Raw genomic sequence first — 55,411 nt, forward strand, 5'->3', positions numbered from 1 at the left:
CCTGCCAGCCGTCCGCCGTGTCGTTGCCCGCGCCCGCCACCAGACAGGGCGAGTCGGCGGCCGTCAGCAGCGTGGCGAGGGCGGCCAGGGCGTCGTCGGAGGCCGTACGACCGCCTCGTACCGCGAGCGGTCCGCGCGGCGCGGCCTGGGCGACGTCGTCGTCGGCCTCGGCGAACCAGTCGTCCATCGGGACGACGACGACCGCCGGACCACGGCCTTCCTGGGCCTCGTGCCAGGCGCGGGCGACGGCGCCGGGGACGTCCTGCGGACGGGCCGGCGTGTGCTGCCACACGGGGTACTCCCCCGCCAGTCCGTCCAACCGCCCGGCCAGGAACGGCTCGTGGGGCAGATGCCGGCGGTCCTGCTGGCCCACGATCACCACCAGGGGCGCGCGGTTCGCGCGGGCGGTGGCCAGGGCGCTGACCGCGTTGCCGTATCCGGCGGTGGTGTGCAGCAGGACGAGCGCGGGGCGACCGGTGGCCAGGGCGCTGCCGGAGGCCATCCCGACGACCGAGCCCTCGTGCAGTCCGAGCACGAAGGAGATGTCGGCGGGCAGGTCGGCGAGGAAGCCCACCTCGGTGGAGCCCGGGTTGCTGAAGAGGGTGGTGAGTTCGTACTGACGCAGGACGTCGAAGGTCTGTTCCTTGACGGTCCTGGTGTGGGCGGCCGTGGTCATCGCGGGTCCCCTTTCTGGCAGGACTGGACGGTAGGCCGCCCAACCCCGAGGGGCCACGGGCACGTTCACTATGCGAAACGTGCCGCACCTCGGACAGTCGCCCGAGTCAGTCGACCCCGGGCAGGACCGCGCCCGTGGACAGTTCGCCGCGCAGCCGGCCGGTGATGAGGCGGGCGGTGTCGAGGACGGCCTCGATCTGCGGCGGGCCGGGCTGTTCGACGGTGAAGGCGATCGACACGGCGGCGACGGCATGGCCCGGCGCCGACACGACGGGCGCCGAGACCGTCCCGAGGCCGCGCACGACCTCGTTGCGTGTGGTGGCGTAGCCGCAGGCCCGGGCCCGGCTGATCTCCGGTCGCTCACCGAGCAGTTGCGGCTCGGCGGACAGCATGGCGATGCCCGGGGAGCCCAGGGTCAGCGGATGCCGGTCGCCGGGGCTGTAGACGGCGCGCGAGCGGGTGCTCTCGACCTCGACGGAGACCAGCGTGACCGCCTCTTCGCCGTCCCGGACGACGAAGAAGGAGGTCAGTCCCACGCGCGCGGCCAGCTTGGCGATCTCCGGTTTGGCGATGCGCTGGAGCATGGGCAGGGTGCGGCGGCCCAGTGACTGGGCGCGGGTGCCGATGACGTACCCGTGGGTGGTGTGCGCGACCAGGTGGTGATCCTGGAGGGTGCGCAGCAGCCGGTAGACGATCGAGCGGTGCAGCCCCATCTGCTGGCTCAGTTCGGCCAGCGTCAGCGGTACGTCCGACAGCGCGATCACTTCGAGCAGCCGCAGCCCCCGGTCCAGGGTCTGGACGGAGGGCCGGCTCGGCGGCGGGGGGTCTTCGGCAGGTCCGGTCATGGCTCGGGGATCTCGTCGTCCAGCGCCGGAAACGCCGGGAGCACGGTCTCGGCGGGGCTTCCCTCCCGGACCACTGGCCGGCGGGCTTCGCGCCGGTGAACGAGGTACGTGGCGTCGGCGCGCGCGTAGTGCCCGGCGGGGTCGTAGGCGTTCTTCGCGAGGTCGATCTCGTCGAGGTCGATGTCGGCGTACACCAGTGCCTCCTCGCCCTCGTCGACGTCCTTGGTGAGGGTACGTCCGTCCGGGCCGAAGATCCGCGAGCAACCGCCGCCGGCCGTGAGCAGGCGGCGCTGCTCGGGGGTGGACGCGAAGACGTCGATGCCGGCCGGGGAGATGACCTGGGTGGCCATCAGGACGAAGGCGCTGCCCTCGATGGCGTACACCTGGGTCGCGGCGATGTTGGCCTCGGCGCTGAGCTGGAAGGCGAGGTCGCGGTAGAGACCGAAACACGGCCAACTGGCCACGTGCACCTGCTCGTTCTGCGCGTACAGGGCGTACTTGCTGAGCGGCTGGACGTGCTCGGCGCAGTTCAGGGCGCCGAGTCGGCCGAGCGCGCTGTCGACGACCTTGAGGTCGCTGCCGTCGCCCTCGCCGAACAGGCTGCGCTCGACATGGGTCGGCTTGAGCTTGCGGCGGTGCAGCAGCACGCTGCCGTCGGCGGCGATCACGGTCTGGGTGATGTAGAGGGAGCCGTGGTCCTTCTCGCTGTAGCCGAGCGCGACGGTGATGCCGTGCTGCCGGGCGGCGCGGCGGATCGTGGTCAGTCCGTCGCCGGCGGGGGCGAGCGAGGCGGCGTGGTAGCGGCGGACGAAGGGGACCTGGTCGGCGACCGCGCCCAGCCACAGGAAGTGCGGGTAGCCGGGGATCCACACCTCGGGGAAGGCGATGAGCGAAGCCCCGTTCCGGGCCGCTTCCGCGATCAGGTCGACGGTCTTGGCGACCCCGGCCTCCGCGTCGAGCCAGGCGGGCTCGGCCTGGACGGCCGCGGCCTTGAAGCGGCGAGTGGTCTCTGTCATGTCCGATCGTCTCCTTCTCTTCATGCTCCCGCTTCCAGGAGCTGTTCGACCAGCAGGCCGAGGCCCAGGAGCCGTCGGTCGGTGTCCCAGGGCGCGTCGAGCGCCACACCCACCGGGAGTCCCGGGCCCGCCGACCGGACGGGCACGGTGAGGCCGGGAAGAGCGGCGACGCTGCCGGGTCCCGTGTTGCGGATGTACGTGGGGAAGGTCGGACGCGGGTCGCCGTCCAGCCGTACCCGCTCGGTGTCGGTGTCGATGCGTCCGGCGGGCAGGGGTGTGGTGGGGAAGAGCACGGCGTGGGCTCCGCTTTCACGGAAGATCCGCCGGTAGCCGTCCACGAGGACACGGTCGCGGATGTCGAGCGCGGCCTTGTACGCCGTCTCGGTGACCGCCTGCGGGAACACGACCCGCTCCATCGTCGTGCGGACGTCGGGGTGGGTGATCCGGGCCAGGAGTTCCGCCGGTTCCGTGCCGCCGGTCGCCGTGCTCAGGTACCCGGGCAGTTGTCTGGCGGCCTCGTAGAGGGTGAGGGGGAATCCGGCCAGTTCCTCGGCCGTCTCGACCTCCGGCAGCCGTACCGGCACGAACCGGACCCCGGCGGTCCCCAGGACCTCCAGGCAGTGCTCCCACACCTCGGCGGTACGCGGGTGCAGCGGCTCGGTGAAGTGGTGTCCGGGGACGGCGAGCACGACCTCGCGCGGGTCGGGTGCCTCGGCCGGGTCGTGGTCGGCGGCGAGGACGGCGTCCAGGAAGACCAGGTCCGCGACGGTCGGGGCCATGGGTCCGATGGTGTCGCGCGTCCACGACAGCGGGGTCACTCCCCCGGCCGGGTAGCGGCCCGTGGTCGGGCGAAGCCCGGCGATGCCGGTGAGCGCGGCCGGGACGCGGACCGAGCCGCCGGTGTCGGTGCCCAGCCCGGCCGGGGCCAGACCGGCGGCGACGGCCGTGGCGGTGCCGCCGCTGCTTCCGCCCGCGAAGCGGTCGGGGTCGGCCGGATTGCGGGCGGGGCCGTACGGGCCGCCCGCGGTGGTGGCTCCCAGGGCCAGCTCGTGCATGTTGGTCTTGCCGAGCACGATCGCGCCGGCCGCACGCAGCCGGGTGACCGCCTGCGCGTCGCGGTCCGGGACGAATCCGGCGAGCGCCTCGCAGCCGGCGGTGTTGGGGAGTCCGGCGACGTGGATGTTGTCCTTGACGGCGATCGGCAGCCCGTGCAGCGGGCCCCGGGTGGGGCCGCGGTCCGCCGCCGCGGCCTCGGCGAGAGCGCGGTCGGCGTCGAGGGTGACGAAGGCTCCCAGGTCACCGGCCCGCTCGGCGCGCGCCAGGAGTTCCTCGGTGAGCGAGACGCTGGTGAGCGTCCCGGCTGCGAGCATGGAGAGGGCGGTCTGCATGGGCGGACAATAAGGGCCTCTCCGGTGCCCATGAACATGGCTGTTTCGCAATACGAGACTCCGGATTCGGTCGGTCGGCACCGTCCGGGGCTGAGCCGGACCGGCATGGGACTGGGGTACGCGGGTCGCACGGCCCCGGGAGGCCGCCAGGCCGGAGGGCCACGAAGCCGCCGGGCTACGAAGCCATCAGGCCGCGAGGCCGTCAGAGCGCGTCGCATGCCGCCTCGACGCGCAGATCCGGGTACGAGCGCCCGGCGCGCAGGCGGTAGCGGCCCTGGACCGTGTGCCAGGCGTCCCGCTCCGGGTCCCAGATCTGCGCGGCCCTGCGCGGCACCGGTATCTCCACCAGGGTCGTCCTTCCGGGGGCGGCCTGGGCGGTGGCGAAACCGGCGAGCCGGCGTCGGGGGCGCTCGGCCGCGTGGGCGGTGGCCGTGTCCGCCGGTTCCAGATACACCTGGACGACCTCACGGCCCGGGCGCCCACCGGTGTTGCGTACCTTCACGCGCAGGGTGCCCAGCTCGTGGGCGCCGGGTGGCGCGGGCGTGAACTCGGCCTCCTCGTACGCCCAGTCCGTGTATCCCAGGCCGTGGCCGAACCAGTAGGCGGGCGGGGTGTCCTGGCGGGCCCAGGCCCGGTAGCCGATGAAGACGTCCTCGTCGTAGGTGAGGAGGCCGTCGACGGGCTCGGTGTCCAGGACGGGGCAGTCGGTCATGGCCGCGGGCCAGGTGGTGGGGAGCCTCCCGCCGGGTTCCTCGGCGCCGAGCAGGACGTCGGCGAGGGCGTGCCCGGCCTCCTGCCCCGGGAACCAGCCGAGCAGGACGGCGGCGACCTCGTCGCGCCACGGCATCTCCACCGGGGAGCCGGTGTTGACGACCACGACGGTGCGCGGGTTGGCCTCGGCCACCCGGCGGACCAGTTCGTCCTGGCGGCCCGGCAGCTTCAGGCTCGTACGGTCGAAGCCCTCGCTCTCCGTCTCCTCCGTGGTGGCCACCACGATCACCGCGACGTCACTGGACGTGGCGACCGCCACGGCCTCCTCGATGAGTTCCTCGTCCGTGGCGGTCGGCGGGCGGTGCCCCAGACCGAAGGCGAGAGCCGCGATGTTGTCGTCCATGCCCTTGGTGAACGGGACGAAGCGGAAGGCGACCTCGACGGTCTCGCCCGCGGTCAGCTCGACGGTGAAGCGCCGCTCGGACGGGTTGGTGAACGCGAGGAAGGGGTCGTCGGAGTCGGGGACGCAGACGTCCTCGGCCAGCCGGTGACCGGCGACGTCGAGGGTGTAGCTGCCGAACCCCGTGACGCCGAAGGTGTGGGTTCCGGTCCGGTCGGGGGTGAAGCTGCCGGTGATGTCCACGCAGTGGAGCCGCCGTGCGGTCACCCCGGTGGGCAGGCTGCCCACCGTCATCACCTGGCCGTCGGGCTGGGGCAGTTCGGCGAGGACGTCGCCGTCCTCGTCCCGGTAGCGGGAGCGCAGGGTGAAGTACTCGGCGGCCGGGGCGAGGCGGGTACGCGGGTCGGCGCCCTGTGCGTGGACCAGTTCGACGGCCGGCGGAAGAGCGCGGCGCAGACCGGCCAGCGGGCTGACGACGTGCTCGGGGAAGACGGTGGCGCTGCCGCCGCCCATGACGCGGGCGTGGCGGGCCGTGTCGCCGATGAGGGCGACCCTGCGCAGCGCGTCCCGGTTCAGGGGAAGCACCGCACCGCCGTCGGGAGCGGGGTCGTTCTTGAGCAGGACGAAGGAGCGGCGGGCGATCTCGCGCGCCAGAGCCCTGCCGTCGATCTCCTCGGCCTGCGCCGCTCCGGCGGGCGGGGCGCCGTCGAGGGCGCCGACCCGTGCGGCCAGCCGCAGGACGCGACGTACCGCCGCGTCGAGTGTCCGCTCGGCGACGCGGCCGTCGCGTACGGCGTCGGCGAGAGCGGCGCCGTAGACGGTCCTCGGGCCCGGCATCGCGATGTCCAGGCCGCCCTCGGCGGCGCGTACCGTGTCGCGGGCGGCCATCCAGTCCGAGACGATCACGCCGTCGAAGCCCCACTCCCCGCGCAGGACCTCGTTCTGGAGGCGGTGGTTCTCGGTCATGCCGGCGCCGTTGACGCCGTTGTAGGCGGACATGACACCCCAGGGCCCGGCGTGGGTGACGATGTGCTCGAAGGGGGCGAGGTACAGCTCGCGCAGCGCCCGTTCGCTCACTCGCGCGTCGAGGGTGAACCGCTCGGTCTCGCTGTCGTTGGCGACGAAGTGCTTGACGGTCGTACCGACACCGCCGTCCTGCACGCCGCGCACGTATCCGGCACCGATGACCCCGGTGAGCAGGGGGTCCTCCGAGAAGCACTCGAAGTGCCGGCCGCCCAGCGGAGTGCGGTGCAGGTTGACCGTGGGCGCGAGCAGGACGTCGACGCCCTTGCGGCGGGCCTCGTGCGCGAGCAACCGGCCGGCCCGGTGGGCGAGTTCGGGGTCCCAGGTGGCGGCGAGGGCGGTCGGACTGGGCAACGCGACCGAGGGATCGTCCGGGGACCACCGGGTTCCCCGCACTCCGATGGGGCCGTCGGACATGACCACGGACCGCAGGCCGACCTCGGGCACGGCGGGCAACGACCACATGTCCTGGCCCGCGATCAGCCGGGCCTTGGTGTCGAGGTCCATACGGGCCAGGGCGCCCTCGACCACCCGTGCGCACAACTCGTCGCGGGACGGCGCGGTCGCCGGGGCCGCGTCCGCGCGGCCGCGGTCCGCCTGTGGGGTCGTCTCGTTCGTCGTGTGACTTGTCACCGGGGTGCCGGCGGTCATGGCCGGTGCTCCTTCGTCTCGGTTCAGCGATGGCGGGGTGTCCGGTGCGCCCCGCAGTTCGGACCCACGGCCGGTGCGGTCGCCGCTCGCGGGCGGCGGGGCGCCGTCGGCATCCCGGGCGGCCCCCACCGGCCCGGTGTCGACAGCGCCCCGCCCGGGGACGCTCAGCGCGCTCCTCGCACCGGCCGGACGGCCAGGGCGCCGAGCACCGCGAAGCCCGCGGCGGCCAGGAACAGGGCGGTGTAGTTCTGCCCTGCCCCGACGGCCAGGAAGACCGGCGCGATCGCCGGGGCGACGGACTGCGGAAGCGCGTTGGCGATGTTGAACACGCCCAGGTCCCTGGCCACATTGGTCTTGTCCGGCAGGACGTCGAGCACGAGCGCGAGGTCGACCGACATGTGGACCCCGATACCGAGACCCACGACGGCCACACCGACCAGCAGCAGGGTCATGCTGTGCGCGAAGGCGATGGTGGGCAGACCGATCGCGGCGATGACACCCGCGAGCCCGACGAAAAGCTTGCGCCGGCCGAGCTTGTCCGACAGCCAGCCACCGCCACCGGAACCGGCCAGGATGCCGACGACCATCACCGACAGGACGACCCCGACCTGACCACCGACGTTGTCCGGCGTGTAGCCGAAGCGGTCTATCAGCAGGAAGGCCTGGTACGTCATGAGGGTCGCCCAGCCGAGCACGAGGAGGAAGCGGCTCAGCCAGGCCCAGGCGTAGCCCGGCTGGGCTACCGGGTTGACCCAGAAACTGGCGAGGAACTCCTTGACCCCGTACGGGGTGGACGGCTTCTCGGTGCGCACCCTGTCGCGCAGCACGACCAGCAGCGGCACGACGGCCAGCAGGCCGAACAGGGCCGGTACGCCGAACATCAGCGTCATGTTCCCGGCAACGAGGTCGACGACGTACGCGGCGACGCCGAGCGCCAGGAACTGACAGAGTCCGAGCAGGCCGGAGAACTTGCCGCGCTGGTCCTCGGGCACCTGGTCCGGGACCACCGCCACGATGCCGGCCAGGGCGGCGTTGTAGGACAGCTGGGCCAGCGAGCACCCCACGATGAGCATGCCCATGTTGGGCGCGTAGGCGATGACCGCGGTGGCCAGGGTGCCGACGAGCATGCCGCCGAGGACGAACGGCCGGCGCATGCCGAAGCGCGACGTGCACCGGTCGGACAGCTTTCCGGCCCACGGGTTGCCGATGAGGGCGAACAGCGCGCCCACACCGCCGACGACACCGATCACCGAGGTGGCGTCGTCGGGGTACAGGCGCAACACCTTGAGTTGCAAGGTCACCACGGCCGGTGCGAGGACCGCCAGCCAGATACCGAAGTAGGCGAGTGCGTAGAGCGAGACGAATCCGGCGCCGACACGGGCGGTGACGGCCGGGGTGGCCGTACCGGCGGAGGCGGGAGGAGCGTCGGTGGTGCTTTCGGACATAGGGATCTCCCAGAGCGCGGAAGAGAGCGGAGAGAGCGGAAGAAGGCGAGCGAGAGGGTCGCAGAGAGCGGAAGGGAGCTGGGACTCGTTCCCCCGGGGCCCGGACGGACGGCTTCGTCGCGCCGGTGGGACCGCACTCTACAATTGCTACCTATCGGTCGGTAGGTTTTTGTTCCATGATTTTTTTCCGCCGCACTAGAGTGAGCCGGGTGGCGGACGACAACAGCACGAGGACCGGCGAGAGCACGAGGACCGGCGGCAGACCGAGTACGTACGCACGGGGCGAGGCAGCCAAGCGGCGGATCCTCGACGTCGCGATGGAGGAGTTCGCCGCCCGCGGCTTCTGGGGCGCGTCCCTCCAGGACATCGCCGGCCGCACGGGCATGTCCAAGCCCGGCCTGCTCCACCACTTCCCCAGCAAGCAGGCACTGCTCGCGGCCGTACTGGCCGAGCGGGACCTGCGCGACCGGCACGGCATGGGCGTGGAGGACATCTTCACCCTGCGCGGCCTGCAGGTGCTCGACATGCTGGACCGGCTCGTGGTCGTCAACGCCGAGCGCTTCGGGCTCGTACAGCTCTCCCACGTCCTGGCCGCCGAATCGGCGGGCGGCGACCACCCCGCGGCCGAGCACGGCAGACGGCACTTCGCGGAGGCGCGGACGCTGGTGCGTACGGCCCTGGAGGCGGGCGTCGCCGACGGTGAGCTGCGCGGGGACCTCGACTGCGGGCTGCTGGCCACGCAGATCGTCGCCGTCATGGAGGGCCTGGAGAACCAGTGGCTGGCCGATCCCGGCCAGGTCGACCTGGTGGGCGTGTTCCACGCGTACACCAGGGACCTGCGCGAACGGATCCGCGCGACGCCCTGACTCACGTGGGCGCCGGCCACAGGAGCCCCAGCGGTCCCACCGGTCCCGTTATGCGCGTGCAGTAACGCCTTTACGTTCCTCTGCGTACAGCTGATGTTTCATTAAGGTCACCGACGGCACAGCCGTCTCGCATATCGAATCCGTGCCCTGTCCAGGCACGGACGGCGGGCCTACGTTCGCGGCCACTTCCTCCACTCGCCGCAGCCCGTGACCTGCGGCTCAAGGCCCTCCGGAGCCCGCCATGGAACACCCCGCGATCAAGCCCTCCCGCCGCACCGTCCTCAGAGGCCTCGGAGTCTCCGCCGTGGCGGCCTCCCCGATCCTTTCCGCCTGTTCCTCCGGCCTCAAGGGCTCGGGCGGCTCGACCGGCGACACCATCAAGATCGGCTACGTCAGCCCGCGCACCGGCGCCTACGCGGCCTTCGCCGAGTCCGACGCCTACATCCTCAAGCAGGTGCGTGCCTTCTTCGCCAAGGGGATCACCTACGACGGCAAGAAGTACGACGTGCGGATCCTGGACCGCGACACGGGCTCGGACCCGCAGCAGGCGGCCACCATCGCGGACGAGCTGATCTCGCAGGAGCAGGTCGACCTCGTCCTGGTCACCGCCACGCCGGACACGATCCACCCGGTGGCGGCCAAGTGCGAGAGCGAGGGCGTGCCCTGCGTCTCGACCATCGAGCCCTGGCAGGCCTGGTTCTTCGGGCGTGGCGCGACGCCGAAGAAGACCTTCAAGTACACGTTCCACTTCTTCGACGGCATCGAGCACCTGTCCAGGGTCGAGACCGACATGTGGCGGCAGCACGACACCAACAAGAAGGTCGGCGTGCTGTGGCCGAACGACTCCGACGGCAACGCCTTCCGGGACAAGGCCACCGGTTACCGCTCGCAGCCCTCGACCAAGGGTTTCACGTTCGTCGACCCGGGTTCCTACGAGCCCGGCACCAAGGACTTCTCGTCGATCATCGCGAACTTCAAGAAGGAGGGCGTCGAGATCCTCGCCGGCGTGCCCTCGCCGCCCGACTTCGCGACGTTCTGGACACAGGCCGCACAGCAGGACTTCAAGCCCAAGGTCGCCACCATCTCCAAGGCCATCCTCTTCGAGTCGACGGTGGCCTCCCTGCCGAACAACCTCGGCAACGGGCTGTGCACGGCGAGCTGGTGGGTGCCGCAGTTCCCGTTCACCTCCACGATCACCGGTCAGACCGCCACCGCACTCGCCGACGACTACGAGAAGTCCCCGCTGGCGAAGGGCCGGACGTGGAACCAGGGCCTCGGCCCCAACCACGCGCTGTTCGAGGTGGCCAACCACGTCCTGCGCAACACGAACCCCAAGGACCGCGAGGCCGTCGCCGCCCAGATCGCGAAGACCAGCCTCGACACCGTCCTCGGTCACCTCACCTGGACCGGCGGCGGTCCGGCCAACCCGGTCAAGAACGTCGCCACCATCCCCATGGTCGGCACCCAGTGGATCAAGGGCAGCGGTGACGCGTACGAACTGAAGGTCGTCAGCAACAGCTTGCTGCCGCAGGTCAAGCCCGACGCCGAGGCGGCGGAACTGTGACCGCTCCACTCCTCGAAGTGGACCATCTCGCCGTGCGCTTCGGCGAGTTGCGGGTCCTGGAGGACGTCGAGCTGACCGTCCCGCGCGGGCAGGCCGTCGGCATCGTCGGCCCGAACGGCGCGGGCAAGTCCACCCTGCTCAGCGCGATCTCGGGCGTCGAGCGCGCGACCGCGGGCACCGTGCGGCTGGCGGGCCACGACGTCACCCGCACCTCCGCGGCGCAGCGATGTCGGCTCGGCGTCGGCCGCTCCTTCCAGATACCGCGCCCCTTCGGCGATCTGACCGTGTTCGAGAACGCCCTGGTCGGCGCCGAGCGGGGAGCCCGGTTGCGCGGCGGCCCCGCCCGCGAGCAGGCCCTGCACGCGCTGGAGACCGCCGGGCTGCTCCCCCTCGCCAACAAGCCCGCCGGTTCCCTGCCGCTCCTCGGCCGCAAACGGCTGGAGCTGGCACGGGCGCTCGCCACCGGCCCCGACCTGCTCCTCCTCGACGAGATCGCGGGCGGCCTCACCGAGGCCGAGGCGGAGGAGCTCGTCGAGACCGTGTTGTCCCTGAAGGAGTCCGGCGTGACGATCCTGTGGATCGAGCACGTCGTCAAGGCTCTGGTCCAGGTCGTCGACCGGCTGGTCTGTCTCGCCTACGGCCGGATCCGCGTCGACGGCGACCCGCACGAGGTACTGGCCAGCGACGAGGTCGCGGAGGTCTACCTGGGAGGTACGGCGGCATGAGCACGCTTCTGCGAGTCGACTCCGTCGATGCCGGATACGGCGACTTCCAGGCCCTGTTCGGCATCGACCTCGACGTGGCCGAGGGTGAGCTGCTCGCCCTCGTCGGCGCCAACGGCGCGGGAAAGTCCACCCTGTTGAAAACCATCGCGGGAGCCCTGAAGCCCTTCCGCGGCACGATCGGCCTGGCCGGTGAGGACGTCACCGCCGAGCCGGACATCCGCCGGGCCCGCAAGGGCGTCTGCCTGGTCCCGGAGGGCCGCCGGCTCTTCCCGTCGCTCACCGTCGAGGAGAACCTCCAGGTCGGCGCCGCCACCGGGCGCAAGGGCCCCTGGAACCTGGCCAAGGTGTACGAGGCGATGCCGCTCGTCGCCGACCGCCGTACCCGCAAGGCGGCCCGGCTCTCCGGCGGTGAGCAGCAGGCCGTCGCCATCGGCCGCGCGCTGATGGGCAATCCGCGTCTGCTGCTCCTCGACGAGGTCTCCCTGGGCCTGGCCCCGCTCGTCGTGGACCAGCTCTACACGGCGCTGCCCGGCATCCGCGCCCAGGGCGCGACAGTGATCCTGGTCGAGCAGGACCTCAACCGTACGTTCGCCGTGGCGGACCGCATCGCGTGTGTCCTGGAGGGCCGGATCGTGCTGACCGGCACGGCGGCCGGGCTCACCCGCGACCAGGTGACCGCCGCGTACTTCGGCACCGGCGCCTTCCCGGAGGTGAAGACCCCATGACCTGGCTCAACGTAATCCTGCAGGGCGTCCTGCTCGGCGGCATCTTCGCCATGGCCGCCGCGGGCCTGTCGCTCGTCTTCGGCGTGATGCGGATCGCCAACCTCGCCCACGGGGATCTGATGATCCTCGGCGGCTACGTGGCCGCGGTGACCGCGGCCCACTACGGCGTCCCCGTCCCCGTCACCATCGTCGTGTCGATGGTCGCGGTCGGCGCGCTCGGCTACCTCGTCCAACGCTCCATGCTGGACCGGGCGATGGGCCTCGGCGAACTCGCCCCGATGCTGGTCACCTTCGGCATCTCGGTCATCATCCCCAACGTCCTGGTCCAGGTGTTCAGCAGCGACGCGCAGCCCCTGCCCATCGGCTCGCTCGGCACCGCGAGCATCGACCTCGGCGGTGGCCTGGCCATCGGCTTGTTCCCGCTGATCACGGTCGCCGCGGCGGTGGCGGTCCTCTCCTCGCTCCACCTCTTCCTCTACCGCACCCAGCCCGGCCGGATCGTCCGCGCCACGTCCGACGACCGCGCGGTGGTCCGCCTGATGGGCGTCGACAACCGCCGCGTGTACGCCCTGACCTCGGTCATCGCGTTCGCCACGGTAGCCCTGGCCGGTGTCCTCTACACGATGCGGCAGGGCGGGGTCACTCCGTACGAGGGTCAGCTCACCGTCCTGTTCGCCTTCGAGACGGTCATCATCGGCGGTCTCGGCTCGCTGTGGGGCACGCTCGCCGGCGGTGTGGTGCTCGGTGTGGCCCAGTCCGTCGGCGCCCAGATCTCCCCGGACCTCCCCCTGCTCGCGGGGCACGTGGTCTTCCTCCTGGTCCTGGTGTTCCGTCCGCAGGGCCTGTTCGGCAGGAGTGTCCTCGCATGACCGTCCAGACAGCCCCCGCCGCCGAGGCGACCGGCGCACTGCCGCCCGTACACCGGGGCGGCCGAGCCACGGTCCTCGGCCTGACGGGCACGGCCGTCGTCCTCCTGACGATGGCGGCCCTCCCCTACCTCGTCGAATCCGGCGTCACAGCCCAACTGGTCAAGCTCTGCTACCTGGTGGCCCTCGCCTCCATGTGGAACCTGCTCGCGGGGTACGCGGGCATGATGTCGATGGGCCAGCAGGCGTTCATCGGCCTGGGCGCCTACCTCCTGTTCGTCGTCAACGACCACGGCGTGAACGTCTACGCCGGCACACTGGTCGTCTCCGCTCTGGTGGCACTGCTCGCCTGGCCGGTGTCGTACCTCGCCTTCCGGCTGCGCGGCGGCTACTTCGCCGTCGGCACCTGGGTGATCGCCGAGGTCGTCCGCCTGATCGTGGTCCGCTTCGACTCCCTGGGCGCGGCGAGCGGACGCACCCTCTCCGACGTCACCGCCGATCCGGTGCTGCGGCGCGCCTTCACCTACTGGCTGGCGCTCGCCGTCATGGCAGCGGCCGTGCTCGGCACCTACGCCGTCCTGCGCAGCCGCCTCGGCCTGAGCCTCCAGGCCATCCGCGACGACGACACCGCCGCCGGTTCCCTCGGCGTGAACGTCACGCGAGGCAAGCGGATCATCTACATCACCGCGGCTGCCGGGTGTGCCGCCGCCGGTGCGGTGATCTGCGTCAACAGCCTGGGGGTGGCGTCGCCGACGCAGATCTTCGGGGTGCAGTACTCGGCCCTGATGGTCTTCATGGTGATCATCGGCGGCATCGGCACGATCGAGGGCCCGGTCATCGGCGCGATCGCGTACTTCCTCCTCGACAAGTACTTCGCGCAGAGCGGTGTCTGGTACCTGATCGTGGTGGGCGCGGCGGCCATCGTGGTCTCGCTGTACCTGCCGCGAGGGCTGTGGGGAACGCTGGCCCACCGCACGGGGTTCGCGGTCTTCCCCGTGCGCCATACGGTCCGGTTGCAGGCCCGGTGATCAGGTGGCGGGGGTGGGAGGTGTCCGCTGGGTGATCAGTCGGCCGGGGTGGGTGACCAGGATCTCCAGCGGGTGCCACTCCATACGGCCCGGTCCGCGCCGGATCCGTTCGGGGCTCGACGCGGGTCGTGGGTGAGTGCAGCGTTCACATGCAGCTCATTGCAACGCACCTGCGACCCACCGTTGCATTTAGCGGCTAGCCCACTGCAACGAAATCACCAACTTCACCTGCGATTATAGCGATACGTCGCAGCAACAATGTTGCTCGATCCATGAACGCAACGTAGCTTTCCTGCATCGGAAACTTCGATTCACAGGAGAGCATGATGCAGAAGTTCGAGACCCCCGCGCCGATCTCCGCCGTCCTGGACATCCCTGCCGGGCGCGTGCGGTTCGTCGCCACCGACGGCGCCGGCACCACCGTCGAGGTCCTGCCCGCCGACCCGTCCAAGGGGCGCGACGTCAAGACCGCCGAGCGCACCACCGTCTCGTACGCCGACGGTGTCCTGCACGTCACCACCGCTGCCCCCGACAGCAAGCTGGTCGGCTTCTCCGGGGCCCTGGAGGTCACCGTCCACCTGCCCGTCGGCTCGCACGTCGAGGCCAGGTCCGAGAGCGCCGAGCTGGAGACCGACGGACGCCTCGGCGACGTCGCCTTCGCGGGCGCGTACCGCCGGATCAAGGTCGACGAGGTCGCGAGCCTCCGCCTCACCGCGATCGACGGCGACGTCGAGGTCGGCCGGCTGGGCGGCGCCGCGGACATCAGCACGCAGCGGGGCTCCATCCGGATCGCCGAGGCCGTGCGCGGCAAGGTCGTGCTGCTCACCCAGTCCGGGGACATCACGGTCGGCGCCGCCGCCGGTGTCTCGGCCGCCCTGGACGCCGGCACGGAGTACGGCCGCGTCAGCAACGCCCTCCGGAACGACGGCACCGCCGAGCTCGACATCCGCGCCACCACGATGCAGGGCGACATCACCGCCCGCAGCCTCTGAGCGGCACCGGCTGACGGCGGGCGAAAGCGCGTAGATGCGCAGGCACGAAGGCACGAAGGCGCGAAGGTTTTGACGGACCTTTGACGCCTTCGGAGCACGCTCCCCATGGGCCCGGACGTCACTCTCTGCTTACGCTGGGGGTGCCGTCCGCGTGATGGCCTTTCCCCTACGGAGCCATGCACCAGGAGCACGCCGATGGCCACCACCGAACGCCCTCAACGGCGCCTGCACGCCTGGATGCTGGAGGGTTTGTCCGACATGGGCAAGGGCGGCGGCCACGCCGGACCGCACGCCCGGCCCGAGCCCGCGCACCGGGGGCAGCCCTGGTGGCGGGTGATGTGCCTGACGGGCGTCGACTACTTCTCCACTCTCGGTTACCAGCCCGGCATCGCCGCGCTGGCGGCCGGCCTGCTCTCCCCCATCGCGACCATCGTGCTGGTCGTCGTCACCCTCGCGGGAGCCCTCCCCGTGTACCGGCGGGTGGCGGAAGAGAGCCCCCGGGGCGAGGGCTCCATCGCGATGCTGGAACGCCTGCTGACGTTCTGGAAGGGCAAGCTCTTCGTCCTCACCCTCCTGGGCTTCGCGGCGACCGACTTCCTGATCACGATCACCCTCTCGGCGGCGGACGCCTCCACGCATCTGATCGAGAACCCGCACCTGACCGACGCCCTGCACGACAAGCAGCTCCTGATCACGCTCCTCCTCATCGCCCTGCTCGGCGCGGTCTTCCTCAAGGGCTTCCTGGAGGCCGTCGGCGTCGCCGTCGCCCTGGTCGCCGTCTACCTCGGGTTGAACGTGGTGGTCGTGATCGTCGGCCTGTGGCACGTCGTCACCGAGGGCCATGTCGTCACCGACTGGTCGACCGCGCTGACGGCCGAGCACGGCAACGTCTTCGTCATGATCGGCGTGGCGCTCATCGTCTTCCCGAAGCTCGCGCTCGGCCTCTCCGGCTTCGAGACCGGCGTGGCCGTGATGCCGCACGTGAAGGGCGACCCCGGCGACACGGAGGCGAACCCCAAGGGCCGCATCCGGGACACGAAGAAGCTGCTCACCGCCGCCGCCGTGATCATGAGCGTCTTCCTGATCTGCACCAGCTTCATCACCACCCTCCTCATCCCGGAGAAGGAGTTCGAGCCGGGCGGCGACGCCAACGGCCGGGCGCTGGCCTATCTCGCCCACGACTACCTGGGCAACACCTTCGGCACCGTCTACGACGTCTCGACCATCGCCATCCTGTGGTTCGCGGGCGCCTCCGCCATGGCCGGCCTGCTGAACCTGATGCCGCGCTACCTGCCCCGCTACGGCATGGCCCCGCACTGGGCGCGTGCCGTACGCCCCATGGTCATCGTCTTCACCCTCGTGGGCTTCCTGGTCACCTGGATCTTCGACGCGAACGTGGACGCCCAGGGCGGCGCCTACGCCACCGGCGTGCTGGTCCTCATCTCCTCGGCGGCCATCGCGGTGACGATAGCGGCCCGCAAGGCCGGGCAGCGGGGCTGGACCATCGGCTTCGGCGTGATCTCGGTGGTCTTCCTCTACACGACCGTCGTCAACGTCATCGAGCGCCCGGACGGTGTGAAGATCGGTGCCTGCTTCATCGCCGGCATCATTCTCCTCTCCCTCCTCTCCCGTCTCGCCCGCGCCTTCGAGCTCCGCGTGACCAGCGTGACGCTCGACGCCATGGCGGAACGATTCATCAGGGACATGGCCAGCCGCAGGATCCGCTTCATCGCCAACGAGCCCGACCAGCGGGACAGGGCCGAGTACCGCGACAAGATCGAGCAGATCCGGGCCGACAACGATCTGCCGGAGCAGGAGGACTTCGTCTTCGTCGAGGTGACGGTGACGGACCCGTCGGAGTTCGAGGCGGGCCTGACGGTGCGCGGTGAGATCCTGCACGACCGCTACCGCGTCCTGACCCTGGAGTCCTCGACCATCCCCAACGCCCTCGCCGCGCTGCTCCTGCACGTCCGCGACGAGACGGGCCGCATCCCGCACATCTACTTCGAGTGGACCGAGGGCAACCCCTTCGCCAACTTCCTCCGCTTCTTCCTCTTCGGCCAGGGCGAGGTCGCTCCCGTCACCCGGGAGGTCCTGCGCGAGGCGGAACGCGACCGCGCACGCCGACCGCGCGTACACGTCGGCTGACGCCCACCCGGCCGCACGACGGAACGGGGCCCTCTGGTCGAGGGCCCCGTTCCGTCGTGCGGCCGGGTGGGCCGAACCGTCCGGCTCAGGCCGCGACCTGCTCCGTCGAGTCCGCCTGCCCTGCCGGGTTCCCCGCGTCCGTGCGGGCCGCCCGGTCCACACGGCCCGCCTGGTCCGCACGGGCCGCCCTGCCGATCGGCTGTACCGTGCGGCGGCGGCGGACCGGCATGCCCACCGTCGGATTGGCGACGCCCCAGGCCGCGCCCTTGCAGATGAGCTCCTTGTAGACGGCGGCGAGGCGGCCGGTGAGGGCCTTCGGGACGGCCCGGTCGTCCGCGGTGACGAACTGGATCAGGCCCTCCTTGCGGCCGAGCGAGACACACTGCTGGTAGTAGCGGATCCCGATCTTCGGGAGCTTTCCGCCGGTCAGACGGGCCGCGATGGTGTCGGCCGCCTGCCACGAGGAGGGAACACCGGAGGCGCACGACATCCGCAGCGGCTTGTCGCCGGGACCCATCACCAGGGCCGCGTCACCGATGGCGTACACCTCGGGGTGCGAGACGGAGCGCATGGTCCCGTCGACCACGATCTGGCCCGTGCCGGAGACCTCCAGGGTGCTGGCCACGGTGATCGGGTGGACGGCGAAGCCGGTGGCCCAGACGGTGACCGCGGCCGGGACGGGCGTCCCGTCGGTGAGGACGCGGTCGGCTTCGACGGCGGTGACGGCGGTGTGCTCGTGCACGGTGATGCCGAGCCCGGCGAAGACCTTCCGCAGATGTCCTCGGCCCTTGTCGGAGAGCCAGTCGCCGAGGCCGCCGCGGGCCACGAGGGCGACATCCAGGTCGGGGCGGGCCTCGGCGATCTCGGCGGCGGCCTCCACGCCGGTGAGCCCGCCGCCGACGATCACCACGGGCTGTCCCGCGTCCAGCCGGGCCAGCCGCTCGCGCAGCCGGAGCGCGCCGGGCCGGCTGGAGATCTCGTGGGCGTGCTCGGCGGTGCCGGGGACGCCCTGGGGGTTCCAGCCGCTGCCGAGGGCGTAGACGAGGGTGTCGTACTCCAGTTCCTGCCGCGCGGCGCCCTGCGCGTCGACCACGGTGACGGTCCTGCGGTCGGCGTCGACACCGGCGACCTCGGCGAGCTTCACCTCGACGCCGGTGCCCTCGAACATCTCGTCGAAGGGGCGGGGCTTGAGCTCCTGGCCGACCGCGAGCTGGTGCATCCGGACGCGCTCGACGAAGTCGGGCTCGGCGTTGACGAGGGTGATCGCGACGTCCGCGCGGTGCAGCCGCTTGGCGAGGCGACCGGCGGCGGTGGCTCCGGTGTAGCCGGCTCCGAGGACGATGATGCGGTGCTGCTGCATTTCCTGCTCCTGTCTGCGCGGGTCCGAGGCTTGCCGTTGCTCGGTCTCGCCCCTTGAACCGGGCAGCCCGCGTTTTCCTGACAGAAGGAGGATGTGAAGCAGGTCACATCCCGCTGTGTGGGCCAAGGAAGACGCGCGGGCGGGCAGGCGCACAGAGGCTCAGAACGCGTGGAACAGGGGCTCCCCGTGCTCGGTGGCCGCCCACACCTCGGTCGCGCGCTCCAGCTTGTCGGGGTTGACCTGGCTGCGGAACGCGACGATGCCGTCCGTACCGATCTCCAGGCAGATGACCCCGACGACCCGGCCCTCGACGACCGCCAGGACCGCGGGGCCGCCGTTGGCCGTCGTGATGTGGATCTCGGGTGAGCCACCGACCAGGGACCGCTTGGCCGGGGCCGGCTTGAACAGGCCCCGCATGAACTTCGCGACCGCCAGGGCACCCTCGAACGCCCTGGCGCGAGCCGGGACCTTTCCGCCGCCGTCGCCGACCGCGATGGCGTCCGAGGTCAGCAGCGCCACCAGCGGTTCGGTCTTCCCGCTGGTGGCCGCCGCGAGGAACTCCTCGACGATCCGCCGGGCCGCCGCCTCGTCGATCTCGGTGCGCGTCTTGCCCGCCGCCACGTGCTTCTTCGCGCGGTGGAAGATCTGCTGGCTGGCCGCCTCGCTGATGTCGAGGATCTCGGCGATCTCCCGGTGCGGGTAGTCGAAGGCCTCCTTCAGCACATACACCGCCCGCTCCCCCGGGGTGAGGCGCTCCAGCAGGGTGAGGACGGCGTACGAGACGGACTCGCGCTGCTCGACGGTGTCGGCCGGGCCGAGCATCGGGTCACCGGCGAGCAGCGGCTCGGGCAGCCACTGGCCGACGTAGGTCTCCCGGCGTGCGCGGGCCGAGGTGAGCTGGTTGAGGCACAGGTTGGTGAGCACCTTCGTCAGCCAGGCCTCGGGCACCTCGACCCGGTCGACGTCGGCCGCCTGCCAGCGCAGGAACGTCTCCTGCACGGCGTCCTCCGCCTCGCCCGCCGAGCCGAGGAGGCGGTAGGCGATCGCCTCCAGACGGGGCCTCGTCGCCTCGAACCGGTCCACGTCGTGCGTCGTCAGCGCCATGCTCCGGATCCTAGAGGGTGCCGCCGACGACCGTGATCGATTGGGCCGGAGCGGTGCAATGGGAGGGCTCCGCGCCGGGAGGAGTGGCCGAGCACCAGGCCGAGTGGCCGCGTGGCCGAGCGGCGGACCGACTTGGCGGCCGCCGACCGAGGGCTGCCTGCCGCCCGCTACCTGCCGCCTGCCGCCTGCCGCCTGCCGCCTGCCGCCTGCCGCCTGGGAATCGTGAACCGCGTATCGACGTTCTCGCAGCATGGGTGACACCTCCCACCACGGTCCCGACGACCCCGGCCGGTCCATCTCCTCGGCCGCTCGCGCACGCCTCGCTGCCGCCCGCGCCGAGACCCTCGCCCGCGCGGCCGCGCTGAGCCGCGACTTCGACGGGATCGTCGCGGCGAACGCCCTGATCGCGGTGGACGACGAGCACGACCCCGAGGGAGGCACCACCGCCTTCGAGCGGGCCCACGTAGCCTCCCTGATGGCGCAGGCCCACGAGCACCTGGCGGAGCTGGACCGGGCTCTGGAACGCCTCGAACGCGGAGAGTACGGGCAGTGCGAGAGCTGCGGGACGACGATTCCGCCCGAACGCCTGGAGATCCGCCCGGCGGCGACCACATGCGTCCGCTGCGCCGGTTCCGCCCCCCATCGGCCACCGCGCACCGCCTGACGCGTGCCGCCTGCCGCCTGACGCCGGCTCGCGTCCGGCCCACGGGCCACCCCCGTGGGGGGGGCCGCCCCGGCACGGGAGCCGGACCCGGCCCCCGGTCACTCTCCTTCGTCGAGCAGATCCGGCGAGAGGTCCCCCCGTACGCGTCGGACGAGTGGACGACGTCCGTGCGGGCCGGGTTCCGCCCCCGGCTGGTCGGCCTCGATCTCCACCACCACCTCGGCCTCGACCGGCCAGAAGCGCACCGTGTCCGTGCCGGGGAGCCCGCACGCCGCGCCCGGCAGCTCGCGCATCTCCTCGCCCGCCACGCGCAGCAGGGGTGCAAGGGCCTGACGCAGTTGCCCGGCGAGCGGGAGACTCACGCCGACGGCTCGCATCCCGCCGAGCCGCGGGCGCCCCAGGACGAGGGCCTGGGTCGTCGGTGTCGTACCGGTCACCCCGATGATCACGGCCTCGGTGGTGTGACGCTCGCGCCACTTCACCCAGCCCGAGGCGAGGCCGGCGGCGTACGGGGCGAAGGTCCGCTTGCCCACCAGCCCCTCCACTCCGGCGAGCGCTCCGACCCAGGCGAGGGCCTGCCCGGCGTCCTCGGTGGCCGGTACGGGGCGCAGCGTGGCGGGTCCGGCGTCGAGCAGTCGCAGCAGTTCGCCGCGCCGCTCGGCGTACGGGCGGGGCCGCCAGTCGGTGGCGCCGACGGCGAGGACGTCGAAGAAGGCGGCGTGGACCGTGAAGTCGGCGTCGCGCCGCGGGCCGCGGCGGCCGGCCCGGCTCTGCAGCCGGTCGAAGGCCACGCCGGAGCCGTCGTCGAGGACCGCGACGAGTTCACCGTCCAGGACGGCGTCCGGCAGTTCGGCGGCAGCGGCGGCGACGTCGGAGAACGCGCGGGACAGATCCGTACCGCGCCGGCTCCACACCCGCTGTGTCGCGGTGTGGATCTGGCACCGCCAGCCGTCCCACTTCGGCTCCAGACTCCAGCCCGGCCCCTCGGGTACGGCGGTGACCGCGCAGGCCCGAGCGAGGGGCAGCGGCAGAACGAAGGGCACCACCGGGACCTCCTACGACACCCTCAGCCTAGGTCGGCGCCCCTCCCCGCGCGACGAGAGGATCTCCTGTTCCGCGGCATCACCGACACGCTGGAGGAGGACAACCACCTGCTGGGGCTCCTGCGGTTCAAGTCCGGCAGCGGCGGCGAGGCCGTCGAGTACCTCGGCGAGTGGGACTTCCCGCTCAACAAGGTGCTGCACAATGCCTTCGACCTCTACATGTCCCCCCCCCGCTGATGCCGCCGCTGATCCCGTCGTCCGAGCTCGTGGGCGGGGACATGGAGGCCATGTCCCCGCCCACAGGCCCTAGTTGAGCCGTTCCGTCCTGCTGGCGACGAGGTGGCCGGCCTCGAAGCCCTCGATGCGGGCCGAGCGACCGGGCGGCGCGGCGGGCACGGTGACGTCGGCCTGTCCGTCGGTGAGGTCCACCGACGCACGCGGTCGCTGGTCGACGTAGACGTCCACGCGATCGACGTTCGTGGCCCGCACCTTGAACTTCAGCGAACCGTTGACGGAGATCGTGTCCGTGATGGACACGGCGTGCGGCTCCCGGTCCTTCAGCAGCCGCCCCGCCCTGTCGAAGAGATCGGCGTTGTCCTCCAGGAGATCCCGGCGGGTCATCCGGTGCGCCTCGTCGGGGATCACGCCGAGGTCCTCCACCGGGGTGCCGGACAGGGCGCCGACCCGGAGGGTGCGGCGGATGGACACACGCATGCCGCTTCCCTTCGGCAGCGGTACGTACGGTGTGGCCCGGTCGCCCTGGAGGAGGTCGGAGAGAAGCTTGTGGGTCCAGACGTTGGCCCCGCCGGCTCCGGTGTTCTCGTCGGTGCCGAGCACCGGGCCGATCCCGTGGTCCTGGAACCCCGCGGCGAAGATGTCGGTGGCGGAGTAGCAGCGCGCGTTGGTGATGAGGACCACCGGCCCGAAGTACTGCTGCCCGATCGCGTTGGCACCGTCCTCGGGGGTGAGGGGGAAGGCGCTGGAGAACGTGGCGCCGATCTCGATGGCCTGCTCCATGGAGGGGACCCAGGCGCCGAGGTCGATGCCCGTGGAACCGTCCTGATGCCTCCGGCAGATACGCAGGTTGAGCGGGGTGTTGATGAACTGCACCGGCTCGGGGGCGATCCGGCGGGGGGTGAGGGTCTGAAGGGTGAACTCGGCGGCGTGGATGTGGCCGCCGCCGTTGTCCCGGACGTCGACGATGAGGCCGTTCTGCGGGAGCTGTCCGATGAGGCGGACGAACTCCCGGACGAAGGCCGCCGGGTCGTCCACGCCGAAGGTGAAGATCCGGATGTGGCCGAACGTCCCGGACGACGTCTCCACGTGCTCGGCCTTGAACACCTTGGGCATGGTCGTGGCGACCTCGCCCCGGCGCAGCTCGGGCATGGCTTCGTCGGCCTGGACGGCTCGTTCCTGGGCGACGACCCGAGGGGCGAACAGCAGCACCTTGGCCCGGCTCGTCTCGTCCGCGTCGAGGTCGAGGCCCTGGGCCAGCGCGGCGGCGCTGATCGCGTCCGCGTCCACCATGGGAGGCAGGTTCTCGACGATCCGCCAGTTCTCGCGCAGCTCACGCCGCGTGCCGCTTTCGTCGATGTAGCTGACGGTCACCCACTCCTCGAAGGGAGGCAGGTGGATGCGCAGCGGCCGCACGGTCAGCGACTGGACGCCTCGGCTGCGGCGGGCGGCGGCGTTGCTGCCGGCGAACCGGGCCGCGTTCAGGTCGACGGCCGACGAGACGGGAATGCCGCTCCAGTGGGTGATCTCCACGCCGGGCCCGAAGCCGGGCGCGGAGAAGCCCTCGGCCACGTGCGTGACCATGAAGTGGGTGCCCTGGTCGTCGGTGTACTGCTCGATGAGGAACGGCAGGAAGGCGATCCTGCCGTTGAAGGGGTCCGGGAGCAGGTAGTTCGTGTGGAGGTCCCGGACGGAGTGGAAGATCTCCGACACCTCGGCGTGGAAGAGCCACTCCCGAGGCATGGTCTGCTCCGTCTGCCGTTCGAGTCGCCGACGCAGGACCCGCAGGCGCTGGACCGGGTTCACGGCGTGCATCGCGGCCTTCAGCGGCAGGTGCACGTAGTTCTGCTCCAGCAGGACGAGCGCCTGATCGACGATGAGGCGGCGTTCCTCCAGCGTCAGGGTGCCGGCGCCTTCGAGGAAGCTGCTCAAGGGGGTCGAGGTGGCCAGGTGGGCGCGGACCGGTTCCGCGGCGTGCTGGAGGAAAGTGACAGTTCTGTCGTCGGGCGAGTCGGTCATGGTGCTCCTCAGAGGCGGGGATCGGGAATTCCCAACGTCGGGCCGTCGGAGGCCCGCCTGAGGCCCGTGGGCGACATTTCAGCCGATCGGACGCGGGAAAGTGCCTCGCCCGGCGGACGTGGGCCTCGGTGAGCGGGGCGGAGGGCACCCGTCGGCCGACCCGCCCCTCTCATGCGAACGCACATGCCATGCTGAGCATCGGACAGCCCGGCTCATGCGATGACACTGATGGCCTGCACCTGGCATTTGCGGCATTATCATCTGCGCAGACCCAGCTACGGAATCGGGGACGGCAAGCGTCGGCCGGTTGATCTGTTGATCTGCTGATCAGGGGCGTTGACCGCCGCCGAGTCCGTGCAGTCCGTGCAGTCCGTGCAGGACCAGAGGAGTGGACCCGTGATGACCCGTGCCGTACGCCGGACCCGTACGACCAGGCGGACCCTGCGGGCAGTCGGGGTCGGTGGCGCCGCCCTGCTGGCCCTGAGCGCCTGCGGTTCCTTCGACTCCGGCTCCTCCGCGAAGTCGGGCTCCTCCGGCTCGGACGAGCTGTCCGGTGAGGTGACCGTCTTCGCCGCCGCCTCGCTCAAGGAGAGCTTCACGACGCTGGGCGAGCGGTTCGAGAAGGAGCACCCCGGGACGAAGGTGACGTTCAACTTCGGCGGCAGCGACGCGCTCGCCGCCGGCATCACCGGTGGCGCGCCGGCGGACGTGTTCGCCTCCGCCAGTCCCAGGACGATGGCCGTCGTGACCGATGCCGGTGACGCCTCCGGCACCCCCGAGACCTTCGTCCGCAACCAGCTGGAGATCGCCACCCTCCCCGGCAACCCCGACAAGATCTCCTCCCTCGAGGACCTGACCCGATCCGGTCTGAAGATCGTGCTCTGCGACGAGGCCGTGCCCTGCGGCGCCGCCGCGCGGAAGGCCATCGACGCGAGCAAGCTGAAGCTCACGCCGGTGTCGTACGAGGAGGACGTGAAGTCCGCGCTCAACAAGGTGGTGCTGAAGGAGGCCGACGCGGCGGTCGTCTACAAGACCGATGTGCGGGCGGCCGGTGAGAAGGTGGAGGGCGTGGAGTTCCCCGAGTCCGCCGACGCGATCAACGACTACCCCATCACCCTGCTCAAGGAGTCGAAGAACACCGGCACCGCCAAGGCGTTCATCGCGCTCGTGCGGTCCGCCGAGGGCCAGAAGGTCCTGACCGAGGCCGGGTTCCTGGAGCCGTGACGTCCCCCTCTCCTTCCGCCTCGTCCTCTCCGGAGGTGGCGGGCGCCGTGGACACCCTGGACGGGGGTCCGCGTCGTCGGCGCGTCCCCGGACGCGGGTGGCTTCCCGGACCCGGAGGGTTCCCCGGGCGCCACGGGGGTGTCCCGCTGCCCCTGCTCCTGCCCGCGCTGATCGGCCTCGTCCTCCTCGTCCTCCCGCTCGTCGCCCTGCTGATCCGGGCGCCCTGGCGCAGCATGCCCGACCTGCTCACCAGCCCCGAGGTGTGGCAGGCACTGCGGCTGTCGCTCGTGTGCGCCACGGCGGCCACGGCCGTGAGTCTGGTCCTCGGGGTGCCGCTGGCCTGGCTGCTGGCCCGGGTGGACTTCCCCGGACGCGGTCTCGTACGGGCCCTCGTCACCCTCCCCCTCGTCCTGCCCCCGGTGGTCGGCGGTGTGGCGCTGCTGATGGCACTCGGTCGCAACGGGGTCGTCGGGCAGTGGCTGGACGACTGGTTCGGTGTCACCCTGCCGTTCACCACGGCCGGGGTCGTGGTGGCCGAGGCGTTCGTGGCGATGCCGTTCCTGGTCATCAGCGTGGAGGGCACGCTACGGGCCGCCGACCCCCGGTACGAGGAGGCCGCGGCCACGCTGGGGGCCTCCCGGTTCACGGCGTTCCGCCGGGTCACGCTGCCGCTGATCGCGCCCGGGGTCGCGGCGGGCGCCGTACTGGCGTGGGCCCGTGCGCTGGGCGAGTTCGGGGCGACCATCACCTTCGCCGGCAACTTCCCCGGCCGTACCCAGACCATGCCCCTCGCCGTCTACCTCGCCCTGCAGAACGATCCGGAGGCGGCGATCGCCCTCAGCCTGGTCCTGCTGGCCGTGTCGATCGCGGTGCTGGCGGGGCTGCGTGACCGATGGATGACCGCCTCATGACCGACCACGGGAAGACCACCCCGACCCCGGCCCCGGCCCCGACCCCGGCCCCGGCCCCGGCCCCGGCCCCGGGCGAGGGTCTCGACGCACGGCTGGTGGTCGTACGCGGCGCTGCGTTCCGTCTCGATGTGACGCTGACCGCCGCGCCCGGTGACGTGGTGGCGCTGCTCGGCCCCAACGGCGCCGGCAAGACGACGGCGCTACGGGCCCTCGCCGGGCTCGTGCCGCTCTCGGACGGTGGCCGGCTGCGGCTGGACGGCGCCGAGTTGGACGGCCGGCCACCGGAGTCACGCCCGGTCGGCGTGGTCTTCCAGGACTATCTCCTCTTCCCCCACCTCACCGCCCTCGACAACGTGGCCTTCGGCCCCCGCTGCCACGGCGCGAGCAAGGCGGAGGCGCGGGCGCAGGCAGCGAAATGGCTGGAGCGGATGGGCCTCGCCGCCCAGGCCGGAAGCAAGCCCCGGCGGCTCTCCGGCGGCCAGGCGCAGCGCGTGGCCCTCGCCCGCGCCCTGGCCACCCGCCCCCGGCTGCTCCTCCTCGACGAGCCCCTCGCCGCCCTCGACGCCCGCACCCGCCTCGACGTGCGCGCCCAACTCCGGCGCCATCTGGCCGACTTCGAGGCCGTCGCCGTCCTCGTCACCCATGACCCGCTGGACGCCATGGTCCTGGCCGACCGTCTCGTCGTCATCGAGGACGGACACGTCGTCCAGGAGGGCACCCCCTCCGACATCGCCCGCCGTCCCCGTACGGACTACATCGCCCACCTCGTCGGCCTCAACCTCTACCGGGGCGAGGCGCGCGGCCACACCGTCCGTCTCCCCGACGGACCGGCGATCACGACGACGGAGAACCTGACCGGCCCGGTCTTCGTCGCCTTCCCGCCCAGCGCCGTCACGCTCCACCGGGACCGGCCCACCGGCTCCAGCGCCCGCAACCTCTGGCACTGCGAGGTCACCGGCATGGACGCCCACGGCGACCAGATCCGGGCCTCCCTCGCCGGTGAACTCGCCCTGGCCGTCGACCTGACGACCGTCGCGGCGGCGGAGCTCGGCATCCACCCGGGCACGGAGATCTGGGCGACGGTCAAGGCGAGCCAGACGCACGCCTACCCTGCCTGACGGGGGACGGCGCCAGGTGCGCCTACGGGCCGTTCCCGGGGTCGCGAGGCACGGCGACGCTCGCGCCTCGCGGGCGCGATGCGCCTCACGGGGACAGCCCCCTCCCCGGGCTACGGTGGGCCGCACGGCCGTCCCGAAGTCGGCCCGCCCGAGCCGGTCGTCCCAGACCGGTCGTCCGAGGTCGGCCGTCGCGAGGCCGGTCGCCCGAAACCGGTCGGATCCGTCACCCGCTGCGAGGCGTTCCCCCATGAGCCTGAGCATCCGCAATCAGCTGCACGGCACCATCACCGGCGTCACCCCGGGCGAGGCCATGGCGACCGTCAGGGTCCGCCTCGACGGCGGGCAGGAGGTCACCGCCGCGATCACCCTCGACGCCGTGGAAGCCCTCGACCTGACCGCGGGCACGACCGTACGCACGCTGGTCAAGGCCACGGAGGTGTCGCTGGCCACCGGCCCCGTGGAGGGGCTGTCCATCCGCAACCGGCTCCCCGGCACCGTGCGCGAGGTCACCGCCGGCTCCGCCATGGCCTCGGTGCGGGTCGCGGTCGAGGGCGGCGAGCTGACCGCCGCTATCACCAAGGACGCGGTCACCGAACTCGGTCTGGCGGCGGGCTCCGCCGTCACCGCCCTGTTCAAGTCGACGGAGGTCTCCCTCGCGACCGTCTAGGCGACCGTCCAGGCGGCCGTCACCGCAGGGCGGCCAGGACGTGGCTGGGGCCCACCTGCCAGACGGGCCCGACGTGTTCGAACCCCGCGTCGCGCAGGAGGGCGACGTGGCCGGAGAGGGTCAGGTCGTTGCCCTCGCAGTGGGGGCGTCCGGCGTCGGCGCGGTGCGAGAGGAGCCGGGCGAGTTCGGGGTCGGCGGCGGCGCCGGCCCACCAGGAGTCCCAGTCCTCGACGAGGGGCAGGGCGGAGCGTTCGCTCCGGCGGCGGCCGATGTCGAGGGCGAGTTCGGAGACCTTCGTGGAGTCGGGGCTGATGTGGTCGCCGTTGATGAGGATGCCGCCGGGGCGCAGCAGCCCGGCGAGTTCCCGGTAGACGCCCCGCAGGGTCTCCGTGCCGAGGTAGTGCAGGGCGGTGGTCGACACCACCGCGTCCACGGGGCGCTCCAGGGCGAGCGCGTCGAGCCAGCCGGGTTCGCCGATCACGGTTCTGACGTAGCGCAGGGCGGGGCCGTAGTGGGCGCTGCCCAGTTCCAGGAGGAGCGGGTCCGCGTCCACGGCGAGCACGTCGGCGGCCGGCAGTCGGGCGGCGAGCCGCGCCGCCAGGCATCCCGGGCCGCTGCCCAGATCGAGGACGAGGGGCACCGCCCGGTCGCGGGTCACATGCTCGACCAGATCCGCGATGACCTCGAACCGTTCCTCACGGTCGACCGCGTACAACTGCTGCTGGCGTTCCCAGCGCTCCACCCAGCGCGCCGCCGTCGTCGTACTCAGACCCATGCCTGTCGCACTGCCCCCGTCTCCGGAAACCGTTCCTGTTAATGGAAATCATTGCAGACTGGCGAGGGTGGTGAGCAGTTCTTCCATCTCTTCAGGGGTGTTGTGCACATGCAGGCTCACCCGTACCGAGCCGTCCTCCGGGTCGCGGCCCGCCTGGCAGTGGCCGTCGGAGCGCACCATGAACCCGCGGCTGAAGAGGATGAAGCCGAGGTCCTGCGAGCCGATCCCGCGATGCCGGAAGGTGACGAGGCTGCGGCGCCGCTGCACCTCGCTGTCGGCCCTGAGGCTCGTCCGGCAGCCGAGCACCTCGTAGGCGTCCATCCGGGCCAGGCGGTCGGTCAGCAGCGAGGTCAGCGCCACGGTCCAGCGTTCGATGCGGGCCGGGTCGGCGGCGGTCAGCCAGTCGAGCGCGGCCGCGAGCCCCGCCACTCCGACCGTGTTGGGGGTGCCGTTCCAGCCGCCGGGCCGGAAGGGCGGTCCGTGCCGGCCGCGCGCCCAGACCGCGCCGGAACCGGGCAGGGCCATCGTCTTGTGGCCGGAGAAGACCACGAAGTCCACGTCGAGTTCGGCCACCGAGACCGGCACGTGCCCGACGCTCTGCGCGGCGTCCAGGCAGATCGGTACCTCCGGCCCGACGACCTGCCGCAGACGGTGCACGTTCATGTCGGCGCCGTAGACGTGGTGGACGTGGGTCGCGGCCACGAAACGGGTGCGGGGGCCGACGAGCGCGGCGAGCGCCCGCGGATCGTAGTCGCCGGAGCCGGCCTGGTACGGCAGCTGCCGGACGTGGACGCGCACGCCCTGTCGTGCCAGCAGCCGTGCGGCCTCCAGCCACGGTGACAGGTTCGCCTGGTGGTCGGCGTACGGGACGACGATCTCGTCCCCGTCGGAGAGGAGGGCGGGCAGCCAGTCCAGGGCGATCGTGCGCAGCCCGGCGGTGGTCCCGCTGGTGAAGTGGACCGACGACCGTTCCGGGTCCGGGTCCCCGAGGAACTTTTTGACCTGCTCCCGGGTGTGCTCCACCAGCGCCGTGGTGGTGTTGGCCCAGGGGTAGGACCCCCGGCCCGCGTTGGCGTTGGTCGTGGTCAGATACGTCTGTACGGCGTCCAGGACGGCCCGCGGTTTCTGGCTGGTGGCCGCGCTGTCCAGGTAGACCAGGTCGGGGTGCGCGGTGATGATCGGGAACTGGGCGCGCAACGGCCGCTGCCACGCCGCCAGTTCCGACAGCTCCGTGGCGGGGTCGGTCATCTCAGTCACGCACCAGGGGTGCGCCCGCGTCCCGCCAGGCGATGACGCCGCCGGCCAGGCTGCGCACGTCGGGGTGGCCCATCCGGGTGAGCAGGGCGGCGTACCGGGCCGACTTCTCCCCGACCGGACAGGCCAGCAGGACGGGCTGCCGCTTACTGAACGGCAGTCCGCCCCGGAGGAGTTCCTCGAAGAGTTCGTCGACGATGTTCACCGATCCGTCGATGTGGAGGGCCGCGTACGCGAAGGGGCCGCGCAGGTCGATCACCAGGGGGCGCTGCTCGGCGATCCACTTCTGGGCGTCGTCGACGTCGATGACCTTCACCGAGCGGATCTCGCTGTCGGTGGGGCCGGTGAGCGCGTTCCTCGCCGGAGGGCGGCCCAGCAGGTCCGGGCGGCGCTGCCGCACGTAGCCGAGATAGCTCTCGGCCCGGTCGCAGACGATGAAGACGGCCGTCCTCCGCTCCGTCAACTCGGCGTCCAGGGAGGCGAGATGGCGGACGGCGCCGTGGTAGGCCGCGCCTCCGGTCGGGCCGGCGAGCAGTCCGCAGCGGCGGAGCAGGGTGAGCATGCCGTCGATGGCCTCGTCGGCGCTCACCGCCTCCAGCGTGTCGTAGGTGGCCGGGTCGAAGATGCCGACCTCCTGCACCTCGTCGACGGTACGGATACCGGGGATGAAGTCCCCCTTCCGGCCCACCAGTCCGACGACGCGCACCGCCGGGTCGTGCGCGCGCAGCGCCCTGGCGACACCGGTGGACGATCCGGCGGTGCCCACGCAGGCGATGAACCAGTCGGGGGCGCGGCCGTCCAGGTCGGCGATGATCTCCGGGCCCGTTCCGGTGGCGTGGGCCTCGGTGTTGAGGGCGTTGAAGTACTGGTCGGTGTGCAGATGCGCGCCGCCCGGGCGGTTCAGCCGCTGGTGGAAGAGGGTGAGGGGGTCTTCGGTGTCGGTGGGGTCCAGGCACTCGGTCTGGCCGGGCAGTTCCTCGATCTCGGCGCCGAGCAGGAGGAGCAGGTCCTTGATCTCCGGTACGCGCATCCGGTTGGTGACGCTCTTGAACGGCAGTCCGTGCAGGCCGGCGATGAGGGCGAGGGCCTTGGCGGTGTTGCCGCTGGACAGCTCCACGATCGTCTCGCCGCGTTCCTTGGCTCCGGTGATGTCCTGGCGGGTCATGCTCCACGCGGCCCGGTCCTTCAGCGAGCCGAAGGGATTGAGCATCTCCAGTTTTGCGTAGAGGTCGATGTTGCGCAGGCCGTGGACGGCCGGGTCGATACGGACCAGCGGCGTGTCGCCGATGGCGTCGGTGATGGTGTCGTACCTCATCCCTGCGGACCCCCCGTGCGGTCGAACGGCCAGTACTCCTCGTCCAGACACCACCGCCACGGACCGACCTGCGACCGACCGTCCTGCGACCGACCGTCCTGCCGGTGGACCGCCACCTTGCGGGCGACGGGCTGCTGTTGGGCGTGTGTGGCACCGAAGTCCATGCAGTAGCCGGCCGTGTTGACGAACGCGAGCAGGTCGCCGGGGCGCGGGAGCCGGGGCAGGAAGACGGTGCGGCGGGTGATCAGATCCGCCTCCAGACAGAGGTTGCCCATCAGGTGGACGGCGACCGCGCCCGTCGCGTCGGCGGAGCCCGGGTCGCGGGGCAGGACCAAGGGGTCCATGAGCACTCCGTGGTCCTCCAGGCCGACGTCCCCCGCGTTCATCGCGAGGCGCACCAGGTACGGCCCGGCCTCCTGTTGCCGGACCTCCAGGACCCGGCCGAGGGTGAGGCCGCACTGGTCGACCAGGGCGCGACCGGGCTCGACGTAGAGGTCGTACAGGCTCTCCAGCAGCAGAACGCCGAGGGGGCGCCCGAGGCTCGGTGAGGGGTGGGAGAGCAGCGCGTCGAGGTACGCGGCCCCGGCGACGGGGCGATGGGCGGGGTACAGGCTCAACGCGCCTCTCAGGGTGCCGTTCTCGGCCCGCAGGCCGTAGCCGTGGCCGCCCCAGGTCAGGGGTGGGCGGCTGCCCATGACGGCGCCGGTCAGCTCGGTGGTGTAGCGCTCCCACTGGGCGGCGTGCGCCAGGTAGTCGATGCCGAAGCCGCCGCCGACGTCGATGGCACGCGGCCGGAAACCACGGATGTGGAGCTCGTCCATGGCCTGGAGACATCCGTCGAGCGCGGCCGCCTTCTCGTCGAGGCTGGTGGTGTCGAGGTGGTAGCCGACACCGATCGGCTCCAGGTACCGCCGGTGGTGTTCGAGGATGTCGAGCAGGTGGTGCAGGGACTTCACCGACGTGCCGAACCGGCTTCGGCGCGAGAGCCGTCTGGTTCCGGCTCCCTCGAATCCGGACAGGCGTAACAGCACGCGCAGGGGCGGCAGTTCGTGTGTACGGACGAGTTCGGCGGCCTGCCGCAGTTCCTCGGGGCCGTCGACGTTGAGGACGGCCCCGCTGCGCGCGGTGAGCCAGAGGAACTCCGGGTCCTTGGGGCCCGTCGCCATGATCCGGTCCCCGGCGAAGCCGGACCCGAGCGCGTGCTGGAGCTCGCGGAGCGAGGCGGCGTCCAGGCAGGCGTCCGTGGTGGTGAGCCGACGGACGAGCGAGCTGGAGCGGTTGGCCTTGTGGGCGAAGAAGATCTGCCCGCCGAGGCGGTGGCGGTCGAAGACGGAACGGAACTGCCGCAGATTGTCGGCGATCCGGTCCGGCAGGACGATGTTGAGCGGTGAGCCGAGTGCGTCCACGAGGGTGTGGAGGAGCGGAGCCGACGCCAGGAGCGCCGCCGTGGGCGGTGCCAGCCGCGGCTCCAGGTACAACGGGTCGTCGCTCATACCAGCGGTTCCTCCCGCCGAGGAGTGCGGACCGGTGTCGGCGAACAGTCATAACGACCGTAACCAGCACCGGGCCTTCTCAATCCGGCGCGCGGGAAGGGGGGCGATTTCCGACTGTTTCCGGATGTCTGACGGCTGGAACGGGACGGTCGGAGCGGGGGCTCGACGGCTCGGGCGCGGCCCGGAGGGCGAGGTTCGGCGGGCAAGGCCTCGCCCCTGAGGTCCGGTTCAGAGGGCGAGGCTCATCAGGATCGCGTCCCGGTCGTCGCCCGGCGCGATCCGCAGCGCGCCGGGCCATCGGCCGACCTCCACCCAGCCGACCTTGCGGTAGAAGTCCTCCAGCCCCACGCCGCCCCGTGCGGAGAGCGACAGCCGCTCCAGGCCCATCTCGTCCCGCGCGATGTCACGCACGCGGTGCATCAGGGCGGCGCCGATGCCCTGGCCCCGATGGCGCGGACTCGTCTGGACGTGGTTGACGGTGCCGCAGTGCGCGCCCAGGGGATGCGGTTCACGGCGCAGGATCAGCCAGCCCGCGAGCGCGCCGCCGACGGTGGCGACGAGCAGTCTGCCGTGCCGCGGGTGCAGTCGGCCGACGAGCCCGTCGACCACGGGGGCGACGTCCCGCGCGGTGACCGGCAGCGGGGGAAACTCGGTGGCGAGCACGGCACCGCCCGCGTTGGCCACTTCTGCCCAGCAGTCGACGATCTCCTGTCTGAGGTCACCGTCGACCTCACCGGGACAGGTCAACTGCCGCAACTCCACGACTCCGCACACCGTCATGCCCCTCAGCCTCCCAGAGCGGCGAGGCCGGCACACGTCGCCCACGAGGGACCGGCCCGCCGTGGTGCGGAGGGGCGCCGTGGGTTCAGAAGGCCGTCGTGCCGGTCGGGGCTCCCGCGGAGGCCAGGGAAGCCGTGGGGGCCGGGGGCAGTTCGGCCCGGCCGAAGAGCAGGGCGTACCCGGGCGGGAGTTGGGCGAGGATGCGGTCGAGGAGGTCGTCGCCCGCGAGCTGGGCGACGATCCGCAGGACGGTGCCGGTGTCCCAGCGGGTCGTGGCCGGCGTACCACCCGTACGGGACGCCAGGTCCTTGACGAAGCCCCAGCCGGTGACGGGTTCGGTGTCGGGGATCTCCGCCGTGAAGCAGCGGGCGGCCTCGTGCGGCAGCCTGGCCGCGAGTTCCACGCGCTCGTCGCCGGTGAGCCGGCGGCCGAAGGCGCCCAGGACGGTGCGCACGGCCTCCTCGGCCCGTGCGCGGGTGGGGTAGGCGCCCTCGTAGCGCACTCTCTCCAGCATCTGCTCGAACGTCATGCCCACGGTGTGCCGGCACGGCTCTTGCAGGGTGAACATCGTGAAGCGGTCGCCTTTCTCGTCCGAGGGGGGGGTCGAGGGGGTAGTGAGGGGGCGCGGGGGTGGTGAGGGTCGAGAGCGAGGCGGCGGCCCGGGCGCTCGTCCGGGCCGCCGGCAGGGACTCAGCCGCTGATCTCCCGGTGCGTGGTGCCGCCGCCGATGGCGACCTTGCGGGGCTTGGCGCGCTCGGCGATCGGGATCCGCAGGGTCAGCACACCCGCGTCGTAGTCCGCCTTGATGTGCTCGGTGTCCAGGGTGTCGGCCAGCACGACCTGGCGGGAGAAGACACCCAGGGGCCGCTCGGAGAGCTCCATCTGCACGTCGTCCGCCTTGGTGACGGGGCGTCGCTCGGCCTTGACGGTCAGCATGTTCCGCTCGACGTCGACGTCGATCGCGTCCGGGGACACACCGGGCAGGTCGAGGGCGATCACATACTCCTCACCCTCGCGGTAGGCGTCCATCGGCATCGCCGACGGGCGCGACCAGGTGCCGGTCGTGTTCAGGAGCTGCTGGGTGAGGCGGTCCAGCTCACGGAACGGATCGGTGCGCATCAACATCGTCAAACACCTCCAGTGTTCGGGTCAGGCACGTTCCTGCCAATGCGTTCCACCTGCCTTCGTTGTAACATGTCATCCAAGTGATGACAAGTGGAAAGTCATCGAGACGATGACACCACACGATCGCCTCAGCCGACACCTCGGAAGACACCGCACTGGAGGGCCCATGACCAGCGCCGATCAGCCCGCCTCCGACCCCGGCGGTCTCACGCCCACGTCCTTCCTCGCGGCCGCCGCGGCCCTGGACACGATCCACGAGGCCCTGCACACGGCCCGGACACCCCAGGACGCGAATGGACCCGAACCCGACGCGGCCAGCTCGCAGCAGGCGCTCGCCGCGCTGCTGATGCTCCGCGAGGCGCGGGATCAACTCGCCGAGTGGGAAGCGGGTCTGATCGAGGCGGCCCGGGAGGCGGGTGCCAGCTGGGCCGACCTCGCCCACCCCCTCGGCGTCTCCAGCCGTCAGGCGGCCGAGCGCCGCTACCTTCGGGTACGGCCCGGACGTCCCGGTTCCACCGGCGAACAGCGCGTACAGGCCACCCGCGACCGCCGCGCCGCCGACCGCACCGTCACCACCTGGGCCCGCGCCAACGCCGCGGACCTGCGCGGGCTCGCGGGGCGGATCACCGCGCTGACCGACCTCCCCGCCGCCGCCCGCACCCCCCTCGGCGAACTCACCGCCGCCCTCGCCGACGACGACGCCGCCGCCCTCATCGCCCCCCTCGCGGACACGCACACCTATCTGACGCCGGGCCACCCCGACATCGCGGCCCGCGTCGACGACATCACCCGCCACACCGACCGACTCCGCCGTGCCAGCAGCGACCAGCGCCAGAACAGGACGTGACCGGCTCCCGTCGCGCACGACGGGAGCCGGGGAGCGAAAGCGAAGAAGAGGTCGGGGGCCGGGGGTTGCCCATGGGCGCCGATGCCGCGTGGCGCTCGGTCAGGGGCGTTCGGCGCGGATGACCACCAGTTCCTCGTGGTCGTCACCCTCCCCGATCAGGCCCTGGCGGACGAGCCAGGGGCGGCGGGAGCGCAGCACCGGGCCGTAGGGCACCTCGGCGCGGTCGACGACCGAGGCACGCAGTCCGCCGTCCGCGAGGCTCCGCAGCGTGGCGTCGGTGCCGCACAGGCCCGAGTGGACGACCAGCAGGGCCCCGCCCGGGCGGAGCATCCCGGGTGCGGCCGCGCAGAGGCGGTCGACGAAGACGCGGCCGTCCCGGCCGGCCTCCCATGCCCGGGCCGGGCCCCCGCGCGGTACCCGGCCGGCGGGCGAGGGCACATAGGGCGGATTGCTGATCACCAGGTCGTACGTGCGCCCCGTGACCGCTGTGGTGAGGTCACCGTGCCGGACGCGCACGCGCCGCCGGGCGAGCAGCGCGTTGACGCGTGCCGTGAACACGGAGAGCCATGAGATGTCCACGGCGGTCACCCGGGCACCCAGACGCGCGGCCTGTACGGCCACGGCGCCACTGCCGGTCCCCAGGTCGAGCACGTCGGTGGACGAGTCCACGCCCTCTCGGCACAGGGCGCGTGTGAGCAACTCCGTGTCCCACTGCGGTGCGTACACACCCGGCGGGGTGAGGAACAGCGTCGACGTCGACACCGACGTGATCGCCGCCATCGGTCACCTCCGTCTCGCTTGCATCTCGGGTATCACCTGCACCACTCGCATCACCCGTATACGGGCCTCACTCGAGTGCCCAGGGATCCGGAGTGCACACAGCGCCTACGGATGATCCGGCTGCTGACCCGGCGGCACTCCCCCTCCCTTGCCTCCGCCCTTGTCGCCCTTGTCCGTGCCGTGGGCACGGCCGCCACGCCTGGTCTCCGACTGCCGCGCCTTCAGCTCGGCGCTGTCCTGCGGTGTGGCACCGCCCTTGTCACTGCGCCGCTGTTCCGGCTGCTGCGGATTGGACATCTCTGACACCTCGCTCACTTCCGGGTGGTTGAGCCGACTTCAGGGGTGATTGAGGCGGACGGGTGCCCATGGGGAGGCAGCCGAAGCAACCGCGTGGGGTTTTGTCGGTTATGGGTACTCGCGAGACCGAGCGGCGGTGAAAGGTGCCGTCCCACTCCACGGAGGGATGGGTTCCCATGACTCAGCATGTCAGCGACCTGATGACAAGCGCCCCGGTGACCGTCGAGCCGCGGACGTCGGTGGCGACCGTGGCCCGGATGATGCGGGACGAGGACATCGGCGCCGTCCTGGTCACCGAGGGCGATCGGCTGCGGGGGCTGGTCAGCGACCGCGACCTGGTGGTCCGCACGGTGGCCGAGGGCAGCGACCCGAACCGAACGACCGTGTCGGACGCGTGCAGCGACGACCTCGTCACGGTCGGCCCGGACGACGACGTGCGCCGCGCGGTGGAACTGATGCGTGAGCACTCGGTCCGCCGGATGCCGGTCGTCGACGAGGAGCAGCACGCGGTGGGCATCGTCTCCCTCGGGGACCTGGCCATCGAGCGCGACCCCGAGTCGGCCCTCGGGGACATCAGCTCCACGAAGCCCAACAAGTAGCGCGTCCACCGAAGGAGCGTGTGCCATGACGACCCCTGATCCCGGCCCCCGACGGATGCCGGGAGCCGACGCCCACCGTGGTGTGCCGCCCGGGGAGACTCCGCCGGGCGAAGGGGGGACCTACGGCATCTCCCACCCGGAGCCGCCCGCACCGCGCAAGGGATGGGGGTCGATGTCCCTCGCCCTGATCCTGGTGCTGGCAGCGCTGATCGTGATCGGACTCGTCGGTATGGCCGTGGTCCTCTGACGTCCGCCGAGCCCTGCGACGTCCGCTCCGCGAACCACCGTGCCCCGTGCGCTACCGGCCGCCACCGGACGGATCGGCCAGGGCGATACGTGCCGTGATGCGCTTGCCGACCGGCTCCTGCTCGACGAAGAGGTCCTCGGTGACGGCCTTGACGATCTCCAGCCCGTGCTGTCCGATCCGGTCGGGGTCGGCGGCCTGCGCGGCGGGCACCGTGGGATCGCTGTCCCACACGACGATGTCCACGCTGTCGGTGGTGACCCGTAGTTCCAGGAGCACCGGCCCGGGGGCGTACTTGCGGGCGTTGGTGACCAGTTCACTGACCACCAGCTGGGTGAGGTCCCGTACCCGTGCCGAGACGGGCAGGTGGTGATCGGCGTGGGCACGGTCGAGGAAGGCGAGGGCGTGGTGGCGGGCATCGGAGATGCAGCCGTCCTCGCCGCCCAGGGCGTATCCGGCGCGCATCAGACAGGTGTCCGGCCCGCCACAGCCGTCGCCATCGGCATTCGATCCCACGTGTCCCGCCCTCATCCCCCCCTCACCTACGCGCCCGTACCCGCGATGGTCCCATGCATGCCTCCCGCGTCGGCCGCCGGAGGGCCTGCCCGGTCCCGGGCCGGGCATCACGGCCCCGGCCCGGGATCCGGGCGTACGGCCTCGGTGATGCCGGCGCGGGCCGCCTCCAGCTGGGCGGCGAACGCGATGCCCAGGAACAGTGCCACGCCCGTCAGGTTGGCCCACAGCAGCAGGGCGACGAACGCCGTCAGCGGCCCGTACACGGCGCCGAACGACCCGCTCTTCGCGACGTAGAGCGCCAGCAGCCAGGTGGCCGTGACCCACAGGACCAGGTGGACCGCCGAGCCGAAAGCGAGCCAGGTGTAGCCCGGTTGGTCCCTGCGCGGGGCCCAGCGGAAGATCACCGCCGACGCGACCCAGGCGAGCAGGACGCCCAGCGGCACTTCGAGGGGGCCCCACCAGCCGAGCCACGCCCGCGACCAGCCGAGGGCCTCCACCACCGCGTTCCCCACGGCGTCCCCGGCCACGAGCACGAGGAAGCCCAGGATCATCGGCATGCCCGCGGCGAGCGCGAGGAGCAGGGCCCGCCCGTACTTGGCGTGGAAGGGCCGGTCGCGTTCGATGCCGTAGATGCGGTTGGCGCCCCGCTCCACCTGCCCCATCGCCGAAGCGAGGTTGAGCAGGGCGAAGGCGAGTCCCAGCCACATGGCGACGGCGTTCCAGACGCCGGAACCGGCACTGCGCGCGGTGGCGTCCAGCGCGTCCTCGACCAGGCTCGCGCTGGCGCCCGGCACGATCCGGCCCACGGTGAGTTCGATGATCCGCCCCACGCTCTCCGTGTGCACGGTGGTGGCCACGCCGACCAGCGCGATGGTGAACGGCACCAGGCCCAGCACCACCTGGAACGCGAGCGAACGGGAGTGGCTGAAACCGTCCGCGTAGCGGAACCGGGCGAACGCGTCGAGGAGCAGCCGGCGACCCCCGTAGCGCCTGAGCGCGGTCAGCGCCTCGTCGCCGGAGAGTTCCTCCCCGATCATGTCCCGCGTCTGCGGGACGTGGACCACGGTTCCCATCGCGGCGGCTCAGCCGTTCGCCGCGGCGCTCACCGTGGCGGGGTCCATCCCCGTCAGCTCGACGATGCGGTGCGGCGGCACGCCCGCGGCCAGGGCGCGGCCGATCAGGCCGTCCCGGCCGTCCGCGCAGTCGCGGTAGGCGAGCAGTTCCTCCTCGATCCGGGCCAGCGGCTCCGGCGCCAACCGGTGGCGGACCCGGCTCAGTTCCTCGTCGCTCAGCGGGACGGGCACCCGCTCCGCGCCCTCGGGGATGGCGGCCGTCTCCTCCGGCGGCAGCAGGCGCAGGCGCGCGGAGGTCGGCGTGGTCCCGTGGGCGTCCAGCCACGCGCGGACCGCGGGCGTCTCCATGCACGCGAGGTCCTCGACGGCGGCGGGGGCCACGCCGAGCGGTACGGACTCGTCGTCGAGCAGGAACAGATAGGCGTCGTCGGTCATCCTGGATCCTTTCCCCACGGCTGTTGACCGACATCCGCATACCCCCTCCCGGCCGATTCACCGTCCGGCGCCACGGGCGTACGCGGCGGGCGCGGCCCCGGCCCGCACCGGGAAGGGGGCTCGCCTCCGGACGGGAATCCCCCGAGGCCGGGCTCGTCCCCGAGCCCGGCTCGTGCGGGTCCGAGGTCAGGCGGTTCCGCCGCGGCGTCCGCGCAGCCACCACACTCCGCCGCCGACGGCGACGAGGACGACCGCGCCGATGCCCAGCGGCACGGCCGGGGAGAGACCGTCGTCGCCGTCCGTGTCGGCCGACGCGGGCTCCGCCGACGGCGTCTCGGCGTCCGGCCCCGTCTCCTTCGTGGCTTCCTTCGTGGGGGCCGCCGTCGTGGGCTCCTCGGAGGGGGTGGGGGTGGGGCTGACGAGCTTCGCGCCGGGCGCGGCGGCCTTCAGGTCCAGGCGGGGTGCCGGGTGGCCGTGGTGGCCGTCTCCGGACTCCTCCTCCAGTTCGATCCAGCGGTCCACCTTGCCGTCGCTGTAGGACTGCAGGGTCTTGAAGACCAGCGACTTCGCGTCGGGCAACTGCCGTACGGAGACGACGTACTCGACGTCCTCCCCCACCGCCTGCTTCTCGCCCGAGACGGTGTAGCCCCGGCCGGTGGGGGTGAGCTTCCAGCCGTCGGGGCCCTTCTCGTAGGTGATGTCGGCGGGGGCGATGCCCTCGGGCAGGATCACCTCCAGCTTGGTGATGCCGGCCGTGGTGGACTCCGACGCGGCGGAGAAGGTCAGTTCGACGTTCTGGTCGAGGGCGCGGGCCCCCTTCGCCTCGACGTCCGCGTGGGCGGCGGCGGGCCCCGCGACGGCGACGACGGCCGCGAGGGCGACCGCGGTGAGCGCGCCGGATCGACGCAGGGTGGGCAGCAGGGTGGAGCGATGCACGGGGAACTCCCTTGAGTGGGTGGGCTGTTGGCGTGGCGGGACACGGGGCAGCCCCGGCGCGCGCGGATCGGCCATGGCTGACCTTCGCGCTCGGGGGTGCGGCGTGTGTCCGGGGCGTGGAGCCGACAGCGCGTCGTGCTCGCGGACGCCCCGGGAAACCGGCTGTCGTCAGACGGCGACAGCGGTCCCGGCCGGTGGCCCCCGGGAGGTGATCGCGTGGATGAGGAGATAGCGGCGCGGCCCGCCGTCGCTACGGGCGCGGCGGGCGCGGGCCGGCGGACGGTACGCCGGGGCGGACGGTCCGAGGAGCAGGCGGAGCGGTGCGGTCAGCCATCCGGCGAGCGCCCGCAGGATGCGGAAGGCGGCACGCTCACCGTGGGCGAGCCAGAGGCCGCACAGCAGCGCGGCCAGCAGATGGGCGGCGAACATGCCCGTCGAGGGCAGGCCGCCCATGACGTGCTCCAGCCCATGCGTGACCGCCGCGCCCAGGTGGTCCGTCGACGGTGAGGCGGGCGGGGTTCCCGTGGTGTGGTCCATCGTCGCCATGGCGGACCGGACGGGCAGGGCGCCCGTCGAGTGGCCGAACGCGTCCGTGGCCGGGCCCGTGGCGCCCCGGGGATGCCGCACCACCGTATGGGCGAGCGAGAACATCGCGTGGAGGAACGCCTGCGCGGCGACGGTGGCGGAGCCGACCAGGAGCGGCCCGCGCTCCCGGGCGCCCGACCACCAGGCCGCGCCGCCGGTCACCGCCGTCCCCGCGACCATGGCCCACCAGGGCACCCCGGTCCCCGACATCAGGACGTGCCCGAGGGAGGTGAGCAGCACGCAGACGGCCGCGAACACGGCGGCCCTGAGCGTGCGGGAACACCCCCCAGCGGTCATCGCGCCCCATCCTCGCAGTCCTGGTCCCATGCGTCACGAGAGGGTACGTGAACGCCCCTGGCCCGCCACTCAATCCGGCCGCGGTGACGCACACCACACCGGCCACGAAAGAGGCGCGGGTGAGGGACGGGCGAGGGGCGGACGAGGGACGGGCGCGTGGGCCTGACGCGGCATCAAGCCAAAGTGGCCCCGGCGGCGTCGGTCGTCTTTCGGGATCGGTGTGGCGCTCCTATCTTCGTACGCCAATGGTTACCGACGGTAAGGGGTGGGCGATGGACGCACTGGGCGGCACCACACGCAGAGGGTTCCTGGGTACGGCGACGGCCGCCGGCGGCGTCGTCGCCCTCGGCACCGCGCCACGGGCACAGGCCCGGGAAGTGGCGTGGGAAGAGGCGCGGGAAGAGGCCGCGCCACACACCGTGGCGGTCCTGGGCGGGGGCGTCGCCGGTCTCACGGCGGCGCACGAACTCGCCGAGCGCGGCTTCCGGGTGACGGTGTACGAACGCAAGGCGCTCGGCGGCAAGGCCCGCAGCATGGACGTACCGGGCAGCGGTACGGGCGGCCGTGCCCCGTTGCCCGGGGAGCACGGCTTCCGCTTCATCCCGGGGATCTATCACAACCTGCCCGACACCATGCGCCGCATCCCCTTCCCGGGCAACGCCCATGGCGTGCACGACAACCTCGTCGCCCCCAAGGAGATGCTGTTCGCCCGGTCCGGCGGCCGCGAGGACATCAGGATCCCGCTCCCCTGGCCGGACAGCAGCCCCGCCGACCTCACCCCCGACGAGTTCCGCCGGGCCGTCACCGCGCTGCTGGACACCGCCTTCAACCTCCCCCTCCACGAGGCCCTCTACTTCGCCAACCGCTTCCTCGTCTTCCTCACCAGCTGCGACGAGCGCCGCGACGAGACCTGGGAGCGGACACCGTGGTGGGAGTTCGTCCGGGCCGGGCAGATGTCGTACGACTACCAGCGCATCCTCGCGGTCGGCATCACCCGCAACATCGTGGCCACCAAGGCGGAAGAGGCCAGCACCCGTACGGTCGCCACCCTGCTGGAGGCCTTCGCCTTCAACCTGCTGGGGCGGGGCGCGGACGGCCCGCTGGACCGGATCCTCGACGCGCCCACCAACGAGGCCTGGATCGACCCGTGGGTGACGTATCTGCGCTCCCTCGGGGTCGAGTTCCGGATCGGCTGGACCGTACGGGACCTGACCCTGGACGGGGGCCGGATCGGGGCGGCCGTCATCGAGGATCCGGCGGGCACCCGGCGGACCGTCACCGCCGACCACTACATCTCGGCCATGCCGGTCGAGCACGCCCGGCGCACCTGGAACCCGGCCGTGCGCGCCGCCGACCCCCAACTCGCCGCGTGCGACCGGCTGCAGACCGACTGGATGACCGGCATCCAGTTCTATCTGACCGAACGTACGCCGATCCTGCACGGCCATCTCGACCTCATCGACTCCCCCTGGTCGCTGACGGCGATCGCGCAGGCGCAGCACTGGCCGGGCCACGACTTCCCCGCCGACTTCGGGGACGGCACGGTCGCGGACTGCCTCTCCGTGGACGTCTCCGAGTGGGACCGGCCGGGCATCCTGTACGGGAAGACGGCCAAGCAGTGCACCCGCGCCGAGGTCGCCCGCGAGGTGTGGGCGCAGCTGAAGGCCGCGCTGAACGACACCGGCCGTACGGTCCTGAAGGACTCGGTTCTGCACTCCTGGTTCCTCGACCCGGCCGTGGACGGACTCGGCACCCCGAACCCGGTCAACGAGGAGCAGTTGCTGATCCATCCGACGGGGACCTTCCACCACCGGCCGCGCTCGGCCACGAGGATCCCCAACCTCTTCCTGTCCGGTGACTACGTGGCCGTACCCATCGACCTGGCGACCATGGAGGGCGCCAACACCTCCGCCCGGCAGGCCGTCAACGCCCTGCTGGACCGGATCGGTTCGTCCGCCGAACGGTGCACCGTCACCCCGCTGTACCGGGCACCCGAGTTCGAGGCGCTCAAGCGCCACGACCGGACCCGGTACCTCCTGCGGCTGCCGAACCTCTTCGACCTCGGCTGACGTCGCCGTCCGGCAGGCCGACACCTCACCGTCCGCGCCGGGGCCCCGGCCGTTCGCGTGCCACGCTGTGCGCGGTGCCGGGACGGAAGGACGGGGCGGGTCTGTGACAACGCAGCGCGAGAGTCGAGGGCTTCTCGCCCGGGTACGGGCGGTCCCCGGGGTCGAGGCGGTGTCGTCCTACCGGCGCGAGTGGCTGGTCAAGGACCTGGTCGCGGGGGTCGTCCTGACCACACTGCTGGTCCCGCAGGGGATGGCGTACGCCGAGCTGGCGGGCCTGCCGCCGATCACCGGCCTCTACACGACGGTGCTCTGTCTGCTCGGGTACGCGGTGTGCGGGCCGTCCCGGATCCTGGTGCTGGGCCCGGACTCCTCGCTCGGGCCGATGATCGCCGCCACCGTGCTGCCCCTGGTGGCGGCGGACGGGGACCCGGACCGGGCCGTGGCGCTGGCGTCGATGCTCGCGCTCATGGTGGCGGCCGTCATGATCCTGGCGTCGGTGGCGAAGCTCGGTTTCATCGCCGACCTGATCTCCAAGCCGACGATGATCGGCTACATGAACGGCCTGGCGCTGACCATCCTGATCGGTCAGCTGCCCAAGCTGCTCGGCTTCAAGGTGGAGGCGGACAGTCTGATCGGCGAGGGCGCCGGGTTCGTCCGGGAACTCGCCGACGGCGCGGCGGTGCCGGCCGCCGCCGCGGTCGGCTGCGGCGGGATCGCCGTCATCCTGGTGCTCCAGCGCTTCCTGCCGAAGGTCCCCGCGGTGCTGGTGATGGTGGTCCTGGCGATCGCCGCGGCCACGGCGTTCGACCTCGGCGCCCGCGGTGTCAGCCTGGTCGGCGAACTGCCCGAGGGGTTCCCGCCGTTCACGATCCCCGACATCCGGCTCTCCGACCTCGCGCCGCTCATCGGCGGAGCACTGGGCATCGCCCTGGTGTCCCTGGCCGACACGATCTCCAACGCGTCGGCCTTCGCGGCCCGCACGGGGCAGGAGGTCCGCGGCAACCAGGAGATGACCGGGGTCGGGGTCGCGAATCTGGCGGCCGGCCTCTTCCAGGGCTTCCCGGTCAGCACGAGCGGGTCCCGGACGGCCGTGGCGGAGCGCGCGGGGGCCAGGAGCCAGCTCACCGGGGTCGTCGGGGCGGCGCTGATCGTCCTCATGCTGGTGCTGGTCCCGGGCCTGTTCCGCGATCTGCCGCAGCCGGCGCTGGCGGCCGTGGTCATCACCGCCTCGCTCTCCCTGGCCGACGTGCCGGGGGCGGTACGGCTGTGGCGGCAGCGCCGTGCTGAGTTCCTGCTCTGCCTCGCGGCCTTCCTGGGCGTGGCGCTGCTGGGCGTACTGCCCGGGATCGCCGTCGCCGTGGCGCTGTCCGTCCTCAACGTCTTCCGGCGCGCCTGGTGGCCGTACAACACCGTGCTGGGGCGGGTGCCCGACCTGGAGGGCTACCACGACGTCCGCTCCTACCCGGGGGCCGCGCAGCTGCCGGGGCTGGTGATCTACCGGTTCGACGCGCCGCTCTTCTTCGCCAACGCCAAGGCCTTCCGCGACGAGGTCAGGCGCCTGGCCGCCGCCGAGCCGCGGCCGAGCTGGATCGTGATCGCGGCGGAGCCCATGACCGACGTGGACACCACCGCCGCCGACGTGCTGGAGGAACTCGACGAGGAGCTCAACGCCCGGCATGTGCACCTGGTGTTCGCCGAGCTCAAGGACCCCGTACGCCGCAAGATCGAACGCTACGGCCTGACCCGCACCATCGACCCCCGCCACTTCTTCCCCACCGTCGAGTCCGCCGTGGCCGCGTACCGCCTGCGCACCGGAGCGGACTGGGGCCCGCCGCCCGCCGACGAGGGATGAGGCCGGGAACGCCCTGGCAGGAGGGGGCGCGATGCCCGACGCCCCCGGCCCGCCCGCCCTTCGGGCTGGCCCCGGCGACGCCGCGCTCCGCCACGCCGCGGGTCTCCTACCGGCGGCAGCGATGCCGTCCGCCGGGCCGTGGAGGCCGAGGAGAGGCCTCAACGGCCAGGGGCCTCGCCGTACCAAGGCCCGGACGCGGCCCGTACGCTGTGCGCCGGGTCTCCCCCGGAGGCCGTGGAGCGAGCCGCCTCCCGAACGCGTCCTCGCCTCTCCCCGACACCTCGAAGGCGGTACGGCCGTGAAGGTGCACCACCTCAACTGCGGGACGATGCTCCCGCTCACCGGCGCGCTGGTGTGCCACGTCCTGCTGGTCGAGGCGCCGGGCGGACTGGTGCTGGTGGACTCCGGGTTCGGGCTGAGCGACGTCGCCGAGCCCGGCCGCCGGCTGGGGCCCGCCCGGCGTCTGATCAGGCCCGTGCTCCGGGCCGAGGAGACGGCGGCGCGTCAGGTCGAGGCCCTCGGGTTCCGGCGGGAGGACGTGCGCCACATCGTCGTCACCCACTTCGACTACGACCACATCGGCGGCATCTCCGACTTCCCCGGTGCCCAGGTCCACACGACCGCGGCCGAGGCCCTCGGGGCGATGGTCTCCCCGTCCCGGCGGGAGCGGTCCCGGTACCGGTCGGCGCAGTGGGCCCACGGGCCGAAGATCGTCGAGCACACGCCGGACGGCGAGGCGTGGCGCGGCTTCGCCGCCGCCAAGGAACTCGACGCCGTCGCCCCGGGCGTCGTCCTGGTGTCCCTGCCGGGGCACACCCGCGGCCACGCCTGCGTCGCGGTCGACACCGGAAGCGGCTGGATCCTGCACGCCGGCGACGCGTTCTTCCACCGGGGGACGATCGACGGACGCGCCCCCGTCCCCCGTGCCCTGCGCGCCGTGGAGAACCTGCTGGCGTACGACCTGAAGCAGGTGCGCGCCAACCACGCCCGCCTCGCCGAACTGCACCGGCGCCGCGACGCCGACCTGACCGTCGTCAACGCTCACGACCCCGTCCTGTACGAACGCGCCCGCACCGCGCCGTAGCCACGGCACCACGCGGGCCGCACCGGTGGCCGTCGGGGAGAGGGCGCGCAGCCGTCAGATCCAGCCGTCGAGGGACGTCATGAAGCCGTCGAAGTCGTCCCGGTGGATGGTGTGGCCCGCTCCGGGGACCGTCCGGACCGCGAAGCCGTCGGACCTGAGCCGCTCAACATCCTCGGGGCCGACCAGGAAGCTGGGGTCGGCGAGTTGGAGGAGGGAGGGGACGACGAGGCGGTCGGGGACGAAGCCGGTGAGCGGACGGCCGCCGAGGAAGTGGGCGGAGCCGGCGTCCCAGGCGGCCAGGGTGGCCATCTCGATGTCGACGTCCTCGGGGTCCCAGCGCGGGTTGAGCGCGGCCGTCTGGACGCGGGTGGCGCGTTTGAAGGAGGCGAACACCTCGGGGCCGACGTTGCGGTCGGGGTCGGCCGACGACCAGGCGGGGTCCGAGTAGACCGCCCGCCGGGGCCGCAGCCGTTCGACGGCGAGGGAGAGGGCGAGCCCGCCCAGGGAGTGCCCCAGGGCCAGGTCGGCCTGTCGGGGCAGGGTGTCGACGAGGTCGTCGGCGAAGAGCCGCGGACTGTACTCGCCGCGCGCTGACAGCCCGTGGCCGCGCAGGTCCACGGCGATCACCCGATAGCCGCGGTCCGCGAGCGCCGGCCCGACCCGGCGCCAGGTGCGGGAGTCGGACATGATGCCGTGAACAAGCAGGGCGATCCGGTCGCCGGCGCCCCATTCCCGGGTGTGCAGCCGCACGTCGTGCCTTTCGTCGGTTCGGCGTCGGTCCGACCGGTCCCAGGTGTGTGCGGGGTCTTCGTTCGGGTCCGGTCGCCGACGGGGCGGCCGGCGGGCCCGGTTGCCGCGTGGTGATCAGTTTGCCGCCCACGGGGCGCGCGCAGTCAAGCCGATCCGCTCCCCGAGGGCGCGCGGCCCTCGGAAGCGGCGGGCCGTTCAGAGCGAGCCGTCGTCGAGCGCGAGCCGTCGTCAGGCCGCGTCGGGGACCGCCGCGTCGAGGGCGGTGCGCAGGGTCGTGGCCATCAGATCGATCGCCTCCTTGCCAGCCGGCACCGGGCCGGTGTGGGTGAAGTAGTGGTCGACGCCCTCGAAGACACGGTGGGTGACCGGGACCCCGGCGGCTGCCAGGGCCTCGGCGTAGGCGTCGCCCTCGTCGCGCAGGCGGTCGTTCTCGGCGGTGATGACGAGGGCGGGCGGCAACCCGGCGAGGTCGTCGGCGAGTCCGGGCGATGCCAGCGGGTCGGCGAGGTCCGCCCGGTCCGGGAGGTAGGCGGCGGTGAAGATCCGCATGAGCTGCGGGCTGAGCAGCGGTTTGGCGATGCGGGACCGCTTGGTGGCCGGGTCGGCGACCATGTCGAGCGGCGCGGAGTCGATGATCTGGAGTCGGGGCGTGAAGGTGCCCCGGGCGCGGGCCGTCCGGCAGACCCCGGCGGTCAGGTTGGCCCCCGCGCTGTGTCCGCCGACGGCGATCCGCGAACCGTCCCAGTCATGGGCCTCGCCGTTCTCCGCGATCCACTCGACGACGTCGTAGGCCTGGGTGACGGCGGTGGGGAAGACGCGCTGCGGGGCGACGGCGTAGTCCACGTTGACGACGACACAGCCGGCCGTGGCGGCGATGTAACGGCATATGTGGTCGTCCTGTTCGGGGCGGGCCACGATGAAGCCGCCGCCGTGGAAGTTGACGTAGACGGGAGCGGGGGCGGGGGTGGCCGTCGGGGGACGGTAGACGGTGCAGTCGACCGGTCCGGCAGCCGTCTCCACCCGGAGGGCTTCCGTCCGCTTCGGGACGTCGGTGAAGCGCAGGTCCTGGTGGACACGGGTCATGACGCCGCTGAGCAGCAGCTGCACCCCTCTGGCCTGGATTCTGGCACCGAACGACATGATCGCACCCACCCATCGCTGCAACATTGAAACAACAGGATTCCTGTTGATGGGATGATGGACGTCGATCCCGATTTCCGCAACGGTGGGAACGCCACCGTCTCGGGGACGGTGGCGTGGGAGGCGCAAAAAGGCCGCGAAGAGTCAGCTCTCGGCGGCGAGGAGGACGAAGTCCGCGTTCGACGGGTCGAGGCAGACGGCGAGCCGGCCGACGCCCGGCATGTCCTCGGGACCCATCTGCACACTGCCGCCGTGCCCGGTGACCGCCGCCACGGCCGTGTCGCAGTCGGTGACGGCGAAGACGGGGTGCCAGTACGGCCGTCCGTCGTTCAGGGAGAGGTCCTCGGCACGCAGCTGCATGAGGCCGCCCTGCATCCGCTCCTCGGGAAGCCCGGCGGGCGTGATGAGCGTGTACGCGCCGGAGTCGCCCGGCATCGGCATCTCGCCGAACTGCCAGCCGAGGACGCCGCCGTAGAACTCCTTGGCGGCCGGGGCGTCGGTCGTGTACAGCTCCGTCCAGGTCAGCGAGCCCGGCTCGTCCGCGAGTTCGAAGCCCGCGTTCGTGCCCGGCTGCCAGACGGCGAACTGGCCGCCGAGCGGGTCGCTGTACTGGGCCATCCGCCCCCAGTCCCCGAGATCCCTCGACGGCACCCGCACCGTGCCGCCGGCGCTCTCGACGGCCCGCGTCGTGGCGTCCGCGTCGGTGACGGTGTAGTAGATCATCCAGGCCGAACGCGCGCCCTGCTCGGTGAGTTCGCCGAGCCCGCCGACGACCTTGCCGTCCTTGCGGAAGACTCCGCCCGAGCCCTCCGTCTCCTCCCCCTCTCCCTCGCCGCCGCCTCCGTCCATGGGCTCGTACTCCCAGCCCAGCACCGCCCGATAGAAGGCCGCCGCGGCCGGCAGGTCGCGGACGCCGAGGTCCAGCCAGCAGGGGGAGCCGGGCGTCAGGTCAGTGGTGATCACGGGAATCCCCTTCGCGTTCTCGTTCCTGTGCCTTCAGCCTGACACCGCCCCCGGGCGTCCGCGCGCCGACCGTCAGGCGTCGAGGTCGTCGGCGAAGTGCCGGAAGCCGTGGCGGTCGCGGTGGATGCCCCAGAGGGTGTCGGCGAGGACGGCCGGGTCCTTGCGGTGGTGCCCGGGGACGATCGCGCCGGGCACCACCAACTGCGCGACATGGATGCCCTCGGCCCCGAGGGTGTCGTGCAGCAGGTGGCCGTACGCGCTCTCGGCGGCGAACGCCACGGACGTCCCCGCCCGGTCGGGGTGCGGGACCACGGCCGTACCGCCGTTGACGAGCAGGATCGTGCCCCGACCGAGGGAGCGCATACCGGGCAGCACCTGCCGTACGGCGGCGACCGCGCCGTAGACGGAGAACTCGATCGGGCCGACCAGGTCGGTGTGGCTCGTCTCCAGCACCGGCAGCATGAAGTCCGGGTGCGGCAGGGGGCTGTACTGGAGGACCTCGATCGGTCCCAGCGCCGAGTGCGCCGCGTCGAGCGCGGCGGTCAGGGCCTCCGGGTCGCGCACGTCGGCGGCGAACCCCTGCGCGGTGACACCCTCGTCGGCGAGGCCGGCGGCGAGCGCCTTCGTGCGCTCCGGATCGCGGGCGACGAGCGCCACGGCGAACCCCTCACGGCCGAAGCGACGGGCGACGGCCGCGCCGAGACCCGGCCCGGCTCCGATGACGGCGATGGCGTTCATGACGTGCGTGCCTCCTGGCTCGACGGACTGACGGTCCCCACTGTCCAGGAGCCCTCCCCGACGGCTCAATGTTGTGCACTTTATTGACGACAGTAAGACATGCACCTAAGTTCACGGTGTCCTTCCCCCCGCTCTAGGGAGACCGCGATGCCTTCGTCCCCCGTCGCTCCACCGCCCCCGAACCCCGAGCAGACCGAACAGGCCGAGCGCACGCGGCAGCTGCGCCGTGTGGCGTTGTCCGGGCTGCTGGGTACCGCTGTGGAGTTCTACGACTTCCTCGTCTACGGCACCGTCGCCGCGCTGGTGTTCGGCGAGTTGTTCTTTCCCGGCGCGGATCCGGCGGTGGGCACGATCGCCGCGTTCGGGACGTTCGCGGCGGGGTACGTGGCCCGTCCGCTGGGCGGCATCGTGTTCGGGCACTTCGGTGACCGGCTGGGCCGCAAGTCGATGCTGCTGCTGACGATGGGGCTGATGGGCGGTGCGAGTTTCCTGATCGGCCTGCTGCCCACCTACGACACCATCGGGGTGTGGGCGCCGGTGCTGCTGATCGCGCTGCGGGTGCTGCAGGGCATCGCGATCGGCGGTGAGTGGGGCGGTGCGACGCTGATGGTCGTCGAGCACGCCGGGGAGAAGCGGCGCGGGTTGTGGTCGAGCTTCACGCAGATGGGTGCGCCCCTGGGTTCGCTGTTGTCGTCGCTGGTGGTCGCGCTGGTGGTGGCGATGCCGCGGGAGGAGTTCGCGGCGTGGGGGTGGCGGGTGCCGTTCCTGCTGAGCGTGGTGCTGCTGGGGGTCGGGCTGTTCGTGCGGCTCAAGGTCGTGGAGAGTCCGCTGTTCACCCGGGTGAAGAAGGACCGGGCGCGGTTGCCGTTGCTGGATGTGGTGCGCCGGCCGCGGGCGCTGGTGCTGGCGGCGTGTGTGGGGATCGGCGCGTTCACGGCGCAGTCGCTGCTCACGAGTTACCTGATCGCGTACGCGACGGGGATCGGGTATCCGCGGCCTGAGGTGCTCAGGGCGCTGACGGTGTCGGCGGCGGTGGCGCTGGTGGTGCTGCCGTGCGCGTCGGCGCTGTCGGACCGGGTGGGGCGCCGGCCGGTGGTCCTGGCGGGTGCGCTGGCCTCGGCGGCGCTGGCGTTTCCGGTGCTGGCGCTGGTGGACTCGCGCTCACCCGGGCTGCTGATCCTGGCGGTGGTGCTGGGGCACGGCATCGCGCAGTCGGTGATGTACGGACCGCTGGGGGCGTTGCTGACGGAGATGTTCGGGACGCGGGTGCGCTACACGGGGGCGTCGTTGGGCTATCAGCTCGCGACGCTGATCGGGGCGGGGTTCTCACCGATGATCGCGGGGAGCCTGGTGGCCGCGAACGGGGGTTCCAGCACGCCGGTGTCGCTGTTGATCTGCGGTGGTGCGGCGATCACGGCGGTGACGGTGTGGTTCGTGCGCGAGACGCACCGGGAGTCGCTGGGCGAGGCCGAGGCCGCGCCCAGGGCCGCCGCGAAGGAACAGGTGGCCTCCTAGCCGGACGACGCCTGTCAGGGGCCGGGGGGCGGACCGCGCCCCGTCAGGGGCGCGGGGAACCGCGCGAGAAGCCCCACCGGCCCGTGCCCGAGCAGCGCGCCCACAGTTCCCGCACTCCCCACGGGCGCCCGTGACCTGGTACGGCCGCCCGCCGGAGCACCGGCGGGCGGCCGTACGCTTGCCCCCGTGGAGGACTACGACATCTTGGACACCCCGGACAGCGACAGCCCGGACAGCGACACCCCGGACAGTGACACCCCGGACAGCGACGCCTCGGACGGCCCGCAGCCGCGCCCCCAGTCGCTCATGCTCGCCTTCTTCGGCAACCATGTGCTGGAGGAGGGCGACGGTGATCTGTGCGTGTACTCGGGCAGCATCATCGACGTGCTCGGCCGGGCCGGCGTCGGCGAGCAGGCCGTACGGTCCACCCTGACCCGGATGGTCAACCGCGGTCTGCTGCGGCGCCAACGCGAGGGCCGCAAGATGTACTTCGGCCTCACCCCGCAGGCGAGGCGCGTCCTGCACGACGGCCGCGTCCGCATCTGGCAGCAGGGCGCGGTCAACGACGACTGGGACGGCACCTGGACCCTCCTCGGCTTCTCCCTCCCCGACTCGTGGAAACGCCAGCGGCACGACCTGCGTTCGCGGCTGACCTGGTCCGGGTTCGGCGCCCTCTACAGCGGGCTGTGGATCGCCCCGGGGCACGTCGACATCGCCGGGGTGGTCACCGAGCTCGGGCTCGCCGACCGAGTCAAGATCTTCCACGCACAGGCGAACGTGGCCACCGACATCGAGCTGATGATCCGCGACACCTGGGACCTGGAGCGCATCGCCGCCCGCTACGTCACCTTCGACAAACGCTGGACGGCCCTCCTGGGCTCGGGGGGCGGCCCGGGCGACGACGCCATCGGCACCCGGTTGCGGCTGGTCAGCGAGTGGCTGTGGACCATTCGCACCGACCCTCGGCTCCCCGCCCGGCACCTGCCCCCCGAGTGGCCCGCCGGCCCGGCCGAGGAGACCTTCCGCCGCGTCGCCGAGCTGACGGCGGCACCGGCGCGGCGAACGGCCGACGACCTGCTCGACTCGGTGCGGCTGCGCCGCCCCTGACCGGACTCCGCCGACCCACCACCGGCCCACCACCGGCCACCCGATCGACCATCCCCGTGTCGCCGCCCCCCTCCCCCTGCTCGGCTGGAAGCCTCCCCCCGAGTGGCGGGAGTGTGCGACCCGGGCGCCGCGCGAGGCCGGAGACGTTCTACGGTCGGAGCGGTGACGGTGGACGGTGAGGTGCGGGCGGCGACGTGCGCACGGGACGGCGAGGCGGGACGCGTGTGATCCGGGTGATGGTGGTGGACGACGAGGCCCTGGTGCGGTCCGGCTTCAAGCTGATCCTGAGCGCGGCGGAGGACATCGAGGTCGTCGCGACGGCGACGGGCGCGGAGGCCGTCGAGACCGTGCGGCGGGTGGCCCCGGACGTGGTGCTGCTCGACATCCGGATGCCGGACGTCGACGGCCTGACCGTCCTGCGGGAGCTGCGCACCCTGCCGGAACCGCCGGTGGTGGCGATGCTGACGACGTTCGACACCGACGAGTACATCCTCACCGCGCTGCGCTCCGGCGCGGCCGGCTTCCTGCTCAAGGACACCGAGCCCGAGCAACTGGCCCAGTTGGTGCGGACGTTGGTGGCCGGCGGTGTGGTGATGTCGCCGAAGGCGTCCCGGGCCGTCTGGCAGAGCCACCCCGGGGCCGCGGCGGTCGACGACGTCGAGGCCGCCCGGGTGGGCCGGCTCAGCGGTCGGGAGCGGGAAGTGCTCGTACTGGTCGCGGAGGGACTGTCGAACGCCGACATCGGCGCCCGTGTCCATCTCAGCGCGGGCACGGTGAAGGACCATGTCAGCGCGATCCTCGCCAAGTTGCGGGTGAGCAGCCGGGTGCAGGCGGCGCTGCTCGCGCAGCGGGCCGGACTGCTGGACGACGGGGCTCGGCGCGCCCGGGAGGCGGGGCGGTGAGAGGGCGTGCCGGGCGTCGCGACGCCGCGGAGAGCCGGCAGAAGGGCCCTGGAGCAGGCGCGTGGTGGGCGCGGGTGTCGGAGTCGTCGGTGGACGCCGTGGTCGTCGCGGTCGCCGTCCTCGACGTCGTGTTCAACCTGTGGGACGCCACGCCCCTCGCGACGGTGTTCGCGGCCGGGGGCTGTGCCGCCCTCGTACTGCGCCGCCGGTTCCCGCTCGCGGTGTTCGCGTGCACGCTGCCGGCCGCGCTGATGCTGGACATCCTGTTCGCCCCGGTCGCGGCCCTGTTCACCCTGGCGGAACGCTCACGGGACCGCCGGCTGCTCACCACATGTGCCGTGCTGTTCGCTCTCGCCTCCGCCTTCCCCTGGCCGCTGAGCGGCCTCAGCTCGCACGACCGCAACTGGACGGTCGTGTACTTCTTCTACACGCTGGCCAACGCCGCCGCGCCCGTCCTGCTGGGCCAACTCGTGCAGGCGCGACGGGACCTGGCGAGTCGGCTCATCGAGATCGAGGACGCCCGGGAACACGAACGGCTGTTGCACTCGCAGGCCGTGCTCGCCCGCGAACGCGCCCAGCTGGCCCGCGAGATGCACGACGTCGTCTCCCACCAGGTCAGCCTGATCGCCGTGCAGGCGGGCGCGTTGCAGGTCGCCGCCCGTGACCCGGAGTTCAAGGAGGGTGCCCGCACGATCCGTTCCCTCAGCGTCGACACGCTCGACGAGCTGCGCCACATGGTGACCCTGCTCCGCGCCTCCGGCGGCCGGGCCACGGAGCTCACCCCGCAGCCCACCCTGGCCGACCTGCACCGGCTGGTCACCACCAGCGGTATCGAGGCCGACCTGACGGGTGAACTCCCGCCGGACACAGGCACCCCCGCCCAGCGCGCCGTCTACCGCACCGTGCAGGAGGCCCTCACCAACGTCCGCAAGCACGCCCCGGGCGCCACCGCCACCGTACGGCTGTGGTGTGCCGACGACGGCGCGTCCTTCGGTACGACTGTCACGAACACCCCTGCCGTTCGTCCCTCACTGCCGCTCCCCGGCTCCCGGCAGGGCCTGGTCGGGCTGCGCGAGCGCGCCGAACTCCTAGGCGGCACCCTGGAGTCGGGCCCGACGGCCGACGGCGGCTACGAGGTGGAGCTGCGCATCCCGGCCCACTCGGAGCCATAGCCCCTCAAGGGGCGCAGGCCCGCAAGGGGCGCGGGGAACCGCGCGAGAAGCCCCACCGGCCTGCGGACGACCACCCGCCCTGCCGAAACGACCGCAGCCGTGTCAGGGCCGCCCCTTCAGGCACGCGCCGAGCAACCCGTGGAGCACGAGCGACGCCCATGACTCCGCCGTGGCGGCGGTCCGCTCCGGCGAGGAGCCCTCGGCGCGGCCGGGACGGCGGGCGAGGGGCACGTCGAGCCTGCCGGAGCCACTGCCCACTGGTGGTCCGCCGTCTTCTTCGTCGCCGGTGTCGCCGTCAGCTTCCTGCTCTACCGGCGCGGCGCCCCCGAGCACGACCCCGAGGCCGCCCCCGCGGTGCACATGTGAGCCACGGCTCCCCGGTCCGGTCGGGGCGACCTCACCCCGCGCCCCGACCTGCGCGAAGCGGCTCGCCGGAGAGCCGGCGGGCCGCTTCATGCGGTGTGGCCGTCGGTCCGGTCCTGGACGGCGGCCGGCTACGGGAAGGTGAGGCCGGCGGAGTCGTTCAGTTCGGCCCAGACCGTCTTGCCCCGGCGGGCGCGGCGGGTGCCCCAGTGCTCGGCCAGCTGGGCGACCAGGAGGAGGCCCCGGCCGCCCTCGTCGAAGACCCGGGCGCGGCGCAGGTGCGGGGTGGTGCCACCGGAGTCGGAGACCTCGCAGATGAGGGTGCGGTCGTGGATGAGCCGCAGCCGGACGGGGGGCCGGCCGTAGCGGATGGCGTTGGTGACGAGTTCGCTGACCACCAGCTCGGCGGTGAACTCCAGCTCCTCCAGGCCCCACTCGCCCAGCTGCCGGGTGACGTGCGCCCTGGCGCGGGCGACGGCCGCGGGTTCGGCCTCCAGGTCCCAGGTGGCGACCTGGCCCGCGCCGAGGGCGTGGGTCCGGGCCAGGAGCAGGGCGACGTCGTCGGGCGGCCTGGCCGGGAGCAGCGCTTCGAGCACGGCGTCGCAGGTGGCCTCCAGGGAGGGGGCCGGCCGGGCGAGGGCGTCACGGAGCCGGGTCAGGCCCGCTTCGATGTCGTGGTCCCGTGCCTCGATCAGACCGTCGGTGTAGAGCGCGAGCAGACTGCCCTCCGACAGCTCGAACTCCGCCGCCTCGAACGGCAGCCCGCCCAGACCGAGCGGCGGGCCCGGCGGCAGCTCGAGGATGTCGACGGTGCCGTCCCTGCCGACCACGGCGGGCAGCACGTGCCCCGCACGAGCGGCGGTGCAGCGGCGCGATACGGGGTCGTACACGGCGTACAGGCAGGTGGCCCCGATGTCCCCTCCCGCGGCGGCACCGGTCGCGGCGGGTGCTGCGGGCCCGGTCGGACCCGGTACGGTCCGACCGGCGGACGGG

The 55,411-nt window shown here is 72.3% G+C and carries 53 protein-coding genes and 1 pseudogene (2 of these 54 running past the window's edge); 24 read left to right on the forward strand and 30 right to left on the reverse strand.

From position 1 onward, the window contains the following. The 6 genes from ACZ9QC_RS08045 to ACZ9QC_RS08070 form a co-directional block, all read right to left on the reverse strand. Positions 1-676, reverse strand: partial view of a thiamine pyrophosphate-dependent enzyme gene (locus tag ACZ9QC_RS08045; protein ID WP_472919511.1) — the 5' end (the start) only. The gene continues 953 nt to the left of window position 1, outside the view; 676 of the gene's 1,629 nt are visible here — the first part of the coding sequence; its start codon is at positions 674-676; its stop codon lies off the left edge, out of view. 106 nt (positions 677-782) lie between these two features. Then, positions 783-1,520: an IclR family transcriptional regulator gene (locus tag ACZ9QC_RS08050; RefSeq protein ID WP_472919512.1), complete on the reverse strand. Its 738-nt coding sequence runs from the start codon at positions 1,518-1,520 to the stop codon at positions 783-785. Further along, entirely contained in the window at positions 1,517-2,536 is a 1,020-nt protein-coding gene (locus tag ACZ9QC_RS08055; RefSeq protein ID WP_472919513.1) for a carbon-nitrogen hydrolase family protein, read from the reverse strand. The genes ACZ9QC_RS08050 and ACZ9QC_RS08055 overlap by 4 nt, the downstream gene beginning before the upstream one ends. A gap of 20 nt (positions 2,537-2,556) precedes the next feature. Beyond that, complete coding sequence (locus ACZ9QC_RS08060) at positions 2,557-3,924, reverse strand: amidase family protein (RefSeq protein ID WP_472919514.1); 1,368 nt, start codon at positions 3,922-3,924, stop codon at positions 2,557-2,559. Positions 3,925-4,126: 202 nt separating this feature from the next. Further along, positions 4,127-6,709 (reverse strand): glycoside hydrolase family 3 protein, encoded by a 2,583-nt coding sequence (locus ACZ9QC_RS08065; RefSeq protein WP_472919515.1) that lies wholly within the window; start codon positions 6,707-6,709, stop codon positions 4,127-4,129. Between the two features lie 164 nt (positions 6,710-6,873). Next, positions 6,874-8,154 (reverse strand): MFS transporter, encoded by a 1,281-nt coding sequence (locus ACZ9QC_RS08070; protein ID WP_472919516.1) that lies wholly within the window; start codon positions 8,152-8,154, stop codon positions 6,874-6,876. 209 nt (positions 8,155-8,363) lie between these two features. On the opposite strand from ACZ9QC_RS08070, the gene ACZ9QC_RS08075 reads away from it, so the two are divergent. The 8 genes from ACZ9QC_RS08075 to ACZ9QC_RS08110 all read left to right on the forward strand — a co-directional run bounded on the left by ACZ9QC_RS08075 (position 8,364) and on the right by ACZ9QC_RS08110 (position 17,068). Then, positions 8,364-9,020: a TetR/AcrR family transcriptional regulator gene (locus tag ACZ9QC_RS08075; protein ID WP_472919517.1), complete on the forward strand. Its 657-nt coding sequence runs from the start codon at positions 8,364-8,366 to the stop codon at positions 9,018-9,020. A 241-nt stretch (positions 9,021-9,261) separates the two neighbouring features. Next, positions 9,262-10,584 carry an ABC transporter substrate-binding protein gene (locus ACZ9QC_RS08080; protein ID WP_472919518.1) on the forward strand — a complete coding sequence of 441 codons (1,323 nt, stop codon included), beginning with the start codon at positions 9,262-9,264 and terminating at the stop codon, positions 10,582-10,584. Next, positions 10,581-11,309 (forward strand): ABC transporter ATP-binding protein, encoded by a 729-nt coding sequence (locus tag ACZ9QC_RS08085; RefSeq protein ID WP_472919519.1) that lies wholly within the window; start codon positions 10,581-10,583, stop codon positions 11,307-11,309. Before ACZ9QC_RS08080 ends, ACZ9QC_RS08085 begins: the two co-directional genes overlap by 4 nt. Continuing rightward, entirely contained in the window at positions 11,306-12,034 is a 729-nt protein-coding gene (locus tag ACZ9QC_RS08090) for an ABC transporter ATP-binding protein (protein WP_472919520.1), read from the forward strand. The genes ACZ9QC_RS08085 and ACZ9QC_RS08090 overlap by 4 nt, the downstream gene beginning before the upstream one ends. Next, positions 12,031-12,903 carry a branched-chain amino acid ABC transporter permease gene (locus tag ACZ9QC_RS08095; RefSeq protein WP_472919521.1) on the forward strand — a complete coding sequence of 291 codons (873 nt, stop codon included), beginning with the start codon at positions 12,031-12,033 and terminating at the stop codon, positions 12,901-12,903. The genes ACZ9QC_RS08090 and ACZ9QC_RS08095 overlap by 4 nt, the downstream gene beginning before the upstream one ends. Beyond that, positions 12,900-13,928: a branched-chain amino acid ABC transporter permease gene (locus ACZ9QC_RS08100; RefSeq protein WP_472919522.1), complete on the forward strand. Its 1,029-nt coding sequence runs from the start codon at positions 12,900-12,902 to the stop codon at positions 13,926-13,928. The genes ACZ9QC_RS08095 and ACZ9QC_RS08100 overlap by 4 nt, the downstream gene beginning before the upstream one ends. A 326-nt stretch (positions 13,929-14,254) precedes the next feature. Then, positions 14,255-14,920 carry a DUF4097 family beta strand repeat-containing protein gene (locus ACZ9QC_RS08105; protein WP_472921630.1) on the forward strand — a complete coding sequence of 222 codons (666 nt, stop codon included), beginning with the start codon at positions 14,255-14,257 and terminating at the stop codon, positions 14,918-14,920. Positions 14,921-15,115: 195 nt separating this feature from the next. Next, complete coding sequence (locus ACZ9QC_RS08110; protein WP_472919523.1) at positions 15,116-17,068, forward strand: APC family permease; 1,953 nt, start codon at positions 15,116-15,118, stop codon at positions 17,066-17,068. Positions 17,069-17,153: 85 nt separating this feature from the next. Here the strand turns inward: ACZ9QC_RS08110 and ACZ9QC_RS08115 are convergent, their stop codons facing one another. Both ACZ9QC_RS08115 and ACZ9QC_RS08120 read right to left on the reverse strand, forming a co-directional pair. Beyond that, a complete protein-coding gene (locus ACZ9QC_RS08115) occupies positions 17,154-18,428 on the reverse strand; it encodes an NAD(P)/FAD-dependent oxidoreductase (protein ID WP_472919524.1) in 1,275 nt (424 codons plus the stop codon). A 159-nt stretch (positions 18,429-18,587) separates the two neighbouring features. Further along, entirely contained in the window at positions 18,588-19,532 is a 945-nt protein-coding gene (locus tag ACZ9QC_RS08120; protein ID WP_472919525.1) for an RNA polymerase sigma-70 factor, read from the reverse strand. A 250-nt stretch (positions 19,533-19,782) separates the two neighbouring features. Here ACZ9QC_RS08120 and ACZ9QC_RS08125 point away from each other — a divergent pair, with 250 nt between their 5' ends. Further along, entirely contained in the window at positions 19,783-20,196 is a 414-nt protein-coding gene (locus tag ACZ9QC_RS08125; RefSeq protein ID WP_472919526.1) for a TraR/DksA family transcriptional regulator, read from the forward strand. Positions 20,197-20,294: 98 nt separating this feature from the next. Here ACZ9QC_RS08125 and ACZ9QC_RS08130 read toward each other — a convergent pair whose 3' ends face one another. Next, positions 20,295-21,242, reverse strand: coding sequence for an ATP-dependent DNA ligase (locus tag ACZ9QC_RS08130; protein ID WP_472919527.1), 948 nt, complete (start codon positions 21,240-21,242; stop codon positions 20,295-20,297). Positions 21,243-21,308: 66 nt separating this feature from the next. On the opposite strand from ACZ9QC_RS08130, the pseudogene ACZ9QC_RS08135 reads away from it, so the two are divergent. Beyond that, positions 21,309-21,476, forward strand: a pseudogene (locus ACZ9QC_RS08135) (peptidoglycan bridge formation glycyltransferase FemA/FemB family protein); the annotation flags it as partial. Between the two features lie 69 nt (positions 21,477-21,545). On the opposite strand, the gene ACZ9QC_RS08140 reads toward ACZ9QC_RS08135, so the two are convergent. After that, a complete protein-coding gene (locus ACZ9QC_RS08140) occupies positions 21,546-23,492 on the reverse strand; it encodes a S41 family peptidase (RefSeq protein WP_472919528.1) in 1,947 nt (648 codons plus the stop codon). Between the two features lie 399 nt (positions 23,493-23,891). On the opposite strand from ACZ9QC_RS08140, the gene modA reads away from it, so the two are divergent. From modA to ACZ9QC_RS08160, 4 genes are all read left to right on the forward strand, one after another. Continuing rightward, positions 23,892-24,716: a molybdate ABC transporter substrate-binding protein gene (gene modA / locus ACZ9QC_RS08145; protein ID WP_472919529.1), complete on the forward strand. Its 825-nt coding sequence runs from the start codon at positions 23,892-23,894 to the stop codon at positions 24,714-24,716. Continuing rightward, positions 24,713-25,627, forward strand: a complete 915-nt coding sequence (modB, locus tag ACZ9QC_RS08150; RefSeq protein WP_472919530.1) for a molybdate ABC transporter permease subunit — start codon at positions 24,713-24,715, stop codon at positions 25,625-25,627. The genes modA and modB overlap by 4 nt, the downstream gene beginning before the upstream one ends. Further along, entirely contained in the window at positions 25,624-26,745 is a 1,122-nt protein-coding gene (locus ACZ9QC_RS08155; protein ID WP_472919531.1) for an ABC transporter ATP-binding protein, read from the forward strand. The genes modB and ACZ9QC_RS08155 overlap by 4 nt, the downstream gene beginning before the upstream one ends. 247 nt (positions 26,746-26,992) lie before the next feature. Further along, complete coding sequence (locus ACZ9QC_RS08160) at positions 26,993-27,412, forward strand: TOBE domain-containing protein (protein WP_472919532.1); 420 nt, start codon at positions 26,993-26,995, stop codon at positions 27,410-27,412. A gap of 19 nt (positions 27,413-27,431) precedes the next feature. Here the strand turns inward: ACZ9QC_RS08160 and ACZ9QC_RS08165 are convergent, their stop codons facing one another. From ACZ9QC_RS08165 to ACZ9QC_RS08195, 7 genes are all read right to left on the reverse strand, one after another. Then, positions 27,432-28,187 (reverse strand): class I SAM-dependent methyltransferase, encoded by a 756-nt coding sequence (locus ACZ9QC_RS08165; RefSeq protein ID WP_472919533.1) that lies wholly within the window; start codon positions 28,185-28,187, stop codon positions 27,432-27,434. Positions 28,188-28,235: 48 nt separating this feature from the next. Further along, a complete protein-coding gene (locus ACZ9QC_RS08170) occupies positions 28,236-29,435 on the reverse strand; it encodes an aminotransferase class V-fold PLP-dependent enzyme (protein ID WP_472921631.1) in 1,200 nt (399 codons plus the stop codon). A 1-nt stretch (position 29,436) separates the two neighbouring features. Further along, positions 29,437-30,756: a pyridoxal-phosphate dependent enzyme gene (locus ACZ9QC_RS08175; protein ID WP_472919534.1), complete on the reverse strand. Its 1,320-nt coding sequence runs from the start codon at positions 30,754-30,756 to the stop codon at positions 29,437-29,439. Beyond that, on the reverse strand, positions 30,753-32,249 hold the full coding sequence (locus ACZ9QC_RS08180) for a type III PLP-dependent enzyme domain-containing protein (protein WP_472919535.1): 1,497 nt from the start codon (positions 32,247-32,249) through the stop codon (positions 30,753-30,755). The genes ACZ9QC_RS08175 and ACZ9QC_RS08180 overlap by 4 nt, the downstream gene beginning before the upstream one ends. A 228-nt stretch (positions 32,250-32,477) precedes the next feature. Beyond that, complete coding sequence (locus tag ACZ9QC_RS08185) at positions 32,478-33,029, reverse strand: GNAT family N-acetyltransferase (protein ID WP_472919536.1); 552 nt, start codon at positions 33,027-33,029, stop codon at positions 32,478-32,480. 85 nt (positions 33,030-33,114) lie between these two features. Further along, the gene (locus ACZ9QC_RS08190) at positions 33,115-33,558 is read right to left on the reverse strand and encodes a DUF2267 domain-containing protein (RefSeq protein WP_472919537.1); all 444 of its coding nucleotides are present in this window, start codon (positions 33,556-33,558) and stop codon (positions 33,115-33,117) included. 161 nt (positions 33,559-33,719) lie between these two features. Then, positions 33,720-34,154: an Hsp20/alpha crystallin family protein gene (locus tag ACZ9QC_RS08195; RefSeq protein WP_184900944.1), complete on the reverse strand. Its 435-nt coding sequence runs from the start codon at positions 34,152-34,154 to the stop codon at positions 33,720-33,722. A 166-nt stretch (positions 34,155-34,320) separates the two neighbouring features. On the opposite strand from ACZ9QC_RS08195, the gene ACZ9QC_RS08200 reads away from it, so the two are divergent. Continuing rightward, positions 34,321-35,001 carry a type III effector protein gene (locus ACZ9QC_RS08200; RefSeq protein WP_472919538.1) on the forward strand — a complete coding sequence of 227 codons (681 nt, stop codon included), beginning with the start codon at positions 34,321-34,323 and terminating at the stop codon, positions 34,999-35,001. A gap of 99 nt (positions 35,002-35,100) precedes the next feature. Here ACZ9QC_RS08200 and ACZ9QC_RS08205 read toward each other — a convergent pair whose 3' ends face one another. Together ACZ9QC_RS08205 and ACZ9QC_RS08210 are read right to left on the reverse strand one after the other, a co-directional pair. Further along, positions 35,101-35,781 (reverse strand): HemK2/MTQ2 family protein methyltransferase, encoded by a 681-nt coding sequence (locus ACZ9QC_RS08205; protein WP_472919539.1) that lies wholly within the window; start codon positions 35,779-35,781, stop codon positions 35,101-35,103. A 105-nt stretch (positions 35,782-35,886) separates the two neighbouring features. Beyond that, positions 35,887-36,078, reverse strand: coding sequence for a hypothetical protein (locus ACZ9QC_RS08210; protein WP_472919540.1), 192 nt, complete (start codon positions 36,076-36,078; stop codon positions 35,887-35,889). 176 nt (positions 36,079-36,254) lie between these two features. On the opposite strand from ACZ9QC_RS08210, the gene ACZ9QC_RS08215 reads away from it, so the two are divergent. After that, entirely contained in the window at positions 36,255-36,677 is a 423-nt protein-coding gene (locus ACZ9QC_RS08215) for a CBS domain-containing protein (protein ID WP_472919541.1), read from the forward strand. Positions 36,678-36,702: 25 nt separating this feature from the next. After that, on the forward strand, positions 36,703-36,924 hold the full coding sequence (locus tag ACZ9QC_RS08220; RefSeq protein WP_472919542.1) for a DUF6480 family protein: 222 nt from the start codon (positions 36,703-36,705) through the stop codon (positions 36,922-36,924). A 51-nt stretch (positions 36,925-36,975) separates the two neighbouring features. Here ACZ9QC_RS08220 and ACZ9QC_RS08225 read toward each other — a convergent pair whose 3' ends face one another. From ACZ9QC_RS08225 to ACZ9QC_RS08245, 5 genes are all read right to left on the reverse strand, one after another. Next, positions 36,976-37,386, reverse strand: a complete 411-nt coding sequence (locus ACZ9QC_RS08225; protein WP_472919543.1) for an ATP-binding protein — start codon at positions 37,384-37,386, stop codon at positions 36,976-36,978. Between the two features lie 158 nt (positions 37,387-37,544). Then, the gene (locus ACZ9QC_RS08230; protein ID WP_472919544.1) at positions 37,545-38,510 is read right to left on the reverse strand and encodes a YihY/virulence factor BrkB family protein; all 966 of its coding nucleotides are present in this window, start codon (positions 38,508-38,510) and stop codon (positions 37,545-37,547) included. A gap of 9 nt (positions 38,511-38,519) precedes the next feature. Beyond that, positions 38,520-38,945 (reverse strand): DUF6003 family protein, encoded by a 426-nt coding sequence (locus ACZ9QC_RS08235; RefSeq protein WP_472919545.1) that lies wholly within the window; start codon positions 38,943-38,945, stop codon positions 38,520-38,522. A gap of 186 nt (positions 38,946-39,131) precedes the next feature. Then, positions 39,132-39,881, reverse strand: coding sequence for a DUF1775 domain-containing protein (locus tag ACZ9QC_RS08240; RefSeq protein ID WP_472919546.1), 750 nt, complete (start codon positions 39,879-39,881; stop codon positions 39,132-39,134). Between the two features lie 168 nt (positions 39,882-40,049). Further along, on the reverse strand, positions 40,050-40,763 hold the full coding sequence (locus tag ACZ9QC_RS08245; protein ID WP_472919547.1) for a hypothetical protein: 714 nt from the start codon (positions 40,761-40,763) through the stop codon (positions 40,050-40,052). A 272-nt stretch (positions 40,764-41,035) separates the two neighbouring features. Here ACZ9QC_RS08245 and ACZ9QC_RS08250 point away from each other — a divergent pair, with 272 nt between their 5' ends. From ACZ9QC_RS08250 to ACZ9QC_RS08260, 3 genes are all read left to right on the forward strand, one after another. Beyond that, entirely contained in the window at positions 41,036-42,832 is a 1,797-nt protein-coding gene (locus ACZ9QC_RS08250) for a hydroxysqualene dehydroxylase (protein WP_472919548.1), read from the forward strand. 103 nt (positions 42,833-42,935) lie between these two features. Further along, on the forward strand, positions 42,936-44,684 hold the full coding sequence (locus tag ACZ9QC_RS08255) for a SulP family inorganic anion transporter (RefSeq protein ID WP_472919549.1): 1,749 nt from the start codon (positions 42,936-42,938) through the stop codon (positions 44,682-44,684). A 298-nt stretch (positions 44,685-44,982) separates the two neighbouring features. Continuing rightward, positions 44,983-45,768 (forward strand): MBL fold metallo-hydrolase, encoded by a 786-nt coding sequence (locus ACZ9QC_RS08260; protein ID WP_472919550.1) that lies wholly within the window; start codon positions 44,983-44,985, stop codon positions 45,766-45,768. Positions 45,769-45,822: 54 nt separating this feature from the next. Here ACZ9QC_RS08260 and ACZ9QC_RS08265 read toward each other — a convergent pair whose 3' ends face one another. The 4 genes from ACZ9QC_RS08265 to ACZ9QC_RS08280 form a co-directional block, all read right to left on the reverse strand. After that, positions 45,823-46,518, reverse strand: a complete 696-nt coding sequence (locus ACZ9QC_RS08265) for an alpha/beta fold hydrolase (protein WP_472919551.1) — start codon at positions 46,516-46,518, stop codon at positions 45,823-45,825. A 228-nt stretch (positions 46,519-46,746) separates the two neighbouring features. Continuing rightward, the gene (locus ACZ9QC_RS08270) at positions 46,747-47,658 is read right to left on the reverse strand and encodes an alpha/beta hydrolase (protein WP_472919552.1); all 912 of its coding nucleotides are present in this window, start codon (positions 47,656-47,658) and stop codon (positions 46,747-46,749) included. 144 nt (positions 47,659-47,802) lie between these two features. Then, positions 47,803-48,621 carry a VOC family protein gene (locus tag ACZ9QC_RS08275; RefSeq protein WP_472919553.1) on the reverse strand — a complete coding sequence of 273 codons (819 nt, stop codon included), beginning with the start codon at positions 48,619-48,621 and terminating at the stop codon, positions 47,803-47,805. Between the two features lie 72 nt (positions 48,622-48,693). Next, complete coding sequence (locus tag ACZ9QC_RS08280) at positions 48,694-49,359, reverse strand: SDR family NAD(P)-dependent oxidoreductase (RefSeq protein ID WP_472919554.1); 666 nt, start codon at positions 49,357-49,359, stop codon at positions 48,694-48,696. Positions 49,360-49,506: 147 nt separating this feature from the next. Between ACZ9QC_RS08280 and ACZ9QC_RS08285 the strand changes: the two genes are divergently transcribed. The 4 genes from ACZ9QC_RS08285 to ACZ9QC_RS08300 all read left to right on the forward strand — a co-directional run bounded on the left by ACZ9QC_RS08285 (position 49,507) and on the right by ACZ9QC_RS08300 (position 54,055). Beyond that, the gene (locus ACZ9QC_RS08285; protein ID WP_472919555.1) at positions 49,507-50,874 is read left to right on the forward strand and encodes an MFS transporter; all 1,368 of its coding nucleotides are present in this window, start codon (positions 49,507-49,509) and stop codon (positions 50,872-50,874) included. Between the two features lie 186 nt (positions 50,875-51,060). Further along, entirely contained in the window at positions 51,061-51,981 is a 921-nt protein-coding gene (locus ACZ9QC_RS08290; RefSeq protein ID WP_472919556.1) for a PaaX family transcriptional regulator, read from the forward strand. A 236-nt stretch (positions 51,982-52,217) separates the two neighbouring features. Then, positions 52,218-52,883, forward strand: a complete 666-nt coding sequence (locus ACZ9QC_RS08295) for a response regulator (RefSeq protein WP_472921632.1) — start codon at positions 52,218-52,220, stop codon at positions 52,881-52,883. Positions 52,884-52,957: 74 nt separating this feature from the next. Beyond that, entirely contained in the window at positions 52,958-54,055 is a 1,098-nt protein-coding gene (locus ACZ9QC_RS08300; RefSeq protein ID WP_472919557.1) for a sensor histidine kinase, read from the forward strand. Positions 54,056-54,157: 102 nt separating this feature from the next. Here ACZ9QC_RS08300 and ACZ9QC_RS08305 read toward each other — a convergent pair whose 3' ends face one another. Together ACZ9QC_RS08305 and ACZ9QC_RS08310 are read right to left on the reverse strand one after the other, a co-directional pair. Beyond that, positions 54,158-54,511 (reverse strand): hypothetical protein, encoded by a 354-nt coding sequence (locus tag ACZ9QC_RS08305; protein ID WP_472919558.1) that lies wholly within the window; start codon positions 54,509-54,511, stop codon positions 54,158-54,160. Between the two features lie 38 nt (positions 54,512-54,549). Beyond that, positions 54,550-55,411: the final stretch of a SpoIIE family protein phosphatase gene (locus ACZ9QC_RS08310; protein ID WP_472919559.1), read on the reverse strand. 1,544 nt of this gene lie beyond the right edge of the window; only the last 862 of its 2,406 coding nucleotides appear in the window; the start codon falls outside the window, past its right edge — the gene reads right to left on this strand; it ends in the stop codon at positions 54,550-54,552.

Source organism: Streptomyces sp. HUAS MS02 (genome assembly GCF_055702265.1).

What these genes read in the sequence shown, in the direction of transcription:
- ACZ9QC_RS08050 (WP_472919512.1), bottom strand. Translation starts at nt 1,520, where the DNA reads ATGACCGGACCTGCCGAAGACCCCCCGCCGCCGAGCCGGCCCTCCGTC.
- ACZ9QC_RS08055 (WP_472919513.1), bottom strand. Translation starts at nt 2,536, where the DNA reads ATGACAGAGACCACTCGCCGCTTCAAGGCCGCGGCCGTCCAGGCCGAG.
- ACZ9QC_RS08060 (WP_472919514.1), bottom strand. Translation starts at nt 3,924, where the DNA reads ATGCAGACCGCCCTCTCCATGCTCGCAGCCGGGACGCTCACCAGCGTC.
- ACZ9QC_RS08065 (WP_472919515.1), bottom strand. Translation starts at nt 6,709, where the DNA reads ATGACCGCCGGCACCCCGGTGACAAGTCACACGACGAACGAGACGACC.
- ACZ9QC_RS08070 (WP_472919516.1), bottom strand. Translation starts at nt 8,154, where the DNA reads ATGTCCGAAAGCACCACCGACGCTCCTCCCGCCTCCGCCGGTACGGCC.
- ACZ9QC_RS08080 (WP_472919518.1), top strand. Translation starts at nt 9,262, where the DNA reads ATGGAACACCCCGCGATCAAGCCCTCCCGCCGCACCGTCCTCAGAGGC.
- ACZ9QC_RS08090 (WP_472919520.1), top strand. Translation starts at nt 11,306, where the DNA reads ATGAGCACGCTTCTGCGAGTCGACTCCGTCGATGCCGGATACGGCGAC.
- ACZ9QC_RS08095 (WP_472919521.1), top strand. Translation starts at nt 12,031, where the DNA reads ATGACCTGGCTCAACGTAATCCTGCAGGGCGTCCTGCTCGGCGGCATC.
- ACZ9QC_RS08100 (WP_472919522.1), top strand. Translation starts at nt 12,900, where the DNA reads ATGACCGTCCAGACAGCCCCCGCCGCCGAGGCGACCGGCGCACTGCCG.
- ACZ9QC_RS08105 (WP_472921630.1), top strand. Translation starts at nt 14,255, where the DNA reads ATGCAGAAGTTCGAGACCCCCGCGCCGATCTCCGCCGTCCTGGACATC.
- ACZ9QC_RS08110 (WP_472919523.1), top strand. Translation starts at nt 15,116, where the DNA reads ATGGCCACCACCGAACGCCCTCAACGGCGCCTGCACGCCTGGATGCTG.
- ACZ9QC_RS08115 (WP_472919524.1), bottom strand. Translation starts at nt 18,428, where the DNA reads ATGCAGCAGCACCGCATCATCGTCCTCGGAGCCGGCTACACCGGAGCC.
- ACZ9QC_RS08120 (WP_472919525.1), bottom strand. Translation starts at nt 19,532, where the DNA reads ATGGCGCTGACGACGCACGACGTGGACCGGTTCGAGGCGACGAGGCCC.
- ACZ9QC_RS08125 (WP_472919526.1), top strand. Translation starts at nt 19,783, where the DNA reads ATGGGTGACACCTCCCACCACGGTCCCGACGACCCCGGCCGGTCCATC.
- ACZ9QC_RS08140 (WP_472919528.1), bottom strand. Translation starts at nt 23,492, where the DNA reads ATGACCGACTCGCCCGACGACAGAACTGTCACTTTCCTCCAGCACGCC.
- modA (WP_472919529.1), top strand. Translation starts at nt 23,892, where the DNA reads ATGACCCGTGCCGTACGCCGGACCCGTACGACCAGGCGGACCCTGCGG.
- ACZ9QC_RS08155 (WP_472919531.1), top strand. Translation starts at nt 25,624, where the DNA reads ATGACCGACCACGGGAAGACCACCCCGACCCCGGCCCCGGCCCCGACC.
- ACZ9QC_RS08160 (WP_472919532.1), top strand. Translation starts at nt 26,993, where the DNA reads ATGAGCCTGAGCATCCGCAATCAGCTGCACGGCACCATCACCGGCGTC.
- ACZ9QC_RS08165 (WP_472919533.1), bottom strand. Translation starts at nt 28,187, where the DNA reads ATGGGTCTGAGTACGACGACGGCGGCGCGCTGGGTGGAGCGCTGGGAA.
- ACZ9QC_RS08170 (WP_472921631.1), bottom strand. Translation starts at nt 29,435, where the DNA reads ATGACCGACCCCGCCACGGAGCTGTCGGAACTGGCGGCGTGGCAGCGG.
- ACZ9QC_RS08175 (WP_472919534.1), bottom strand. Translation starts at nt 30,756, where the DNA reads ATGAGGTACGACACCATCACCGACGCCATCGGCGACACGCCGCTGGTC.
- ACZ9QC_RS08180 (WP_472919535.1), bottom strand. Translation starts at nt 32,249, where the DNA reads ATGAGCGACGACCCGTTGTACCTGGAGCCGCGGCTGGCACCGCCCACG.
- ACZ9QC_RS08185 (WP_472919536.1), bottom strand. Translation starts at nt 33,029, where the DNA reads ATGACGGTGTGCGGAGTCGTGGAGTTGCGGCAGTTGACCTGTCCCGGT.
- ACZ9QC_RS08190 (WP_472919537.1), bottom strand. Translation starts at nt 33,558, where the DNA reads ATGACGTTCGAGCAGATGCTGGAGAGAGTGCGCTACGAGGGCGCCTAC.
- ACZ9QC_RS08195 (WP_184900944.1), bottom strand. Translation starts at nt 34,154, where the DNA reads ATGTTGATGCGCACCGATCCGTTCCGTGAGCTGGACCGCCTCACCCAG.
- ACZ9QC_RS08200 (WP_472919538.1), top strand. Translation starts at nt 34,321, where the DNA reads ATGACCAGCGCCGATCAGCCCGCCTCCGACCCCGGCGGTCTCACGCCC.
- ACZ9QC_RS08205 (WP_472919539.1), bottom strand. Translation starts at nt 35,781, where the DNA reads ATGGCGGCGATCACGTCGGTGTCGACGTCGACGCTGTTCCTCACCCCG.
- ACZ9QC_RS08210 (WP_472919540.1), bottom strand. Translation starts at nt 36,078, where the DNA reads ATGTCCAATCCGCAGCAGCCGGAACAGCGGCGCAGTGACAAGGGCGGT.
- ACZ9QC_RS08215 (WP_472919541.1), top strand. Translation starts at nt 36,255, where the DNA reads ATGACTCAGCATGTCAGCGACCTGATGACAAGCGCCCCGGTGACCGTC.
- ACZ9QC_RS08220 (WP_472919542.1), top strand. Translation starts at nt 36,703, where the DNA reads ATGACGACCCCTGATCCCGGCCCCCGACGGATGCCGGGAGCCGACGCC.
- ACZ9QC_RS08225 (WP_472919543.1), bottom strand. Translation starts at nt 37,386, where the DNA reads ATGCGCGCCGGATACGCCCTGGGCGGCGAGGACGGCTGCATCTCCGAT.
- ACZ9QC_RS08230 (WP_472919544.1), bottom strand. Translation starts at nt 38,510, where the DNA reads ATGGGAACCGTGGTCCACGTCCCGCAGACGCGGGACATGATCGGGGAG.
- ACZ9QC_RS08235 (WP_472919545.1), bottom strand. Translation starts at nt 38,945, where the DNA reads ATGACCGACGACGCCTATCTGTTCCTGCTCGACGACGAGTCCGTACCG.
- ACZ9QC_RS08245 (WP_472919547.1), bottom strand. Translation starts at nt 40,763, where the DNA reads ATGACCGCTGGGGGGTGTTCCCGCACGCTCAGGGCCGCCGTGTTCGCG.
- ACZ9QC_RS08250 (WP_472919548.1), top strand. Translation starts at nt 41,036, where the DNA reads ATGGACGCACTGGGCGGCACCACACGCAGAGGGTTCCTGGGTACGGCG.
- ACZ9QC_RS08270 (WP_472919552.1), bottom strand. Translation starts at nt 47,658, where the DNA reads ATGTCGTTCGGTGCCAGAATCCAGGCCAGAGGGGTGCAGCTGCTGCTC.
- ACZ9QC_RS08280 (WP_472919554.1), bottom strand. Translation starts at nt 49,359, where the DNA reads ATGAACGCCATCGCCGTCATCGGAGCCGGGCCGGGTCTCGGCGCGGCC.
- ACZ9QC_RS08285 (WP_472919555.1), top strand. Translation starts at nt 49,507, where the DNA reads ATGCCTTCGTCCCCCGTCGCTCCACCGCCCCCGAACCCCGAGCAGACC.
- ACZ9QC_RS08295 (WP_472921632.1), top strand. Translation starts at nt 52,218, where the DNA reads ATGGTGGTGGACGACGAGGCCCTGGTGCGGTCCGGCTTCAAGCTGATC.
- ACZ9QC_RS08305 (WP_472919558.1), bottom strand. Translation starts at nt 54,511, where the DNA reads ATGAAGCGGCCCGCCGGCTCTCCGGCGAGCCGCTTCGCGCAGGTCGGG.